Origin of the sequence: Massilia sp. GCM10023247, assembly GCF_042653325.1 — a bacterium.
Taxonomy (GTDB): Bacteria; Pseudomonadota; Gammaproteobacteria; order Burkholderiales; family Burkholderiaceae_D; genus Telluria.
In genome coordinates this window covers 57,672-114,414 of sequence record NZ_JBHSIB010000026.1, presented here as the reverse complement: position 1 = coordinate 114,414, position 56,743 = coordinate 57,672, and the positions used below count along the sequence as shown (strand labels likewise).

General features: G+C 67.1%; 46 protein-coding genes and 1 pseudogene (1 of these 47 running past the window's edge). 8 read left to right on the top strand and 39 right to left on the bottom strand.

Annotation, left to right across the window (positions count from 1 at the left end; translation table 11 throughout):
* Nucleotides 1-93: 93 nt before the first annotated feature.
* From acnD to ACFPAH_RS21365, 5 genes are all read right to left on the bottom strand, one after another.
* The gene (gene acnD / locus ACFPAH_RS21385) at nt 94-2,694 is read right to left on the bottom strand and encodes a Fe/S-dependent 2-methylisocitrate dehydratase AcnD (protein ID WP_379749388.1); all 2,601 of its coding nucleotides are present in this window, start codon (nt 2,692-2,694) and stop codon (nt 94-96) included.
* A 15-nt stretch (nt 2,695-2,709) separates the two neighbouring features.
* Nucleotides 2,710-3,861, bottom strand: a complete 1,152-nt coding sequence (gene prpC, locus ACFPAH_RS21380) for a bifunctional 2-methylcitrate synthase/citrate synthase (protein ID WP_379749386.1) — start codon at nt 3,859-3,861, stop codon at nt 2,710-2,712.
* Between the two features lie 35 nt (nt 3,862-3,896).
* Nucleotides 3,897-4,787, bottom strand: a complete 891-nt coding sequence (gene prpB / locus ACFPAH_RS21375) for a methylisocitrate lyase (protein ID WP_379749384.1) — start codon at nt 4,785-4,787, stop codon at nt 3,897-3,899.
* Between the two features lie 250 nt (nt 4,788-5,037).
* Nucleotides 5,038-6,699 carry a cation acetate symporter gene (locus ACFPAH_RS21370; RefSeq protein ID WP_379749382.1) on the bottom strand — a complete coding sequence of 554 codons (1,662 nt, stop codon included), beginning with the start codon at nt 6,697-6,699 and terminating at the stop codon, nt 5,038-5,040.
* 11 nt (nt 6,700-6,710) lie between these two features.
* Nucleotides 6,711-7,019 (bottom strand): DUF485 domain-containing protein, encoded by a 309-nt coding sequence (locus tag ACFPAH_RS21365; RefSeq protein ID WP_379749380.1) that lies wholly within the window; start codon nt 7,017-7,019, stop codon nt 6,711-6,713.
* A 157-nt stretch (nt 7,020-7,176) separates the two neighbouring features.
* Between ACFPAH_RS21365 and prpR the strand changes: the two genes are divergently transcribed.
* Nucleotides 7,177-8,814 carry a propionate catabolism operon regulatory protein PrpR gene (gene prpR, locus ACFPAH_RS21360; protein WP_379749378.1) on the top strand — a complete coding sequence of 546 codons (1,638 nt, stop codon included), beginning with the start codon at nt 7,177-7,179 and terminating at the stop codon, nt 8,812-8,814.
* A 158-nt stretch (nt 8,815-8,972) separates the two neighbouring features.
* Here prpR and ACFPAH_RS21355 read toward each other — a convergent pair whose 3' ends face one another.
* Entirely contained in the window at nt 8,973-9,440 is a 468-nt protein-coding gene (locus tag ACFPAH_RS21355; RefSeq protein ID WP_379749376.1) for a DUF2127 domain-containing protein, read from the bottom strand.
* 33 nt (nt 9,441-9,473) lie between these two features.
* The gene (locus ACFPAH_RS21350) at nt 9,474-10,163 is read right to left on the bottom strand and encodes a DUF1566 domain-containing protein (protein WP_379749374.1); all 690 of its coding nucleotides are present in this window, start codon (nt 10,161-10,163) and stop codon (nt 9,474-9,476) included.
* 345 nt (nt 10,164-10,508) lie between these two features.
* On the opposite strand from ACFPAH_RS21350, the gene ACFPAH_RS21345 reads away from it, so the two are divergent.
* Entirely contained in the window at nt 10,509-11,897 is a 1,389-nt protein-coding gene (locus ACFPAH_RS21345) for a pyridoxal-phosphate dependent enzyme (RefSeq protein WP_379749372.1), read from the top strand.
* Complete coding sequence (locus ACFPAH_RS21340) at nt 11,894-13,072, top strand: trans-sulfuration enzyme family protein (protein WP_379749370.1); 1,179 nt, start codon at nt 11,894-11,896, stop codon at nt 13,070-13,072. The genes ACFPAH_RS21345 and ACFPAH_RS21340 overlap by 4 nt, the downstream gene beginning before the upstream one ends.
* Before the next feature lie 181 nt (nt 13,073-13,253).
* On the opposite strand, the gene ACFPAH_RS21335 is transcribed toward ACFPAH_RS21340, so the two are convergent.
* The 4 genes from ACFPAH_RS21335 to clpS all read right to left on the bottom strand — a co-directional run bounded on the left by ACFPAH_RS21335 (nt 13,254) and on the right by clpS (nt 21,238).
* Entirely contained in the window at nt 13,254-14,819 is a 1,566-nt protein-coding gene (locus tag ACFPAH_RS21335) for a methyl-accepting chemotaxis protein (protein ID WP_379749368.1), read from the bottom strand.
* A 166-nt stretch (nt 14,820-14,985) separates the two neighbouring features.
* Entirely contained in the window at nt 14,986-18,357 is a 3,372-nt protein-coding gene (locus ACFPAH_RS21330; protein WP_379749366.1) for a S41 family peptidase, read from the bottom strand.
* 281 nt (nt 18,358-18,638) lie between these two features.
* The gene (gene clpA / locus ACFPAH_RS21325; RefSeq protein WP_379749364.1) at nt 18,639-20,939 is read right to left on the bottom strand and encodes an ATP-dependent Clp protease ATP-binding subunit ClpA; all 2,301 of its coding nucleotides are present in this window, start codon (nt 20,937-20,939) and stop codon (nt 18,639-18,641) included.
* A complete protein-coding gene (clpS, locus tag ACFPAH_RS21320; protein ID WP_192056713.1) occupies nt 20,936-21,238 on the bottom strand; it encodes an ATP-dependent Clp protease adapter ClpS in 303 nt (100 codons plus the stop codon). Before clpS ends, clpA begins: the two co-directional genes overlap by 4 nt.
* 344 nt (nt 21,239-21,582) lie before the next feature.
* Here clpS and ACFPAH_RS21315 point away from each other — a divergent pair, with 344 nt between their 5' ends.
* Nucleotides 21,583-21,786, top strand: coding sequence for a cold-shock protein (locus tag ACFPAH_RS21315; protein ID WP_020653506.1), 204 nt, complete (start codon nt 21,583-21,585; stop codon nt 21,784-21,786).
* Nucleotides 21,787-21,989: 203 nt separating this feature from the next.
* Here the strand turns inward: ACFPAH_RS21315 and icd are convergent, their stop codons facing one another.
* Nucleotides 21,990-23,243 carry an NADP-dependent isocitrate dehydrogenase gene (icd, locus tag ACFPAH_RS21310; RefSeq protein ID WP_379749362.1) on the bottom strand — a complete coding sequence of 418 codons (1,254 nt, stop codon included), beginning with the start codon at nt 23,241-23,243 and terminating at the stop codon, nt 21,990-21,992.
* Nucleotides 23,244-23,453: 210 nt separating this feature from the next.
* On the opposite strand from icd, the gene ACFPAH_RS21305 reads away from it, so the two are divergent.
* Nucleotides 23,454-24,020 (top strand): pseudouridine synthase, encoded by a 567-nt coding sequence (locus ACFPAH_RS21305; RefSeq protein ID WP_379749360.1) that lies wholly within the window; start codon nt 23,454-23,456, stop codon nt 24,018-24,020.
* 173 nt (nt 24,021-24,193) lie between these two features.
* Here the strand turns inward: ACFPAH_RS21305 and ACFPAH_RS21300 are convergent, their stop codons facing one another.
* A complete protein-coding gene (locus tag ACFPAH_RS21300; protein WP_379749358.1) occupies nt 24,194-26,428 on the bottom strand; it encodes an NADP-dependent isocitrate dehydrogenase in 2,235 nt (744 codons plus the stop codon).
* A 383-nt stretch (nt 26,429-26,811) separates the two neighbouring features.
* On the opposite strand from ACFPAH_RS21300, the gene ACFPAH_RS21295 reads away from it, so the two are divergent.
* Entirely contained in the window at nt 26,812-27,606 is a 795-nt protein-coding gene (locus ACFPAH_RS21295; RefSeq protein ID WP_379749356.1) for a DUF2243 domain-containing protein, read from the top strand.
* A 228-nt stretch (nt 27,607-27,834) separates the two neighbouring features.
* On the opposite strand, the gene rpsT is transcribed toward ACFPAH_RS21295, so the two are convergent.
* Nucleotides 27,835-28,101, bottom strand: coding sequence for a 30S ribosomal protein S20 (gene rpsT / locus ACFPAH_RS21290; protein WP_379749354.1), 267 nt, complete (start codon nt 28,099-28,101; stop codon nt 27,835-27,837).
* A 208-nt stretch (nt 28,102-28,309) separates the two neighbouring features.
* Here rpsT and murJ point away from each other — a divergent pair, with 208 nt between their 5' ends.
* Nucleotides 28,310-29,866, top strand: a complete 1,557-nt coding sequence (gene murJ, locus ACFPAH_RS21285; RefSeq protein ID WP_379749352.1) for a murein biosynthesis integral membrane protein MurJ — start codon at nt 28,310-28,312, stop codon at nt 29,864-29,866.
* Here the strand turns inward: murJ and ACFPAH_RS21280 are convergent, their stop codons facing one another.
* The 12 genes from ACFPAH_RS21280 to ACFPAH_RS21225 form a co-directional block, all read right to left on the bottom strand.
* A complete protein-coding gene (locus ACFPAH_RS21280) occupies nt 29,867-30,634 on the bottom strand; it encodes a type II secretion system protein (RefSeq protein ID WP_379749350.1) in 768 nt (255 codons plus the stop codon).
* A complete protein-coding gene (locus tag ACFPAH_RS21275; protein ID WP_379749348.1) occupies nt 30,628-31,017 on the bottom strand; it encodes a type II secretion system protein in 390 nt (129 codons plus the stop codon). The genes ACFPAH_RS21280 and ACFPAH_RS21275 overlap by 7 nt, the downstream gene beginning before the upstream one ends.
* Before the next feature lies 1 nt (nt 31,018).
* The gene (locus ACFPAH_RS21270) at nt 31,019-31,534 is read right to left on the bottom strand and encodes a type II secretion system protein (protein WP_379749346.1); all 516 of its coding nucleotides are present in this window, start codon (nt 31,532-31,534) and stop codon (nt 31,019-31,021) included.
* Nucleotides 31,531-33,513, bottom strand: coding sequence for a secretin N-terminal domain-containing protein (locus ACFPAH_RS21265; RefSeq protein WP_379749344.1), 1,983 nt, complete (start codon nt 33,511-33,513; stop codon nt 31,531-31,533). Before ACFPAH_RS21265 ends, ACFPAH_RS21270 begins: the two co-directional genes overlap by 4 nt.
* 23 nt (nt 33,514-33,536) lie before the next feature.
* Nucleotides 33,537-34,076 (bottom strand): hypothetical protein, encoded by a 540-nt coding sequence (locus ACFPAH_RS21260; protein WP_379749342.1) that lies wholly within the window; start codon nt 34,074-34,076, stop codon nt 33,537-33,539.
* Nucleotides 34,073-34,645, bottom strand: coding sequence for a hypothetical protein (locus ACFPAH_RS21255; protein WP_379749340.1), 573 nt, complete (start codon nt 34,643-34,645; stop codon nt 34,073-34,075). Before ACFPAH_RS21255 ends, ACFPAH_RS21260 begins: the two co-directional genes overlap by 4 nt.
* Nucleotides 34,642-35,193: a PilN domain-containing protein gene (locus ACFPAH_RS21250; protein WP_379749338.1), complete on the bottom strand. Its 552-nt coding sequence runs from the start codon at nt 35,191-35,193 to the stop codon at nt 34,642-34,644. Before ACFPAH_RS21250 ends, ACFPAH_RS21255 begins: the two co-directional genes overlap by 4 nt.
* On the bottom strand, nt 35,190-36,005 hold the full coding sequence (locus ACFPAH_RS21245; protein ID WP_379749336.1) for a hypothetical protein: 816 nt from the start codon (nt 36,003-36,005) through the stop codon (nt 35,190-35,192). The genes ACFPAH_RS21250 and ACFPAH_RS21245 overlap by 4 nt, the downstream gene beginning before the upstream one ends.
* Complete coding sequence (locus ACFPAH_RS21240; protein WP_379749334.1) at nt 35,998-37,692, bottom strand: GspE/PulE family protein; 1,695 nt, start codon at nt 37,690-37,692, stop codon at nt 35,998-36,000. Before ACFPAH_RS21240 ends, ACFPAH_RS21245 begins: the two co-directional genes overlap by 8 nt.
* The gene (locus tag ACFPAH_RS21235) at nt 37,689-38,876 is read right to left on the bottom strand and encodes a type II secretion system F family protein (protein WP_379749332.1); all 1,188 of its coding nucleotides are present in this window, start codon (nt 38,874-38,876) and stop codon (nt 37,689-37,691) included. The genes ACFPAH_RS21240 and ACFPAH_RS21235 overlap by 4 nt, the downstream gene beginning before the upstream one ends.
* Nucleotides 38,877-38,905: 29 nt before the next feature.
* On the bottom strand, nt 38,906-39,349 hold the full coding sequence (gene gspG, locus ACFPAH_RS21230) for a type II secretion system major pseudopilin GspG (RefSeq protein WP_379749330.1): 444 nt from the start codon (nt 39,347-39,349) through the stop codon (nt 38,906-38,908).
* Between the two features lie 162 nt (nt 39,350-39,511).
* Entirely contained in the window at nt 39,512-39,934 is a 423-nt protein-coding gene (locus ACFPAH_RS21225; RefSeq protein WP_379749328.1) for a hypothetical protein, read from the bottom strand.
* A gap of 383 nt (nt 39,935-40,317) precedes the next feature.
* Between ACFPAH_RS21225 and ACFPAH_RS21220 the strand changes: the two genes are divergently transcribed.
* On the top strand, nt 40,318-40,554 hold the full coding sequence (locus ACFPAH_RS21220) for a hypothetical protein (RefSeq protein ID WP_379749326.1): 237 nt from the start codon (nt 40,318-40,320) through the stop codon (nt 40,552-40,554).
* 141 nt (nt 40,555-40,695) lie between these two features.
* Here ACFPAH_RS21220 and ACFPAH_RS21215 read toward each other — a convergent pair whose 3' ends face one another.
* The 13 genes and pseudogenes from ACFPAH_RS21215 to ACFPAH_RS21155 all read right to left on the bottom strand — a co-directional run.
* Nucleotides 40,696-43,680, bottom strand: coding sequence for an ExeM/NucH family extracellular endonuclease (locus tag ACFPAH_RS21215; RefSeq protein WP_379749324.1), 2,985 nt, complete (start codon nt 43,678-43,680; stop codon nt 40,696-40,698).
* A gap of 185 nt (nt 43,681-43,865) precedes the next feature.
* The gene (locus ACFPAH_RS21210; RefSeq protein WP_379749322.1) at nt 43,866-44,936 is read right to left on the bottom strand and encodes a TIGR03790 family protein; all 1,071 of its coding nucleotides are present in this window, start codon (nt 44,934-44,936) and stop codon (nt 43,866-43,868) included.
* Nucleotides 44,937-44,945: 9 nt separating this feature from the next.
* The gene (locus ACFPAH_RS21205) at nt 44,946-45,710 is read right to left on the bottom strand and encodes a PEP_CTERM-anchored TLD domain-containing protein (RefSeq protein WP_379749320.1); all 765 of its coding nucleotides are present in this window, start codon (nt 45,708-45,710) and stop codon (nt 44,946-44,948) included.
* A gap of 209 nt (nt 45,711-45,919) precedes the next feature.
* Nucleotides 45,920-47,338, bottom strand: a complete 1,419-nt coding sequence (locus ACFPAH_RS21200) for a mannose-1-phosphate guanylyltransferase/mannose-6-phosphate isomerase (protein WP_379749318.1) — start codon at nt 47,336-47,338, stop codon at nt 45,920-45,922.
* An 11-nt stretch (nt 47,339-47,349) separates the two neighbouring features.
* Complete coding sequence (locus ACFPAH_RS21195) at nt 47,350-48,501, bottom strand: sugar phosphate nucleotidyltransferase (RefSeq protein ID WP_379749316.1); 1,152 nt, start codon at nt 48,499-48,501, stop codon at nt 47,350-47,352.
* Nucleotides 48,502-48,565: 64 nt separating this feature from the next.
* Complete coding sequence (gene galE / locus ACFPAH_RS21190; RefSeq protein ID WP_379749314.1) at nt 48,566-49,564, bottom strand: UDP-glucose 4-epimerase GalE; 999 nt, start codon at nt 49,562-49,564, stop codon at nt 48,566-48,568.
* Between the two features lie 166 nt (nt 49,565-49,730).
* Nucleotides 49,731-50,510 carry a WecB/TagA/CpsF family glycosyltransferase gene (locus ACFPAH_RS21185; RefSeq protein ID WP_379749312.1) on the bottom strand — a complete coding sequence of 260 codons (780 nt, stop codon included), beginning with the start codon at nt 50,508-50,510 and terminating at the stop codon, nt 49,731-49,733.
* Complete coding sequence (wecB, locus tag ACFPAH_RS21180; protein WP_379749310.1) at nt 50,510-51,637, bottom strand: non-hydrolyzing UDP-N-acetylglucosamine 2-epimerase; 1,128 nt, start codon at nt 51,635-51,637, stop codon at nt 50,510-50,512. The genes ACFPAH_RS21185 and wecB overlap by 1 nt, the downstream gene beginning before the upstream one ends.
* 49 nt (nt 51,638-51,686) lie before the next feature.
* Nucleotides 51,687-53,687, bottom strand: a complete 2,001-nt coding sequence (locus tag ACFPAH_RS21175; RefSeq protein WP_379749308.1) for a heparinase II/III family protein — start codon at nt 53,685-53,687, stop codon at nt 51,687-51,689.
* Nucleotides 53,684-54,073: pseudogene (locus ACFPAH_RS21170) on the bottom strand (glycosyltransferase family 4 protein); the annotation flags it as partial. The pseudogene ACFPAH_RS21170 and the gene ACFPAH_RS21175, both read right to left, overlap by 4 nt.
* 18 nt (nt 54,074-54,091) lie before the next feature.
* A complete protein-coding gene (locus tag ACFPAH_RS21165; protein WP_379749305.1) occupies nt 54,092-54,772 on the bottom strand; it encodes a glycosyltransferase in 681 nt (226 codons plus the stop codon).
* Between the two features lie 118 nt (nt 54,773-54,890).
* Nucleotides 54,891-56,174 carry a phenylacetate--CoA ligase family protein gene (locus tag ACFPAH_RS21160; RefSeq protein ID WP_379749303.1) on the bottom strand — a complete coding sequence of 428 codons (1,284 nt, stop codon included), beginning with the start codon at nt 56,172-56,174 and terminating at the stop codon, nt 54,891-54,893.
* A protein-coding gene (locus ACFPAH_RS21155; RefSeq protein ID WP_379749301.1) for a glycosyltransferase crosses the window boundary here: on the bottom strand, nt 56,156-56,743 show its 3' portion. It continues 690 nt past the right edge of the window; only the last 588 of its 1,278 coding nucleotides appear in the window; its start codon lies beyond the right edge, outside the window; it ends in the stop codon at nt 56,156-56,158. Before ACFPAH_RS21155 ends, ACFPAH_RS21160 begins: the two co-directional genes overlap by 19 nt.

The window sequence follows — 56,743 nt, the reverse complement described above, 5'->3', positions numbered from 1 at the left end:
CGCCGTCCACGCGTTCAACGCAATCGTGCACACCACGGTGCGGCTGGCATACGACACTTGAACGCGTGGACGGGAAACCCGTCCACCCTACGGTTACGCCGCGACTTTCGACGAGGCCAGGAAGTCCTGCGCGAAGCGCTGCAGCACGCCGCCGGCCTCGTAGATCGACACCTCTTCCGCCGTATCGAGGCGGCAGGTGACCGGCACCTCGACGCGCTGGCCATCGCGCCGGTTGATCACCAGCGTCAGGGTCGCGCGCGGGGTGCGCTCGCCGATCACATCGAAGGTCTCGGTGCCGTCGATGCCCAGCGTCAGGCGGTTCACGCCAGGCATGAACTCCAGCGGCAGCACGCCCATGCCCACCAGGTTGGTCCTGTGGATACGCTCGAAGCCTTCGGCGACGATCGCTTCCACGCCGGCCAGGCGCACGCCCTTCGCCGCCCAGTCGCGCGAGGAGCCCTGGCCGTAGTCGGCGCCGGCAATCACGATCAAAGGCTGCTTGCGCTCCATGTAGGTCTCGATGGCTTCCCACATGCGCGTCACCTGCCCTTCGGGCTCGATCCGCGCCAACGACCCGGCGCGCACGCTGCCGTCGGGATTGCGCACCATCTCGTTCTTCAGGGTCGGGTTCGCGAAGGTGGCGCGCTGCGCCGTCAAGTGGTCGCCGCGGTGGGTGGCATACGAATTGAAGTCTTCCTCCGGCAGGCCCATCTTCGCCAGGTATTCGCCGGCGGCCGAGTCGAGCATGATCGCGTTCGAGGGCGACAGGTGGTCGGTGGTGATGTTGTCGCCCAGGACGGCCAGCGCGCGCATGCCCGACAGGCTACGCTCGCCGGCCAGCGCGCCTTCCCAGTACGGCGGGCGGCGGATGTAGGTGCTCATGGGGCGCCAGTCGTACAGCGGCGACACCGCTTCTCCATCGTCGGCCACGCGCGCGAACATCGGCGTGTAGACCTTGCGGAACTGCTCGGGCTTGACGCTCCGTTCGATGACGGCGTCGATCTCCTCGTCGCTCGGCCAGATGTCGGCCAGCTTCACGGCGTTCCCCTGCGCGTCGACGCCCAGCACGTCCTTCTCGATGTCGAAGCGGATCGTGCCGGCGATCGCGTAGGCGATCACCAGCGGCGGCGAAGCCAGGAAGGCCTGCTTCGCGTAGGGGTGGATGCGGCCGTCGAAGTTGCGGTTGCCCGACAGGACGGCGGTCGCGTACAGGTCGCGCTCGATGATTTCCTGCTGGATGACAGGGTCGAGCGCGCCGCTCATGCCGTTGCAGGTCGTGCAGGCAAAGGCGACGACGCCGAAGCCCAGCTTTTCCAGTTCCGGCATCAGGTCCGCTTCTTCCAGGTAGAGCGAGACGGCTTTCGAGCCCGGCGCCAGCGAGGATTTCACCCAGGGTTTACGCAGCAGCCCGCGCTGGTTGGCGTTGCGCGCCAGCAGGCCGGCGGCAATCATGTTGCGCGGATTGTTCGTGTTGGTGCAGCTGGTGATCGCCGCGATGATGACGGCGCCGTCGGGCATCTTGCCCGGCTCGTTTTCGACCACGCCCGAGATGCCGCGCGCGGCCAGTTCCGAGGTCGGCACGCGCTTGTGCGGGTTGGACGGGCCGGCGATGTTGCGCACGACAGTCGAGAGGTCGAAGCGCAGCACGTGCTCGTACTCGGCGGTCTTGAGCGCGTCGGCCCAGAGCCCGGTCTCCTTCGCGTACAGCTCGACCAGCTTCACGGTGTCGTCTTCGCGGCCGGTGAGCTTCAGGTACTTGATGGTCTGCTCGTCGATGTAGAACATCGCGGCGGTCGCGCCGAATTCCGGCGCCATGTTGGAGATGGTCGCGCGGTCGCCCAGGGTCAGGTTGGCCGCGCCCTCGCCGTAGAACTCCAGGTAAGTCGACACCACTTTCGAGGCGCGCAGGAACTCGGTCAGCGCCAGCACCACGTCGGTGGCGGTGATGCCGGGCTGCGGTTTGCCGGTCAGCTCGACGCCGACGATGTCCGGCAGGCGCATGTAGGAAGCGCGGCCCAGCATGACGCTTTCGGCTTCCAGGCCGCCGACGCCGATCGCGATCACGCCCAGCGCATCGACCATCGGCGTGTGCGAGTCGGTGCCGACCAGGGTGTCCGGGAAGGCGACGCCGTCCTTGACCTGCACCACGGGGCTCATGCGCTCCAGGTTGATCTGGTGCAAGATGCCGTTCCCCGGCGGGATCACGTCGACGTTCTGGAAGGCTTTCTTGGTCCAGTCGATGAAGTGGAAGCGGTCTTCGTTGCGGCGGTCCTCGATGGCGCGGTTCTTCTCGAACGCGTCCGGATCGAAGCCGCCGCACTCGACGGCCAGCGAGTGGTCGACCACCAGCTGGGTCGGCACCACCGGATTGACGAGGGCCGGGTTGCCGCCCTCTTGCGCGATGGCGTCGCGCAGGCCGGCCAGGTCGACCAGCGCCGTCTGGCCCAGGATGTCGTGGCAGACCACGCGCGCCGGGAACCACGGGAAGTCGAGGTCGCGCTTGCGTTCGATGAGCTGCTTCAGCGAAGGCACCAGCGCCATCGGCTCGCAGCGGCGCACCAGGTTTTCGGCCAGCACGCGCGAGGTGTAGGGCAGCTTGTCGTAAGCGCCCGGCTCGATGCTGTCGACCGCTTCGCGCGCGTCGAAATAATGCAGGACAGTGCCGTGCAGGGGTTTGCGGTATGCGTTGTTCATTTCAGGCTCGGTAACTTATTTGCGCTCTTCGATGGGCACGAATTGCAGGTCTTCCGGACCGACGTAGTTCGCGCTCGGGCGGATGATCTTGTTGTCGATGCGCTGCTCGATGATGTGCGCGGCCCAGCCCGAGGTGCGCGAGATGACGAACAGCGGGGTGAACATGGCGGTCGGCACGCCCATCATGTGGTACGAGACTGCCGAGAACCAGTCGAGGTTCGGGAACATCTTCTTGACTTCCCACATGACCGATTCGAGGCGCTCGGCGATGTCGAACATCTTCATCGAGCCGGCGCTCTCGGACAGCGAACGCGCCACCTCCTTGATGACCACGTTACGGGGGTCGGAGATGGTGTACACGGGGTGGCCGAAGCCGATCACGACCTCTTTATTGGCCACGCGATTGCGGATGTCGGCTTCGGCTTCGTCGGCGTTCTCGTAGCGCTTCTGGATGTCCAGCGCGACTTCGTTGGCGCCGCCGTGCTTCGGGCCGCGCAGCGCGCCGATCGCGCCGGTGATGGCCGAGTGCATGTCGGAGCCGGTGCCGGCGATCACGCGCGCCGTGAAGGTCGAGGCGTTGAACTCGTGCTCGGCATACAGGATCAGCGAGGTGTGCATCGCGCGCACCCACTCTTCCTTCGGCGCGTGGCCGTGCAGCAGGTGCAGGAAGTGGCCGCCGATCGAGTCGTCGTCGGTCTCGGTGTCGATGCGCTTGCCGTTATGGCTGAAGTGGTACCAGTACAGCAGCATCGAGCCGAACGAGGCCATCAGGCGATCCGCGATGTCGCGCGCGCCGGCGATGTTGTGGTCTTCCTTTTCCGGCAGCGCGCAGCCCAGCGCCGAGACGCCGGTACGCATCACGTCCATCGGGTGGCTGGCGGCCGGCAGCGCTTCGAGCGCCAGGCGCACCGCCTGCGGCAGGCCGCGCAAGGACTTCAGCTTGGCCTTGTAGCCCTTCAGTTCGGCGGCGGTCGGCAGCTTGCCGTGCACCAGCAGGTAGGCGATTTCTTCGAATTCGCAGGAGGTGGCGACATCGAGGATGTCGTAGCCGCGGTAGTGCAGGTCGTTGCCCGACTTGCCGACCGAGCACAGTGCGGTGTTACCGGCGGCGACACCCGACAGGGCGACGGATTTCTTTGGCTTGAAAGCTGGGGCTTGTTCGGTCATGCTGATCTCCTGTTCTCTGATAGCGTTATTCGGCTTTACTGCGTCTTCTGCGCGGCGAAGAGTGCATCGAGCTTTTGCTCGAAGTCGTGGTAGTTGATGCGGTCGTACAGCTCGGCGCGGGTCTGCATGGTGTCGACCACGGCCTGCTGGCTGCCGTCGCGGCGGATCGCCGTGTAGACGTTTTCGGCCGCCTTGTTCATGGCGCGGAAGGCCGACAGCGGATACAGTACCAGACCCACGTCGGCGGTCTTGAGTTCCTCGACGGTGAACAGCGGGGTCGAGCCGAATTCGGTGATGTTGGCCAGGATCGGCACGCCGACTGCTTTTGCGAAACGCGAATACATGGCCAGGTCGGTCATCGCTTCCGGGAACACCATGTCGGCGCCGGCTTCGACGCAGGCAACCGCGCGCTCGATGGCGGCGTCGATGCCTTCCACGGCCAGCGCATCGGTACGCGCCATGATGACGAAGTTCTCGTCGGTGCGGGCGTCGACGGCGGCCTTGATGCGGTCGACCATTTCCTGCTTGGAGACGATTTCCTTGCCCGGGCGGTGGCCGCAGCGCTTGGCGCCGACCTGGTCTTCGATGTGGATCGCGGCGGCGCCGAACTTGATCATCGATTTCACGGTGCGCGCGACGTTGAAGGCCGAGGAGCCGAAGCCGGTGTCGACGTCGACCAGCAGCGGCAGGTCGCACACGTCGGTGATGCGGCGCACGTCGGTCAGCACGTCGTCGAGGTTGGAGATGCCGAGGTCCGGCAGGCCGAGCGAACCGGCGGCGACGCCGCCGCCGGAGAGGTAGATGGCCTTGAAGCCGGCGCGCTTGGCGAGCAGGGCGTGGTTGGCGTTGATCGCGCCGACCACCTGCAATGGGGATTCTTCTTGTACGGCCTTGCGGAACGCGGCGCCTGCGGAATGGTGACTCATGACCTGGCCTTTCGGTATGTCGTTGGGATGGCAGTAATTATGCAAGGGGCGTGCCAGCCAGCGGCAATGCCCGCATTTCCTTGTATTTCAAGCACTTGCGGCGCGATGCGGGGCGACAGCCGTCGACCGCGCCGTTTCACATGGACATTTTGTTTCACCCTGAAACACCAAAGTGAAACACAGTGTGACACAGGGCCGAAAAAAACCCCGCAACGCGTGCGGGGTGTGCGCGGTGCGCTGGGCCGGCCGCTCAGTGTCCGGACGCGGTGGAGGCGCCGATACCCGTCTCCGAGCGCATTTCCTGGGCCTCGTAGCCGGCGCGGTCGATGCGCGCGCGCGGGCTCTTGTCGACCAGCGAGATCAGCCAGATGGAAATGAAGCCGGCCAGCATCGAGAACAGCGCGGGCGAGGTGTAGGGGAAAGGCGCCTCGCCGTAGCCGAGCACGTCGGTCCAGACCGATTTCGACAGCAGGGTCAGCACGACCGCCGTGATCAAGCCGATGAAGCCGCCGATGGTGGCGCCGCGGGTCGTGCAATCCTTCCACAGCACCGACATGAACAGCACCGGGAAGTTGGCCGATGCGGCGATCGCGAAGGCCAGCGACACCATGAAGGCCACGTTCTGCTTTTCAAAGGCAATGCCGAGCAGCACCGCGACGATGCCGAGCGCGACCGTGGTCAGGCGCGACACCTTCAGCTCCTTGGCGCTGCCGGCCTGGCCCTTCTTGATGACGGTCGCGTACAGGTCGTGCGAGACGGCGGAGGCGCCCGAGAGCGTGAGGCCGGCCACCACCGCGAGGATGGTGGCGAAGGCCACCGCCGAGATGAAGCCGAGGAAGACGTCGCCGCCGACGGCCTTGGCCAGGTGCACGGCCGCCATGTTGTTGCCGCCGATTAGCTTGCCGGCCGCATCCTTGAACGCGGGATTGGTGCCGACCAGGATGATGGCGCCGAAGCCGATGATGAAGGTGAGAATATAAAAATAGCCGATCCAGGTCGTGGCCCAGAACACCGACTTGCGCGCTTCCTTGGCGCTGGGCACGGTGAAGAAGCGCATCAGGATGTGCGGCAGCCCGGCGGTGCCGAACATGAGCGCCATGCCGAAGGAGATCGCCGAGATCGGGTCCTTGATGAAGGTGCCGGGCCCCATGATCGCATCGCCCTTCGCATGCACTTCGACCGAGCGCGCGAACAGCTGCTCGGGGCTGAAGTTGAACTGGGCGAGCACGGCAAAGGCCATGTAGGAAGCGCCCGAGAGCAGCAGCACGGCCTTGATGATCTGGACCCAGGTGGTGGCGGTCATGCCGCCGAAGAGCACGTAGACCATCATGAGGATGCCGACGATGACCACCGCCATCCAGTACTCGAGCCCGAACAGCAGCTTGATCAGCTGCCCTGCCCCGACCATCTGCGCGATCAGGTAGAACAACACCACGACCAGCGTGCCGGATGCGGCGAACACCCGGATCGGGGTTTGCGCGAAGCGGTAGGCGGCCACGTCGGCGAAGGTGAAGCGGCCCAGGTTGCGCAGGCGTTCGGCCATCAGGAAGGTGATCACGGGCCAGCCGACCAGGAAGCCGATCGCATAGATCAGGCCGTCGTAGCCGTCGAGGAAGACGGCGGCCGAAATGCCGAGGAAGGAGGCGGCCGACATGTAGTCGCCCGCAATTGCCAGGCCGTTCTGGAAGCCGGTGATGCCGCCGCCGGCGGTGTAGAAGTCGGAGGCCGAGCGCGTGCGGCCGGCCGCCCATTTGGTGATGAACAGGGTGAAGATGACGAAGGCGGCGAACATCGTGATCGCCGTCCAGTTGGTCGGCTGCTTCTGCGCTTCGCCGATCACGGGGGCGGCGATGGCGCTGCCGGAGGCGAGCGCGGCCAGGACAGCGGCGGCGCCGCGTTGGATGCGGATCATGGCGGCGCTCCTCATGCGTTGACGCGCGCGCGGATCGCGGCGGTCAGTTCGTCGAATTCGCTGTTGGCGCGGCGCACGTAGATGCCCGTGATCACGACCGTGAACAGGATCACCGCCAGCCCGATCGGCATGCCCCAGCTCATCACGCCCTCCCCGATCCGCCTGCCCATGAATTCCTTGTTGAAGGCGACCAGCAGGATGAAGCCGTAATACACGGCCATCATGGCCCAGGTGAGCGTCCAGCCGTAGCGCGAGCGCGTGCGGACGAGTTTCTGGTAATTCGGGTCTGCCTTGACGGCTTGGACAATGTCTTGTTCCATAAGAATGTCTCCTGGTGTCTTGTTGGCGTTCTGTCGTGTTGTGGCGAGTTCTGGCGATTTCAGCCTAAAGCGAGACGCTTACCCGCCGCTTACGCTAAGCCAGTCGTGCGCGACGTTTCATCTGAAACACGGCCGTGAAATGCGTTACACTTGAAACATGAAACACCCCTCCCGCCCCGCGGCGGAGCCGGGCGACAAGCCGGTGATCTGGACCGTGTCCGTATCGCGCCTGTCCGACCTGTTCCGCGACATCACCCTCGAATACGACCACCTGGCGACGATCGAGCCGATCCACCTCGGCTTCGACGAAGCGGCACGCCACATCCGCGAACGGATGGCAAGCGAGCGCTGCGACGTCGTGATCGCCGCCGGCTCGAACGGCGCCTACCTGAAGGGACGGGTGTCGGCACCGGTGATCGTGGCCAAGGCCAGCGGCTTCGACGTGCTGCAGGCCCTGAGCCGGGCGCGCAAGGTCTCGCCGCGCGTGGGGGTGATCAGCTACCAGCAGCCGTTGCCGGAACTGGCCGATTTCGCCGCCACCTTCGGCCTGGCCATCGACCAGCGCAGCTATGTCACGCGCGAGGATGCGCGCGCCGCCATCAAGGAGATGAAGGCGGCCGGCATCGAGGTCATCGTCGGCGCCGGGCTGATCACGGACCTGGCCGAGGAAGCCGGGCTGGGCAGCGTGTTCCTGTATTCGGCGGCCTCGATCCGCCAGGCCTTCGACGATGCGCTGGAAGTGGCGCGCCTGACCCACCTGGAAGCGAGCCGCATCCGGCGCGGCCCGGCGAACGAGGCGCGCCGCGCGCGGCGCGGCCTGAACGACCTGCGCGGCGAGTCCGATGCCATGGAGCGCCTGCGCCAGACCGTGGTGCTGTATGCGCGCTCGCCGGCCACCGTGCTGATCCAGGGAGAAACCGGCAGCGGCAAGGAGCTGGTGGCCCAGGCCATCCACCGCGAGGGGCCGCGCAGCCTGGGCACGAACCGTCCCTTTGTCGCCGTCAACTGCGGCGCGATCGCCGAGTCGCTGCTGGAGTCCGAACTCTTCGGGCATGAGGAAGGCGCGTTCACGGGGGCGCGGCGCGGCGGGCATGCGGGACTGTTCGAGGCGGCCAATGGCGGCACCCTGTTCCTGGATGAGATCGGCGAAATGCCGCTCGCCCTGCAGACGCGCCTGCTGCGCGTGCTGGAAGAGCGCGAAGTGATGCGGGTCGGCGGCACGCGCCCGGTGCCGATCGAGCTGCGGGTGATCAGCGCCACCCACTGCGACCTGGAAAGCCGGGTGCGCGAGGGGCGCTTCCGCGCCGACCTGTTCTATCGCCTTGCAGTGCTGCGCCTGGCGCTGCCGCCGCTGCGCGCGCGGGTGGACGACATCGCGCCGCTGGCCGAATGGTCGCTCAAGGGCGCGCTGGCGGCGCTCGGGGCGCGGCCGCACCCGAACCTGCATGCCGAGCTGCGCGCCTGCGCCCCCTTGCTGGAACGCTATGGCTGGCCGGGCAATGTGCGCGAACTGCGCAACCTGACCGAGCGCCTGGCCCTGTTCCTCGCGGCCGAGCCGCTGCAAGCGCTGACGCCCGCGTTTCTCCTGTCGGTGGCACCGGAGCTGGGCCAGGCCGGCATGCCTGCGCTGGGGCGCACCGATGCCGTGCCTGCCTCGGTGGCCTCGGCGGCCTCCCCGGCCTCCGAGCCGGCCGCCGAGGTCGTCGCCCGCTTCGGCGGCTCGCGCGAGGCGGCCGCGCGCCACCTCGGCATCAGCCGCACGACGCTCTGGCGCCGGCTCAAGACGGGGACGTAGGGTGGACGGCTCTACCCGGGAGCTGGCTCGGACCTAGCCTCGGCGCCGCCCACGCGTTCAAACCGTGCCTGCACAGTTGCTGCTTCATTGAGGCCGGTTGAACGCGTGGGCGGCGTTTCAGCTGCGTGTGCGCATCGTACAGGGTATAGCCGCCCACCCTACGGCCGCCGGTGCCGCCCCGCCCTGCGCCGGCGCAGGCTGTAGACCATGAAGGCGACCACGGCCAGGTTGAACAGCACCAGGCCGGCACTGAGCAAGGTCGGGCGGTGCCACAGTTCCCGCAGTTCGAACGGCAGGTAGACGGCGCCGCTGGCGGCGGCAAAGCCCTCGCCCCAGGCGCGTTCGTACCACAGGCCATAGGCCTCGATCATGCGGACGGCGGAATACGCCAGCGCGGCCGCTGCCAGCTGCACCAGGCGGGTATCGTCGAGCTTGCCTGCAAGCTCGAGGAAGACGCGCGGCGTGTGCGCTGCGGGATTGAGGTGGGCGTGCCGTACCAGCTCCTCGGCAAGCCGTTGGACATCGCGGTGCACCAGGGAGAACAGGCCGAAGCCGGTCAGCAGGACCACGATCCCCTTCAAGGCTTCGATCGCGGCCACGGCGCGGATGCCTTGCGCGAGGTTCATTCGTGGGTTCTCCCGTGGCCGCCGCGAAGGCGGTCAGCGCACGCAGGTCACGTAGGCCTTGCTCCCCTTTGGGAAGCTGGTTGCGGCGCCGGTCGAGAGGTTCACCGCGAAGTGGCTGTCGGCGCCGCTGCCGGCAGTGGCGGTCCACGCATCGGCCGCCGCCCAGCCCTGCCCGTTCAACATCCCGGACGCGACCAGCGTGACCAATTGGCCCTGTTCGGGAAGCTTCCAGCCAGTCAGGTCCTTGACCGACAAGTTTTTGCAATAGGCGTCCGCCTCAGTCCAGGTCATCACGAACGTCGCTGGCGACCAGGTCAGCTGCGCGTCGGTCACGTAGGCGGCAGTTGTTGGCGGGGCGACACAAACGCCGTTTTCGCGCACCAGTGGTGCCGTGCAAACACGGGCGGCCACGGTCAGCAAGGCGCTGGTCGAGGTCGGGTAATAGCTGCCCATGCGGCCCTGTTGCGCCGTGATGGTGGTGGTGCCGGCCTTGAGGACGGTGACCGTGTCGCCTTCGATCTTCGCCACGCCCTGGTCGCTGCTGGTGTAGCTGAACGGGGCCGGGCTTTTCGAGGTCGGCGCCGTCAGCTTGAAGGGCGCGTCGCCCTCGGTCTTGTTGAGCGCGGGAAAGGCGCCGAGCTCGACGCCGTCGTGGCCGCCGCAACCCGCCAGCAGGATCAGGGCGCCGCTCAGGGCAAGGGTGAGGTGGCGGTTGGTGGTCATGGTCTCGTCAGGAATGTGATTGCTCCAGTATAAGCTTTCCGCCACAACTCTTGGCAAATATCCAAGAGCTCGGGGCGCTGGCGGGCCGCGCATACTGTACCGGGCGATCCAGAAGCGCACCTGATAAATCGCATATCGACATGAGCATTTCTTATTTTTAAGACAAGCCTCGCCGGTGCTATGCTGGTTCCCGGGCCGGCCGGCGCGGGCGTGAAGACAGTTCGCGCCAGTTCAAACTCTGCCTCGCCGAACCGCCGTACCATGCCTTGTTCATCACGGCCCGGCGCGCAATCCGCGCTTCCTTTCCGCAGTCGCGGCGCCTACCAGGCGCTTCTCGGAGGCAATATGCAACGCACACTGCAGCACCCGTCTCAAGCGGCACTCTTCTCCCTGATCGGCAACACCCCGCTGGTGCAAGTCACCCGCATGGATACCGGTCCGTGCCAGTTATTCCTGAAACTGGAATCGCAAAATCCCGGCGGATCGATCAAGGACCGCATCGGCCGCGCCATGATCGCGCAAGCCGAACAGGACGGCAGCCTGAAGCCCGGCGGCGTCGTGGTCGAGGCCACGGCCGGGAATACCGGCCTGGGCCTGGCGCTGGTGGCCCGCATCAAGGGCTACCGCGTCGTGCTAGTGGTGCCCGACAAGATGGCGGCCGAAAAGGTCCTGCACCTGAAGGCCCTGGGCGCCGAGATCCACTTGACCCGCTCGGACGTCGGCAAGGGCCATCCCGAGTACTACCAGGACTACGCGGCGCGCCTGGCGCGCGAGATTCCGGGCGCCTGGTTCGCCGACCAGTTCAACAATCCGGCCAACCCGCGCGCCCACGAAACCACGACCGGCCCCGAGATCTGGGAGCAGACCAGCCACGAACTCGACGCCATCGTGGTCGGCGTCGGTTCCTCCGGCACGCTGACCGGCCTGTCGAACTACTTCGGCCGAGTCCAGCCCAACCTGGAATTCGTGCTGGCCGATCCCAAGGGCTCGATCCTCGCCGAGTACGTCAACACCGGGCACCTGTCGAAAGACGCCGGCTCGTGGGCGGTCGAAGGCATCGGCGAAGACTTCATTCCCGGCATCGCCGACCTGTCGCGCGTGCGCAGCGCCTACACGATCAGCGACGAGGAAAGCTTCACGACGGCGCGCGCCCTGCTGCAGCAGGAAGGCATCCTGGCCGGTTCCTCGACCGGCACCCTGCTCGCCGCGGCGCTGCGCTACTGCCGCGCCCAGACCAGCCCGAAACGGGTCGTTTCTTTCGTCTGCGACACCGGCACCCGCTACCTCACCAAGGTCTACAGCGACGGCTGGATGGTCGACCAGGGCCTCCTGCAGCGCCCCAAGACCGGCGACCTGCGCGACCTGGTCGGGCGCCGCTTCGACGCCGGCGAAGTGGTGACGGTGGCGCCGACCGACACCCTGCTCACCGCCTTCAACCGCATGCGCAGCAGCGACCTGGCCCAGCTGCCCGTGATCGACCAGGGCCGCCTGGTCGGCATCATCGACGAATCGGACCTGCTGCTGCACGTGACGACCGAACCGGCGCGTTTCCAGGCGCCGGTCGCGGCCACCATGACGGCGCAACTGCAGACGCTCGCGCCCTCATCGAGCATGCAGGAGCTGCGCGCCATCCTCGACCGCGGCCTGACCGCCGTGGTGCTGGACGCCGACCGCTTCTATGGCCTGATCACCCGCTTCGACCTCCTCAACCACCTGCGCAGGACGCTATCGTGACCACTCTCGACAACCAGCAGCACATCGCGACCCGCGTCATCCACGGCGGCCAGTCGCCCGAACCGGCCACCGGCGCCGTGATGCCGCCGATCTTCGCCACCTCCACTTTTGTCCAGGAGAGCCCGGGCGTGCACAAGGGCCTCGACTACGGCCGCTCGCACAACCCGACGCGCTGGGCGCTGGAGCGCTGCGTCGCCGACATCGAGAGCGGCAGCGCGGCCTTTGCCTTCGCCTCCGGCCTGGCGGCGATCTCGAGCGTGCTGGAACTGCTGCCGGCGGGTTCGCACATCGTCGCCGGCGACGACATGTATGGCGGCACCTACCGCCTGTTCGAGCGCGTGCGCCGCACCAGCGCCGGGCACGATTTCACCTACGTGAACCTGGCCGACCCGGATGCGCTGGCTGGCGCATTGCGTCCTGATACGCGCCTGGTATGGGTCGAGACGCCGACCAACCCGATGCTGAAACTGGCCGACCTGGCGGCCATCGCCCGCCTGTGCCGCGAGCGCGGCATCGTCACGGTCTGCGACAACACCTTCGCCAGCCCGATCAACCAGCGCCCGCTGGAACTGGGCATCGACATCGTGGTGCACTCGACCACCAAGTACATGAACGGCCACTCGGACGTGATCGGCGGCGTCGCCGTGGTCGGCAAGGCCGCCCACCAGGCGCCGCTGGCCGAGCAGCTTGGCTTCATCCAGAACGCCGTCGGCGCCATCCAGGGTCCCTTCGACAGCTTCCTGGTGCTGCGCGGGATCAAGACCCTGGCCCTGCGCGTCGAGCGCAGCAGCGCCAATGCGCTGGCGCTGGCCGAATGGCTCGAGCGCGAGCCGCGGGTAGCCAGGGTGTTTTATCCCGGACTGGAATCGCATCCCCAGCATGCGCTGGCGCGGCGCCAGATGAGCGGCTTCGGCGGCATCGTCTCGATCGAGCTCGATACCGACCTGCCCGGGGCGCGCCGCTTCCTGGAAGCGTGCAAGGTGTTCACGCTGGCCGAAAGCCTGGGCGGCGTGGAAAGCCTGATCGAACACCCTGCCCTGATGACCCACGCGACGATCCCGCCGGCGCAGCGGGCCGAACTCGGGATCGGCGATGCCCTGATCCGGCTGTCGGTCGGGATCGAGCACCTGGAAGACCAGCGCGCGGATTTGAGGCGGGCGCTGGCGGCGATTTGATGTAGGGTGGTCGGCTATACCGCGACGGCGGCGTCCACGCTGCCTCGACGCCGCCCACGCGTTCAACCATCTCTTGAGATTTCGCGACGGTGCTCCTGCCGGTTGAACGCGTGGGCAGCGCACATGACGCGGCCGCTCACGGTGCCGGGTTTAGCTGTCCACCCTACGGTTTTAGCGCAATTCAGCCCAGGGCCGGCACCTGCGTCCTCACCTTGAAAGTTCCCACCAGCTGCGACAGCTCGGCGGCCTGATTGCGCATCGCCTCGGCCGCGGCGGTGGCCTCTTCCACCATCGCCGCGTTCTGGCGCGTGGCCAGGTCGATGTCGGCGATGGCGCGGCCGACTTCGGCCACGCCGCCGGCCTGCCCGGCGCTGTCGGCATCGATCGCCGCCAGCAGCTGCGCCACTTCCTGGACGCGCTGCAGCACCGCGCGCATGGTGGCGCCGGCGGCGCCGGCGATGCCGGTGCCCGCTTCGATCTCGCCGGCGGATGCTCCGATCAATGCCTTGATTTCCTTCGCCGCCGCCGCCGAGTGCTGGGCCAGGCTCCGCACCTCGGCCGCGACGACGGCGAAGCCGCGTCCTTCGGCGCCGGCGCGCGCCGCCTCCACTGCCGCGTTGAGGGCGAGGATATTGGTCTGGAAGGCGATGCTGTCGATCATGCCGGTGATGTTGACGATCTTCTCGGCCGAGCGTCTCAAGGCGTCCATCCGGGTCACCACCTGCTCGACCGCGCGCGCGCCTTCGGCCGCGACCCGCGACGCATCCTGGGCCAGGGCGTTGGCACGCTGGGCGCTGGCGTTATTGCGGGCGATCGCCCCGGTCAGGTCCTGCATCGCGGCCGCGGTCTGCTTCAGGGCGCCGGCCTGGCGCTCGGTGCGCCCCGTCAGGTCAAGGTTGCCGTCGGCGATGCCGGTCGAGGCGGCGTCGATCGCCTGGGCGCCGCTGAGCACGCGCGAGACCGTGGCCGAAACCCCGCTCGTCATGGCGTTCAGCGCATCGAACAGGCGGCCGATTTCGTCGCCACGGCTGTGCCGGATGACCGGGCGCAGGTCGCCGCGCGCCACCTGTTCGGCCAGCGCCACGGCCTGCTGCAAGGGACCGACGATGTTGCGCGTCAGCAGCCAGCCGAGCAGGCCGCCGGTCGCCAGCGCCGTCGCGCCCAGCGCCAGCAGCACGATGCGGCTGAAGGTCGATGCGCCGGCCGATTCCCCGACCAGGGCATGCGCCTGGCGCGCGTGGTAGTCGAGCAGCGCCTCGAGGCTGGCGGCATAGCGCGCAAAGGCCGGTTCGAGTTCGGCGCCGAGCAGGCGGTCGACTTCCTGGATGCGGCCGATGTCCTTGGCCTCGAACACGACCTTGGCTACCGCGGCCAGCGCCGCCTTGTGCCGCATCGTCGCTTCCAGCAGCGCCTGCTCGGCCGGCGACGCCGGCAAGGCGCGGATCGCCGCCTCGATCGAGGCCGCGCGCTTGTCGCCCTGCTCGAGCTGCGCCTTGTACAGGTCGGCCAGCTCGATGCTGTCGCTGCGCGCGACCGACATGATGCGCAGGCCGTTCAACTGGGCCACGCCGAGCAGGTCCGAGGTGAGCTGTTGCTTGGCCAGCTTGTCGTTGACCAGGTCGGACGCGATCCTGTCGCCGGCCTGCATGCGCCACAGCGCGACGCCGGTGATGAGGACGATGAGCAGCGAGACGAGGCAGAAGGAGCCGAGGATCCTGGTACCGGTGTGGAGCTGTGGGAGGCGCATGCGGAGAACCGAAAGTGACGATGTCCGCAGTCTAGGATGTGTTTATGACAGCTTCATGAAGTGCAAGTTTTATTGGACTCTGGAAAACCTTTGAAGCCGCTCCGCTTATGCAAGCCGGATAAAGAAACGCGCCCTGGGGGGCGCGTTCCTGGTGCCTGGCCTGCTTTTAGCGCTTGAGCGGCGGGATCTCGGACGGCTTCCACTGCTTGACCGGCTGCTCCTTGAGCTTCTTCTCGAGCAGCTCGAGCGCCACTTCGAGCTGGCGGTCGCGGCCCTTGAAGGTTTCGTGCGGCAGGTTGTCGACCTCGACGTCGGGGGTGACGCCGACACCTTCGATCAGCCATTCGCCCTCGCTCGAGAACTGGCCGTTCTCGGCGACGCGCGCCATGCCGTTGTCCGCCAGGCCGTTGCCGTCGCTTAGCCAGACGCCGGCGCCGGCCGTGCGCTTGCCCACCAGCGGGCCAAGTTTCAATGCCTTGACGCCGGCCGCGAAGGTCTCGCCGTCCGAATAGGTCAGCTCGTCCATCAGCACGACCAGGTGGCCGCGGAAGGAGTTCTGCATGTTCGGATAGGGCTGCCGGCCGTTCGCGGCCCAGAAGGCCCAGGGACGGCGCAGCAGCTTTTCGATGATCCAGCTGTCGATGTTGCCGCCGTTATTGCGGCGCACGTCGATGACCAGGCCTTCCTTGTTGATGTTGGCGTAGAAGTCGCGCGCGAAGGCGTTGATGTCGCGCGCCACCATGGCGCGCAGGTGCAGGTAGCCGATCCTGCCCTTCGAGGCGCTGTCGACTTGCTGCGCCCTGCCCTGCTCCCAGTCGGCGTAGCGCAGGCTGGCGTGGGTCGCCATCGGGACCGGCGTGACGATCACGGCGCGCGGCGCGCTGCCGGGCCTGGCATCCGGCTTTTTCACGTGCAGCAGCACCTGCTTGCCGGCGGTATCTAACAGCAGGTCGGCGATGTCGCGGCTCTGCGCCAGCGACTTGCCGTTAACGGCCGTGATGATGTCGCCTTCCCGGACGTCGACGTCGGGCGCGGACAGCGGTCCGGCTTCCGAAGGCAGCTCCGGTTCGCTGCGGTAGACGCGGTCGACGCGGTAGCCGTCCGCCGTGCGGCTGAGCACCGCGCCCAGGCTGGCGGGCGTGCCCTCGCTGGGCGCGCGGCGCACGTCGCCCGGACGGATCTGCGAGTGCAGCGCCCCGACCTCCCCCACCATCATGCCGAGCACGTCGTCGAGTTCGGCGCGGTCGGTCACGCGCTCGACCAGCGGCGCGTAGCGGGTGCGCACGGCATTCCAATCGACTCCGCGCATGCGCGCGTCGTACAGGAAGTCGCGGTGCATGCGCCAGGCATCGTTGAACATCTGCTTCCATTCCATGCGCGGGTTCGAAGTCACCGCCCAGTCGTCGATCTTGACCTTGGCCTTGGTGAGGTCGGCAGGCGCCTTGGCGCCGGCGTCGACCACGATCATGTCGCCCGGCGCACCCTTGGCATAGGTGCGATAGAAGAGGTGCTTGCGGTCGCCGGAGAGTCCGAATTCGCGGACGTTGGTGACAAACGTCTCCGGCTGCGGCGCGCTGCGCGCGATGGCCAGGGTCTTGAGCGTGCCCTTGCCCGGCTCGTCGCCGGCCTCGAGCAGGTAGAGGCGCTTGTCGTCGAGGGCCAGCGCGCGGTAGTTGCCGGGCGCGACAGGCACCTCGTAGAGGCGCTCGCGCAGGCCGGCGTAGACGATGCCGGGTGTCGGCTGCTTCGGCTTGTCGGCGTCAAGCTTGCCGGCCGCAGCGGCGGCGGCGACTGCTGCCACGGCCGTCGCCTTGTCGCCGTCGCGCTCGTCGCCAGGCGACTTGACGGCGGCCCTGGCGGCGGCCTCGGGTGTTTTTTCTTCCGGCTTGGTCAGTTCGTCCTCGGGCTTGAAGGGGAAGCGCGTGCCGGGCTGCAGCGCCAGCGCAAACACGCCGACCCGCTTGTCGAACACCGGCCCCATGTTGCGGTCGCCCCAGACCGAGGCATTGCCCAGGTTGAAGTGGCGCGAGGAGAGGAAGTACAGCCATTTGCCGTCCGGCGAAAAGACCGGCGAGCTCGCCTCGTAGCGGTCGGTCGTCACGAAATTCAGGGCGCGGGCCGCGAGGTTATACATGCCGATCTGGTCGCGCCGTTCGCTGCTGCCGGCGCGGACAAAAGCGAGGTTGCGGCTGTCCGGCGACCAGACCACCTGGTCCGAGCGGTCCAGGCCGACCAGTCCGGCGTCGTCGATGATCACATTGGTCTTCGCGACCAGGTCGAGCAGCCAGGTGCGGCCCTTCTTGTCGGTGTGGGCCAGCCACTTGCCGTCCGGCGAAGGGTACAGGTTCCAGCGGTGGCTGGCACCGTCCGTGGTCAGGCGCTCGCCGTGGCCGGAGCCGTCGGCCGCGTAGCGCCAGATCTCGTTCTCGCCGCTGGTGTCGGCAATCGCATACACCCATTTGTCGTCATGGCTGAACACGGCGCTGCGGGCGCGCGCGCCCTCGGGCACGGCGATCTCGACGCGGCGGTAGTTGCCGGTGCCGGCAATCGTCACGCGGCCGCGCGCCGTCAGCACGATGCGCTCGGCCTTGTTGGCGACCTCGATCCCGGTCAGCGCGTCGAGCGGCGACTTCACGCGGCGCACGCGCTGCTGGTCGAAATCCGATACCAGGCTGGCCAAGAGCCGCGTGTCGGCGCCGCTGGCGATATCGAACACGCGCAGGTCGGCGCCCAGCTGGTAGGCGATGCGGCCGTCGCCGAGCGAAGCGGTGCGCACGTCCCACTCCTTGTGCTGCGTCAGCTGGCGCCGATCGCTGCCGTCCGGCCTGGCGCTCCAGAGGTTATCGGCGCCGTTCGCATCGCTGACGAAATACAGGCGCCCCTGCCACCACATGGCGCGCCGGTTGTTGGCGGCGTCGCCCTGGAACAGCGGCTGGGCCTCGCCCTTGGCCGTCAAGTCGAACCGCCACAGCTGGGCATGGGCGCCGCCACGGTAGGACTTGACGTTATCGTTGGTCATCGACAGGCCCATGCGCGTGAAATACACGGTGCGGCCGGCGTCGTCGAGCACGGCGTCGTTGGCGTCGGCCAGCGGCAGCACGCGGCGCGCGAGCGTCACCGGGTCGAGCGCCGCCACGATGCGGTGCTTGGCCGGACCGGTCGAATTTTCGGTACTGACCAGCACCTCGCCCTGGGCCGTCCAGCCGAGCACGGTCACGCCGCCGTTCTCGAAGGTGATGCGGCGCGGCAGGCCGCCTTCGAGCGGCATCACATAGGCTTCCTGGGCGCCTTCGTAGGAGGCGGCAAAGGCGACGAACTTGCCGTCGTGCGAGATCGCGGCATGGGTCTCTGCGCTCGGGTGCGTGGTCAGGCGCGTGGCCTTGCCGCCGGCAATCGTCGTGCGCCAGAGGTCGCCCTCGGCGGTGAACACGACCGTATCGCCGCGCACGGCGGGGAAGCGGAAATAGGGATCGGCGGCGAGGGCTTGCTGGCCAATCAGGGCCAGCGACAGCGCGAGGATGGTGCGGGACACGTTCATGTTCAAAGGCAGAGTTTGCTGGGGAACATGAGTTTGCCATAGGGCAAAGCCGGGGTGGTGTGCATACGTGCAAATAAATCGTTGCCGCGTCTAAGGCGTGGGCACGGGGCGCCCACCCTACAAGGCCGAGCACGGACCTGTTGAACGCGTGGACGGCGTCCTTGTCCCGGCCGATCACGCTTTACGGTGGAGCCGTCCACCCTACCGGTGTGGCGTCCCGCGTTTGCGCCAGGCGAAAAAAAACCGCGCACGGGGCGCGGTTTCCTGGGAGGCATCGAGCCTTACTCGATCTCGACCGTCTCGGCCGGGGCCGGCGGCGGCAGTGCGTCGCCTTCCGGGAACTCGAGGACGACATCGTCCTTCTCGTTCAGGTCCACCGTCACGCGGCCGCCGTTGGTCAGGCGGCCGAACAGCAGTTCGTCGGCCAGGGCCTTCCTGATCATGTCCTGGATCAGGCGCGACATCGGACGGGCACCCATCTGCGGATCGAAGCCCTTCGAGCCGAGGAACTTGCGCAGCTTCTCGGTAAAGATGGCTTCCACCTTCTTCTCGTGCAGCTGCTCTTCCAGCTGCATCAGGAACTTGTCCACGACGCGCAGGATGATTTCCTCGTCCAGCGCGCGGAAGCTGATGATCGCATCCAGGCGGTTGCGGAACTCCGGCGTGAACATGCGCTTGATGTCGGCCATCTCGTCGCCCTGCGCACGCGCATCCACGAAGCCCACCGAGCGCTTGGTCAGGCTTTCGGCGCCCGCGTTGGTGGTCATGATGATGATCACGTTGCGGAAGTCGGCCTTGCGTCCGTTGTTGTCGGTCAGCGTGCCATGGTCCATCACCTGCAGCAGGATGTTGAAAATGTCCGGATGGGCCTTTTCGATCTCGTCCAGCAGCAGCACCGCGTGCGGCTTCTTGGTGATGGCTTCGGTCAACAGACCGCCCTGGTCGAAGCCGACATAGCCCGGCGGGGCACCGATCAGGCGCGACACGGCGTGGCGCTCCATGTACTCCGACATGTCGAAGCGGATCAGCTCGATGCCGAGGATGAAGGCGAGCTGCTTGGCCACCTCGGTCTTGCCGACGCCGGTCGGACCGGAGAACAGGAAGGAGCCGATCGGCTTGTCCTGCTTGCCGAGGCCGGCACGGGCCATCTTGATGGCCGATGCCAGCGCGTCGATTGCCGGATCCTGGCCGAAGACGACGTTGCGCAGGTCGCGGTCGATCGTCTGCAGCTTGCTGCGGTCGTCCTGGTTGACCGTTTGCGGTGGGATGCGCGCGATCTTGGCGATGATTTCCTCGATCTCGGTCTTGCCGATGGTCTTTTTCTGCTTCGACTTCGGCAGGATGCGCTGGGCCGCGCCCGCTTCATCGATGACGTCGATCGCCTTGTCCGGCAGGTGACGGTCGTTGATGAAGCGCGCCGCCAGTTCGGCCGCGGTCGAGAGCGCGGACGACGAATACTTGACGCCGTGGTGCTCTTCGAAGCGCGACTTCAGGCCACGCAGGATCTGCACGGTCTGCTCGACCGACGGCTCGTTGACGTCGACCTTCTGGAAGCGGCGGGAGAGGGCATGGTCTTTCTCGAACACGCCGCGGAATTCCGTGAACGTGGTCGCGCCGATGCACTTGAGCTGGCCGTTGGCCAGGGCCGGTTTCAGCAGGTTCGATGCGTCGAGCGTGCCGCCCGAAGCGGAACCGGCGCCGATGATCGTGTGGATCTCGTCGATGAACAGGATGCCGTTCGGCGTGTCCTTCAATTGCTTGAGGACGGCCTTCAGGCGCTGCTCGAAGTCGCCGCGGTACTTGGTGCCGGCCAGCAGCGCGCCCATGTCGAGCGAGAACACGACCGCGTTCTGCAGGATCTCGGGCACGTCTTCCTGGACGATGCGCCATGCCAGGCCTTCCGCGATGGCGGTCTTGCCGACACCGGCTTCGCCGACCAGCAGCGGATTGTTCTTGCGGCGGCGGCACAGGATCTGGATCACGCGATCGACTTCCTCTTCGCGTCCGATCAGCGGATCGATCTTGCCGTCGGCAGCAGCCTTGTTCAGGTTCTGCGTGAACTGGTCGAGCGGGCTTTCTTTCGTCGCGCCTTCGACTTGCGCCTCTTCCACGCCTTCCGACGCCTTCTGGCTGTCGATCTGCTGGTCCTTGCGCACGCCGTGCGAGATGAAATTGACCACGTCGAGGCGGGTCACGCCCTGCTGGTGCAGGTAGTAGACGGCGTGCGAATCCTTCTCGCCGAAGATGGCGACAAGCACATTTGCGCCGGTCACTTCCTTCTTGCCGTTCGACGCCGACTGCACGTGCATGATCGCGCGCTGGATCACGCGCTGGAAGCCGAGCGTCGGCTGGGTGTCGACCTCGCCCGTGCCGGGCACGGTCGGGGTGTTGTCACCGATAAAATTGGTCAGGGTCTTGCGCAGGTCGTCGATATTGACCGCGCATGCACGCAGGACTTCAGCGGCCGAGGGATTGTCGAGGAGCGCAAGCAGCAGGTGCTCCACGGTAATGAACTCGTGCCGTGCCTGTCGAGCTTCGACAAAGGCCATGTGTAGGGATACTTCAAGTTCCTGCGCAATCATACTTCCTCCATCACGCACTGCAGGGGATGCCCTGCCTTGCGTGCATGCGTTAAGACAAACTCCACTTTGGTACACGCTATATCTTTGGAAAACACTCCGCACACTCCTTTACCATGGCGGTGCACGGAAAGCATGATCTGCGTCGCCGTTTCGCGATCCTTGTTGAAGTACTCCTGTATGACGGCCACAACAAATTCCATCGGTGTGTAATCGTCATTCAGTAAAGCCACCTGGTACAGGGGCGGGGGTTTAACGACTTGCCGCTCCAGCAGCTGTTCGGTATCGTGCTTGGTTGCCATGGGCGTATTCTAAAGCGTTCAAGGATGATGCAAACCGTAAATATCAGACCACTGCGATCGGCTCACTTCGATTCGCCTTTATCTTACTTGTTTTCCAGTGAAAGCGCAGATGGCGTTTCGATTGCCGAAATCAAGGGCCGGCTTGGTAAGCAGCATGCATGTCGTATGAAAAAATTAACAACAACCGCATCAAAGGGCTTGACTTACAACTTTAGTGCATCAACAATGGAAACATTGACATGTACTTATGTACGTGTTGATAAGAAGTGAGCAGGCTGAGGAGGGGGCAAGAAGCTTCTTGCTTTTATGGCTCGTGTGATTTGTTTATATTTGAAAGTTCTTTTATGGCAACTGGTACTGTTAAGTGGTTCAATGATTCCAAAGGCTTTGGCTTCATCACTCCAGATGACGGCGGCGAGGATCTGTTCGCGCACTTCTCCGCAATCAACATGAACGGTTTTAAGACCCTCAAAGAAGGTCAGAAAGTCCAATTCGAAGTCACGCAAGGCCCTAAAGGCAAGCAAGCTTCCAACATCCAGGGCATGTAATTTCGCCTCTGGGAAGCGAAAAACCCCGCCAACCGCGGGGTTTTTTTTCGTCCCCGCACCAGCAGCCTGTTCCACTGTGCCATGGCGGCCTCCCCCATCGAACGGCGCCGTGTACACGGTAACACAGCCAAAGAAAAAGCCCCGCCCCGCTTGCGCGGGTGGGGCCTTGGCAATGAACTGCGTCAAGGCGACGCGTCGGTTCCTTACATCTGTTCGATCATCACCTCGCCGAAACCCGAGCACGACACCTGGGTCGCGCCTTCCATCAGGCGCGCGAAGTCGTAGGTGACGCGCTTGGACTGGATCGCCTTTTCCATCGCGCTGATGATCAGGTTGGCCGCCTCGGTCCAGCCCATGTGGCGCAGCATCATTTCAGCCGACAGGATCAGCGAACCCGGGTTCACGTAATCCTTGCCGGCGTACTTCGGCGCGGTGCCGTGGGTCGCTTCGAACATGGCCACCGAATCGGACATGTTCGCGCCCGGCGCGATGCCGATGCCGCCGACCTGGGCCGCCAGCGCGTCCGAGATATAGTCGCCGTTCAGGTTCAGGGTGGCGATCACGCTGTACTCGGCCGGGCGCAGCAGGATCTGCTGCAGGAAGGCGTCGGCGATCGAATCCTTGACGATGATGTCGCGCCCCGTCTTCGGATTCTTGAAGCGGCACCACGGGCCGCCGTCGATCAGCTCGGCGCCGAATTCCTTCTGCGCCAGGGCGTAGCCCCAGTCGCGGAAAGCCCCCTCGGTGTACTTCATGATGTTGCCCTTGTGGACGATGGTCACGGAAGGCTTGTCGTTGTCGATCGCGTACTGGATCGCCCTGCGCACGAGGCGCTCGGTGCCTTCGCGCGAGACCGGCTTGATGCCCAGGCCCGAGCTTTCCGGGAAGCGGATCTTCCTGACGCCCATCTCCCTGGTGAGGAATTCGATGAGCTTCTTCACCCCTTCCGAGCCTTCGGCCCATTCGATGCCGGCGTAGATGTCTTCCGAGTTCTCGCGGAAGATCACCATGTCGGTCTTTTCCGGCTGCTTCAGCGGCGACGGCACGCCGGCGAAATAGCGCACCGGGCGCAGGCAGACATACAGGTCGAGCTCCTGGCGCAGCGCCACGTTGAGCGAACGGATGCCGCCGCCGACCGGGGTCGTCAGCGGGCCCTTGATCGACACCACGTAGTCCTTCAGGACCTCGAGCGTCTCGCCCGGCAGCCAGACGTCGGGGCCGTACACGGCGGTCGCCTTTTCTCCGGCAAAGATTTCCATCCAGCTGATCTTGCGCTCGCCGCCGTAGGCCTTGGCCACGGCCGCGTCGACCACCTTGATCATCACCGGGGTGATGTCGATCCCGGTGCCGTCGCCTTCGATATAGGGAATGATCGGGTTAGCCGGCACATTGAGCGAAAAATCGGCGCCGACGGTGATCTTCTTGCCGTCCGCAGGGACTTCAATATGTTGGTACATCGTTTTCTCCCAAGTGGTCGCATGGCGGGCGCGCAGGGGGCGCGGCACCGGCGTCGTCTGCGATCTACATTACAATATCGGCTAGAGCTGCAAGTCTTCTATAAGACACCATGATGATGTCTTGCATTATGCACCAGTAAGTATGGTGACGCCACGCCTACGCGCCCCGCATTATCCTGGGGCGCGCCCTATTTGATCCGGACAGGTTTCATGCCCCTCATTCTCTTCAATAAACCCTTCCAGGTCCTGTGCCAGTTCTCGCCCCAGCCGGGACGCGAATCGCTCGCCGACTACCTCGACATCCCCGGCATCTACCCTGCCGGCCGGCTCGATGCCGACAGCGAAGGCCTGATGCTGCTGACCGACGACGGCAAGCTGCAGCACAAGATCGCGCATCCCGACCACAAGGAAGCGAAGACCTACCTGGTGCAGGTCGACGGGGTGGCCGATGGCGCGGCCTTGGCGCGCCTGCAGGCGCCGCTCGGCCTCGGGGACTTCGTGACCAAGCCCTGCCGCGCCGTGCGCATCGCCGAGCCCGAATGGCTGTGGCCGCGCAACCCGCCGATCCGCGCGCGCCAGGACAAGCCGACCAGCTGGATCGCGATCACGCTGGAAGAAGGCAAGAACCGGCAGGTGCGGCGCATGACGGCGGCGGTCGGCCTGCCGACCCTGCGCCTGGTGCGCAGCAGCATCGGGCCGTTTTCGCTGGCGACCCACCCCTTGATGCCCGGTGAATTCGTCGAGGTGCCGGTGGCGGCCTTGCGGCATTCGTCGTAGGGTGGACGGGTCCCCCGTCCACGCGGTGATAGTTAGCAGCAAGATCATCGAGCCCGATGGCGGAGCCGGAAACGATCGACGCGTGGACGGGAAACCCGTCCACCCTACCGAACAATAAAAAACCCGCCGGGCCGCGAGGCCGGGCGGGTTTTTTTCGCATCAGCGATCCTTGATCAGGCGCCGATCGTCTCCAGCGCCGCATTGAAGGTCGCGCTCGGACGCATCACGGCTTTCACCTTGGCGTCGTCGGCCTTGTAGTAGCCGCCGATGTCGACCGGCTTGCCCTGCACTTCGAGCAATTCGGCAACGATCTTCTGCTCGTTATCAAGCAGGCTCTTGGCCAGCGGCGCGAAGGTCTTGGCCAGGTCCGCGTCCTCGCTCTGCGCGGCCAGCTCCTGGGCCCAGTACAGCGACAGGTAGAACTGGCTGCCGCGGTTGTCGAGCTCGCCGGTCTTCGGCGAAGGCGACTTGCGGTTGTCCAGCAGCTTGCCGGTTGCCGCGTCGAGCGTCTTGGCCAGCACCTTGGCCTTGCTGTTGCCGGTCTTGATGCCGAGGTCTTCCAGCGAGACGGCCAGTGCCAGGAATTCGCCCAGCGAGTCCCAGCGCAGGTGGTTTTCTTCCACCAGCTGCTGCACGTGCTTCGGCGCCGAGCCGCCGGCGCCGGTTTCGTACATGCCGCCGCCGGCCATCAGCGGGACGATCGACAGCATCTTGGCGCTGGTGCCCAGTTCCAGGATCGGGAACAGGTCGGTCAGGTAGTCGCGCAGGATGTTGCCGGTCACCGAGATGGTGTCCAGGCCGCGCTTGACGCGCTCCAGGGTGTAACGCATGGCGCGCACTTGCGACATGATCTGGATGTCCAGGCCGCTCGTGTCGTGGTCCTTCAGGTAGGTGCGGACCTTCTTGATCAGCTCGTTCTCGTGCGGACGGTAGGGGTCGAGCCAGAACACGGCCGGCATGCCCGAGTTGCGCGCGCGCGTCACGGCCAACTTGACCCAGTCGCGGATCGGCGCGTCCTTGACCTGGCACATGCGCCAGATGTCGCCCTGCTCGACGTTCTGCGACAGCAGCACTTCGCCGGTGGCGATATCGGTGATGTTGGCGACGCCGGCTTCCTGGATTTCGAAGGTCTTGTCGTGCGAACCGTATTCTTCGGCCTGCTGGGCCATCAGGCCGACGTTCGGCACCGTGCCCATGGTGCGTGGGTCAAACGCGCCATGCCATTTGCAGAAGTTGATGATCTCCTGGTAGATGCGCGCAAAGGTCGATTCCGGAATGACTGCCTTGACTTCCTTCAGGCGGCCGTTGGCGTCGTACATCTTGCCGCCGGCGCGGATCATCGCAGGCATCGACGCGTCGACGATGACGTCGTTCGGCGAATGGAAGTTGGTGATGCCCTTGGTCGAGTCGACCATGGCCAGCTCCGGGCGGTGTTCCTGGCAGGCGTGCAGGTCGCGCTCGATTTCTTCGCGCTGCGAGGCCGGCAGGGTGGCGATCTTGTTGTACAGGTCGGCCATGCCGTTGTTGACGTTGATGCCGAGGCTGTCGAACAGGGCAGCGTGCTTTTCGAACGCTTCCTTGTAGAACATGCGCACGCAGTGGCCGAAGACGATCGGGTGCGAGACCTTCATCATCGTCGCCTTGACGTGCAGCGAGAACAGCACGCCGGCTTCTTTCGCGTCTTCGATCTGCTTTTCGTAGAATTCGAGCAGGGCCTTGCGGCTCATGAACATCGAATCGATGATCTCGCCGTCCTGCAGCGCGACCTTCGGCTTGAGCACGATGGTCTGGCCGCTCTTCGTGATCAGTTCCATCTTGACGTCGCGCGCGCGGTCGAGGGTCATCGACTTTTCGCCGTGGTAGAAGTCGCCGTGGGTCATGTGCGACACATGGGTGCGCGAGGCCGGCGACCATTCGGCCATCGAATGCGGGTTCTTGCGTGCGTACTCTTTCACGGCGCGCGGCGCGCGGCGATCCGAGTTGCCTTCACGCAGGACCGGGTTCACGGACGAGCCGATGCACTTGCCGTAGCGTGCCTTGATCTGTTTCTCTTCTTCGGTCTTCGGGTCGGCAGGATAGTCGGGGATGTTGTAGCCCTTGCCCTGCAGTTCCTTGATCGCGGCGACCAGCTGGCCGACCGAGGCGCTGATGTTCGGCAGCTTGATGATGTTCGCATCCGGCTCGAGCGTCTTCCTGCCCAGCTCGGCCAGGACGTCGGGCACGCGCTGCTCCGGCGTCAGGCTTTCCGGGAACGTCGCCAGGATACGGGCCGCGACCGAAATGTCGGCCTGCTCGACCTTGATGCCGGCCGGCTTGGTGAAAGTGCTGACGACTGGCAGGAAGGCGTGGGTCGCCAGCAGCGGCGCCTCGTCGGTCAGGGTGTAGATGATGGTCGGATCACTGCTCATGCGCTTTTTCCTCGGTTCTCGCGAACGGTTCGCGAACTATATAACTTGATAAGAAGCTTGCCTGTCTTGCCGGCGGCAGCGTTCATACTACTCCGCCACGGGCACGATGGACAGATCGTGCTGGCCGTATTCCCGTCCGGCACCGGCCGCGCCGGCACCTGGCTGCGCGCTCCAGTCTTCTATAAGACATAAGACGGGCGTTTCACATTATGCACCAGTATTTTACTGTGCGCTATAGCTTTAGGGCCCGCAGCGGGCCGCCGCGGGATGGCGGGCGCACGCAAACCGCGCAACGCGTTAGCATTTCGGCACGGCGGCGGTCGCCCGCCGCCCAGGTCGCCAGGCACGGCGCCGCTACCGTCCCACCACCGCCAGGAGCAACCATGAACGCTGTCCGCCAGTCCGATGCCTCCGCCATTCCCGCCCTCCGCTCGCTGGGCTGGGCCGGTTTCCTGCTCGGCTTTGCGATGGGAGGATTTTTCGACGGCATCCTGCTGCACCAAGTGTTGCAGTGGCACCATTTGCTGTCCCTTGTGCCGGGCGAACCCTTCCGCGACATCAAGGTACAGATCCTGGCCGACGGCCTGTTCCACCTGCTGATGTACCTGATCGCGGCCGTCGGCCTGTTCAAGCTTTGGAAGGCGCGCGCGGCCGCCACCGCGGGCGACCGCACGCTGCTGGCCAGCGCCGTCTTCGGCTTCGGAGCATGGAACATCGTCGACGCGGTCGTGTTCCACTGGATCCTCGAGCTGCACCACATCCGCCTCGACAGCGTTAATCCGATCCTGTGGGACCTGCTGTGGTTCATCGTGTTCGGGGTGGCCTTCGTGGTGCTCGCCTGGTGGCTGGGGCGCGGCACCGGCCCGGTCGGCGGCAAGGCGAGCGCGGCAACGCTGGCGCTGGCGGTCCTGGTCGGCGGCCCGGTGGCCGCCCTGCCGCCCCAGGACACGGACACGGTCATGGTGTTCTTCAAGCCGGGCACCGCGCCCAGCCAGGTGTTCGCCGGGATCGACGCCGTCGACGGGCGCATCCTGTGGGCGGCGCCCGCGGGCGACGTCTGGGCGCTCGACGTGCGCGACAAGGAAAAGACCGCCCTGCTCTACCGGCATGGCGCCTTCCTGGTCAGCAATTCGGCATTTGCGATCGGCTGCGTGCAGTGGACCTCGGCGCGAGGTTGACGTTGTAGGGTGGACCGGGCGGCGAACCGCTCCCGAGTCCACGCTTTTCGCGGCTGACCAGAGGCGAAGCGACCGGGCAAGCCCACGTGCGTGGACAGGTGTCCACCCTACGGTCCGATTCCGGAGCAAAAAGGGTCCGGAAACAGAAAAACCCGCCAGGACCGAGGTCGGGCGGGTTTCTTCCACTGTACTGCCAGCGCGGCGGATCGCCGCGCGCCAACCGGTCTATTAGGCCGACAGGGCTTTCAGGGCAGCAGCCAGGCGGCTCTTGTGGCGAGCAGCCTTGTTCTTGTGGATGATTTTCTTGTCAGCGATGCTGTCGATGGTCGAGACCGACTGCTGGAAGATGCTGGTTGCAGCAGCTTTGTCGCCAGCCTGGATGGCCTTGCGGACGGCCTTGATTGCGGTACGCAGGGTCGAACGCTGAGCGCTGTTGTGTGCGTTTTGCTTAACTGCTTGACGAGCGCGTTTGCGCGCTTGTGCGGTATTTGCCATGGAATTTCCTAAATCGGGGTCAAGTTGCGTTTGCAAACATTAGCGAGTCAAACTGGCCCATTCCAGTGCCTGCCAAACATTGTGTCTGCTAACAGAATTCAGTACAGCCCACGATTATAGCGAAGGAATCCTCTACCGGCAATTCATTCTTGGTATTTGTCTCGGGAGAAAGTCCGCGCGGGGTATTGCACAGCTATAATCTCGCCCCATGAATCTGCTCAAGACCCTCGCTGCCATCTCCAGCATGACCATGGTGTCCCGCGTCACTGGACTGTTGCGCGAAAGCCTGTTTGCCGCCACCTTCGGCGCCTCGAACTTCACCGATGCCTTCAACATCGCCTTCCGCCTGCCGAACCTGCTGCGGCGCCTGTTTGCCGAAGGCGCGTTCTCGCAAGCCTTCGTGCCCATCCTGACCGAGTACAAGACGAAATACGGCGACGACGCGACCAAGAGCCTGGTCGACCACGTGGCGACCGTGCTGATCTGGGCGACGGTGCTGGTCAGTGTCGCCGGCATCCTGGCCGCGCCGGTGCTGATCTACTGGATCGGCGGCGGCCTGCAGCGCGAGCCGGAGGCTTTTGATGCGGCCGTCGTCATGACCCGCATGATGTTCCCCTACATCGCCTGCATGGCCTTCGTCGCGCTGTCGAGCGGCATCCTCAACACCTGGCGCCAGTTCAAGATTCCGGCGATCACCCCGGTGCTGCTGAACCTGTCGTTCATCTTCGCCGCCGTCGTGCTGGCCGACTACTTCGAGCAGCCGATCTATGCGATGGCGGTCGGCGTGTGCATCGGCGGCGTGCTGCAGGTGGCGCTCCAGCTGCCGTCGCTGCTCAAGCTCGGCATGGTGCCGCGCCTGGCGCTCAATCCGCTGGTCGGCCTGCGCGACGCGGGCGTGCACCGCATGCTCCGCAAGATGGGGCCGGCCGTGTTCGCCGTTGCGGCGGCCCAGATCAGCCTGCTGATCAACACCACCATCGCGGCCAGCCTGGCGGCGGGCGCCGTCACGGCGCTGCAGTATGCGGACCGCCTGATGGAACTGCCGACCGCCCTGCTCGGCGTAGCCCTGGGCACGATCCTGCTGCCGGGCCTGGCAAAAGCGAACACCGAGGGCGATACCAGCGAATATTCGTCGCTGCTGGACTGGGGCCTGCGCCTGACCTTCCTGCTGGCGATCCCGGCTGCGGTCGGCCTGGCGGCCCTGGCCGAGCCGATGATCGCCACCCTGTTCCACTACGGCGCCTTCGACAGCGCCGACGTCAGGGCCTCGACCCTGCCGCTGATGGCCTACAGCGCGGGCCTGCTCGGCTTCATCCTGGTCAAGACGCTGGCGCCGGCCTTTTTCGCGCGCCAGGAAGTGCGCACGCCGGTCAACATCGCCGTGGGCGTGCTGGTCGTCACGCAGCTGCTGAACATCGTCTTCGTGTGGGGCCTGGGCATGGGCGTGGCCGGCCTGGCCTTGTCGATCGGCGTCGGCGCCTGTATCAACGCCGCCCTCCTGTATGCCGGCCTGCGCCGCCGTAACATCTACGTGCCGCAGCCGGGATGGGGATCGTTCTACTTCAAGCTGGTCGTCGCCGTGGCGGTGATGGGCGTGGTCGCCTGGTTCGGCCAGGCCCAGTTCGACTGGATCGCCCTGCGCGCCCAGCCCCTGATGCGCGCCGGCGCCCTGCTGGCCATCATCGTCGCCAGCGCCCTCAGCTATTTCGGCATGCTCATGGCCATGGGCTTCCGGCCGCGCGACTTCAAGCGCCGCGCCAAGTAGTCAACGGCCCGGGACCGTGCCCGCCATGCCTCCGGCGGGCGGCGGGGCCGGCTCGGCCGGTTCGGGCTCGGGCCCGGCCGGCGGCGGCGCTTCCGGCTCCGGCTCCGGATCCGGCTCGGGCTGCGGCTGCGGCTGCGTTGGCGGCGCGGCCGGTTCGGCGGGCGGCGCGGGGTCGGCCGGCGCGTCCGGCGGCGCCGGCGTCTCGATCGTGCCCGGCGGCGGTTGTACTGGAGCGGGAGCGGGAGCGGGCGGCGGCTGTCCCGGTGTCCGGACGCCCGGCGCGGACGAGGTGCCCTGCCCCTGGGCCGTGAACTTCCATTCCGACAGGTGTTCCTTGTTCTCGAAATTCTGGAAGCGGGCGTCGAAGTTCGCCACTTTCAAGGGCTGCGCCTGCGACAGGCTGTACACGGCCAGCACGCCCACCTTGTCGCCCTGGTAGAGCACGCCCCACTCGTCCCTGCCCGTCACCGGATCGACGAAAATCTTGCGCAGGTGGCGCCGCGTTCCCGGAAAGCGCGGGTCTTTCAACAGGTCCTGCAAGGTCGGCGGCGCCGTCGGAAAGCCGCGCGGCGTCGCTGCCGCATAGCTGCGCAAGGCCTCGCTGAAGGCCGCGCCGATCTCCAGCAGCTCCTGCTCCGCCGCGGCGCGGCGCAGCAGGCTGTCGACCTTGACCGTGGCGGCGCCCACCAGGCCGAGGATCGCGACGAACACGACCAGCCCGACATAGGTGAAGCCGGCATCACGCCTTGCGCCGCGCCGGCTTACCATTCGGCGTAGGGACGGCCCGCGCGGTCGTTGCCGGGCGCGCCGCTGCGGATGTCGTAGACCGCGCCCGGCGTGCCCTCCTCCTGCGGCGGCACGATGACCCAGCCGCTGTCGCTCTCGAGGATCGGGTCGACCGGCAGGCGCGGCAGGTATTTTTTCTCGACCAGCTGCTCGAGCGAATCCGGATAGCGTCCGGTGTCGGCATAAAACTGGTCGATCACCGCGCGCGTGTTGCGCAGGTTCTCCAGCAGGATGGTCTCCTTCGTCTTGTCCACGCTCGGGAAGAAGCGCGGCACGGCCAGCGTCAGCAGCAGCGCGACGATGCCCAGCACTACCAGCAGTTCGATGAGCGTGAATCCACGCCCGGACCTGGAAAGCCGCGTCACCTCACCACCTCCTGTAGGGAATGCCGTTCAGCCCGACCCGCGGCGAGGTCGAATACACGTCGTACACGTCGTCGCCCTCCTTCGGGTCGCTGGCCTCGCTGGCGTAGCTGCGCTTGCCCCAGGTCTGGGCCTCGCTCGACTCGGCGTCGGGATGGAAAGGATCGCGCGGCAGGCGCCGCATGAAGAAGATTTTTGCTTTCGTCGGGCTGCGCATGTCGGGCACGCCCTCGACCAGCAGCTCCAGCTTCGGCGGGTAGCCGCTGGCCCCGGCCGCCTTCTGGATGCGGCCTTCGTCGCTGGCCCGCTTGTAGGCATCGAGCCCGGCGCGGATCTCGCGCAGCGACTGGCGCAGTTCCTGTTCGCTCCTGCGCTGGACCACGGTTTGCGTGACCGGGATCACCAGGCTCGCCAGCAGCGCCAGGATGGCCAGGGTGACGAGCAGTTCGATCAGCGTGAATCCCCGCTTGCGGCCGCGCGGGCATGCAGGCGGTGCGGCGGGCGCTGCAACCGGGTTCATCGGGCGGGCGGGATCGGCGTCGTGGCGGGCGCCGGCACCGGCATCACCTGCGCGCCGGCCGGCGGCACCGCGGCGGCCGGCGGCGTCGTGCCGATCGGCTGCGACAAGGGCATGCCGGTCACCGCCGGCACCGCGGCGGGCAGCGGCGGCTGGCCGATCGGCGGCGCGACCGGCGCGCCGTTCGCAGGCTGGGCAGCCGGGCGCGCACCCGCCTGGACTGCCGGCTGCACGGTCGGCTGGCGCACCGCCGTATCCGGACGGCGGCGGAAGCTGGCCTCGGTGCCGGCGCCGAATTCGGAGGCCCCGGCCGGCGGGCGGACGATGGTGCGCACCAGGTGCGGCGTGATCGACAGCACGATTTCGGTCTTGTCGTTGGTGTCGCGCGTGCTGCCGAACAGGCGCCCGAGGATGGGCAGGCTGCCCACGCCCGGCACCTTGCTGCCGCTGGTGCGGTCTTCGCTGCTGATCAGGCCTGCCAGCACCTGGTTCTCGCCGTCCTTCAACTGCAGCAGGGTCTGCGCCGAACGGGTGCCGATGCGGTAGGCGACCGAGCCGGAATTGGTCTGGATCGAGTCGATCAGGTTGCTGACCTCGAGCGAGATGCGGATGCCGACTTCGTTGTTCAGGTAGATGGTCGGCTCGACGTTCAGCGTGAGACCGACGTCGACATAGTTGATCGACTCCGAAGCGAAGCCGCCGGCCCCCGGCGACACCGTGGTCGTGATATTCGGCACCCGGTCGCCGATCACGACCTTCGCCTTTTCCTTGTTGCGCACGCGGATGCGCGGGTTGGCCAGGGTGTTCGAATCGGCGTCGAGCTTGTTGGCGTTGATGGTGGCGCGCACGCCGGTCACGCCGATCAGGCCGCTGTTCAGGCCGCGCAGCTCGTCGATCGTGATCGCGCCGCCGTCGCCGCCGATCAGCGGCGCGAAACCCAGGCTCTGCGGCCAGCTCACGCCCAGGTCCATGATGCGGCTGCGCTTGATCTCGAGCACCTCGACGTCGAGCATGACTTCCGGTTCCGGCACGTCCTGGAGCGCGACCAGCTGGGTCGCGAGCTTGATCGCTTCCGGGCTGTCGCGCAGGATCACCAGGTTGAGCTTTTCGTCGACCACCACGTCGCGCGACTTCAGGATGGTCTTGAAGGTGTTGGCGATGCTCTTGGCATCGGCGTTGGCGAGATAGAAGGTCTTGACCGTCATCTCCTGGTATTCCTTGAGCTTGGCCGCGCTGTTCGGGTAGATCAGGATCGTGTTGCCGTCCATGACCTGGCGCTCGAGCTGGTTGGTCACCAAGAGGAAATGCACCGCCGCCTCGACCGTGCTGTTTTTCAGGAAGATCGAGGTGCGCGTGTCCGAGCGCACGTCCTTGTCGAAGACGAAGTTCAGGCCCGAATGGCGGGCGATGATCTCGAACACCTGGCGCAGCGGCGCCTCGCGGAACTCGAGGCTGATCGGCTTGCGGAAAGCCGCGGCCAGGGTCGCCTCGGCGGCCGGCACGGCAGCCTTGTCGTCCAGCTCGGCCAGCAGCAGGCGCGCTTCCTCGTGCCCCGGGCGCTCGGTGAGGATGGCGCCGAGTTTCTGGCGCGCCGCGCCAAGGTCCTTCTTCTCGATGTCGGCGCGCGCCGCATCCAACAGCGCGGCGTGGCGCCGCGCCGTCTCGATCTGGCGCATGCCGGCACGGCCACGCTCGTGCGCCGGGTCGACTTCGAGCACCTGGGCGTAGGCGGCACGGGCGGCGTCGACGCGGCCGGCCGCCAGTTCGCGCTCGGCCTGCTCGACCAGGCGCGTGGCCGTGGCGTCGCGCGCGCGCAGCAGCGCTGCCCGGTATAGCGGGTTGCCGGGGTCGGCCGCGACGGCCTCGCGGTACTTGACCAGGCCGGCGCTCACCTGTTCCTGCGCGACCAGCGCATTGCCCTCCTGGTAGGCGCGCTGCGCCGCGCAGCCGGACAGCAACGCAAGGGCCAGGGCGCTTGCCATGACACGATTCCGGAAACGGACCATTACTCGAATACTCCAATGTTTAGCTGTTGGACCTGGTTCAGCGGCAGGTAAGTCAGGGTCATGATGGGCGGCGCGATGCGGTCGACGCGCCAGGCGCCTTCGAGCGTGGCGCCCTCGCTGGCCATGTGGGTGCGCTCGCCGACGGCCAGGTAGACCTCCCACTTGCCCTCTTCCAGCGACTTGCCGATGAAGGTGAAGGGCAGCGGCGGCGCGCTCGGCGGCGGCGGCGGCGCCGGTTTCGGCGGCGGCGGTGGCGGCGGGGTCCAGTCCTGGCGGCCGAACAGGGTGTCGCCGCCGGCCCCGAAGCGGTCCTCGCCATCGCCGATCAGGGTTTCGCGCGCGACCAGCACGCCGATCACCGGTTCGCGCGCGGTGGCAGCGGAGGCGGCGGAGGCCGATGGGCGCGCCGCCGGCGCCGGCGCCACGCCAGGACGCTCGACCGCCTCGGCCACCTCGAGTTCCGGCGAACGGTCGCCGAAGACGACCAGGCCGGCCGACAGCGCCAGCGCCGCCGCCAGCGCGATATGACGCGGCTTCATCGCGGCGCTCCCGGTGCGTCCTGCAAATAGAAAGTCAGGCGCAGGCGCGCTTCGAGCGCCGTCTCGCCGATCGTATCGCGCTTGAAGCCGACCTCGTCGAGCGAGGCAAAGGGCAGCGCGCGCAAGGCCAGGAAGGCGAACTGCCAGACCTGGGCATAGCTGCCCTTCACCGGCAGGTTGACCTGGTAGGTGTGCAGCCCGGCGTTGCGGTCGACCCCGCGCTTGTACTCGCCCTGGCGCAGCACCAGGCCGGTCTTTGCCGCCAGCTGGAACAGGGTCTTCACGCCTGGCTCGACGTCGCGCTGGGTGCCGAGCGCCGCGTGGAAACGTGCCAGGCGCTCGGCGGCGCTGCTGGGAGGAACCGGCGTCGTGGCGACGGGCGGCGGCGTGGCTGCCGCGCGGCGCAGCTGCGCGCGCTCCGCTTCCAGCTGCTCGCGCACCGGCAGCAGCCAGAGCAGCGTGCCAAAGCCGGCGGCCAACAGCAGCAAGGCCGCCTGCGTCAGGGGGCTGACGCGGCGTGCCGTCAGGCGCAGCTGCAGCCAGGCGCTGGCCGGATTCATGTTCCTCATGGCGTCCCCCATCCGGCGTCGACCTGGAAGCGCAGCGGCCGGTTCGGGTCCTGCTCGACCACTTCGTGGCGCACCAGGGTGACCGCCCCGAACCATTCCTCGCGCCCCAGGGCTTCCACATAGGCGAGCATGTCGTCGCTGCTCTTCGCTTCGGCGCTAATGCGCAGCACGCGCTTGCGCGAATCCGGTTCCAGCGCCAGCAGCGCGACGCTGGCCGGCGTGGCGCCGCGCACCGCGTCGTGCAGGGCGCGCCAGGGCAAATTGAGCTGCATGATGGCGGCATTGGCGGCCGCGGCCTGGGCCTCGCTCACGCCTGGCCCGCGCCGCGCCGCCACCTGCGCGGCCTGCAGCGCAGGGGCGGCTGCGCGCGCCTGCAGCGCCGCGCGCTGGGCCTCGACCTCCTCGGCCGCCTCGCGGTAGTCGAGCAGGGCCGACAGCGCCACCGCGCACACGACCAGGCCGGCAAGCAGCGGTGCCCAGGCGTGCGGCGCACGGTACAGGCTGCGGCGCAGGCCCGGCGCGGCGAAATCGAGGCGCACGCGCTTCATGCCGGGCTCCCGGTGCAGGCCAGCCGTACGGCAGCGGAGCGGCCCGCTTCTTCTTCTCTTTCTTCTTCGAGTAGCGTGCAGGCGAATTTCAGGCGTCCCTCATGGCTGTTCCAGGCGCGCGGCGCGGTGCCGCACAGCTGCACGCGCTCCGGACGCCCTACCCCGACCCGCAAGGCTTCGCGCGCCACATGGCTTTCCAGCCAGTCGCGGTCGGCGCCCGTCGGCACCACGGCGCTGCGCAAGGCCGCCAGCAGGGGCCCGTCGTAGGCCGCCAGGGTCAGCACCTGGCCATGCATGAGGCCGAACCAGGCGCCGGGCCGGTGCAGCTTGCGCCAGCCGTTCATCGCGGCGACGAACTGCGGCACGATTTCGACCAGGTGGCAGCCGGCTTCGCGCGCGCAGCCCTCGAGCACCTCCAGCAGCGCGTTCGGCAAGGCCGCGGCCAGGAAAGGCCGGGTGACCTGCCAGTCGGCCGCCACCTTCCAGCCGGCCGGCGGCGCGCCGAACAGGGCCGTGTAGCGCATCGCGGCGGCCGCCTCCAGGTCGGACGGGTGCGCGGCCCCGGGCGGCGGCGCCACCTGCCACATGCGCGCCAGCTCGTCGGCCAGCACCGCCACGACCGGCCAGCCGGCGACGTCGACGCTCGATAACAGCGCGCGCAGGCCGCGCGCCAGTTCGGCCGGCTCGGCCGCGTCGCCGATCCGGGTTTCGGCCAGCACCCTGCTGCGCCGCTTGAGGCGGCTCGCCTGCACCAGCGCCAGGCTGTCGTGGCCGACGCCGAGGCGCAATACCTGTCCGGGCCACCTACGCATGCTGGGTCACCCGCTTGATTTCGTCGAGCGTGGTCGCGCCGCGCCGCACCAGGTCGAGCGCAGCCAGGCGCAGGCTGCGGGTGCCGTTGGCGTGGGCGGCGGCCTTGATGCGGCGGATCGGCTGCTTGTCGACGATCAGCTCGCGGATCTCGTCGTTGAGGATCAGGATCTCGGCGATCGAGCGCCGGCCGCGATAGCCGGTGCCGCGGCAGTCGCCGCAGCCCTTGCCGCGCATGAACAGGTAGCCTTCGGCTTCGCCGGGCTCGAGCCGCGCCGACGCCAACTCGGCCTGGCTCGGCTGGTACTGCGCCGCGCAGTGCGGGCAGTTCATGCGCACCAGGCGCTGGGCCCAGATCCCGTTCAATGCCGACACGAAGGCATAGGGGTCGATGCCCATATGCGTGAAGCGGCCGAAGACGTCGAACACGTTGTTCGCGTGGACGGTCGTGAGCACCAGGTGGCCGGTGAGCGCCGACTGCACCGCGATCTCGGCGGTCTCGCGGTCGCGGATCTCGCCGACCATGATCTTGTCCGGGTCGTGGCGCAGGATCGAGCGCAGGCCCTTGGCAAAGGTCAGCCCCTTCTTCTCGTTGACGGGAATCTGCAGGATGCCCGGCAGCTGGTATTCGACCGGGTCTTCGATGGTGATGATCTTCTCGCGCCCGTTGTGGATTTCGGTCAGCGCCGCGTACAAGGTCGTGGTCTTGCCGGAACCGGTGGGCCCGGTCACCAACAGCATGCCGTAGGCTTCCTGCGCCAGCATGCGCAAGGTGGCGAGCGAAGGCGCATCGAAACCCAGGGCTTCCAGCGTCAGCGCCCCATAGGCCTCGACCATGGCGCGCTTGTCGAGGATACGGATCACCGCGTCCTCGCCATGGATGCTCGGCATGATCGACACCCGCAGGTCGATGTCGCGCCCGCCCGACTCGACCCGGAAGCTGCCGTCCTGGGGAATGCGGCGCTCGGCGATGTCGAGTTCGGCCAGCACCTTCAGGCGCGAGATGATGTGCTCGGCCAGCTCGATGCCGCCGACGGACGTGGCGTGATCGAGCACGCCGTCGACCCGGTACTTCACTGCCAGGCCGGTCGCCGTGCTCTCGAGGTGGATGTCCGACGCCCCGGCTTTCAGGGCGTCGTACAGGGTCGAGTTGACCAGCTTCACGGCCGGGCTGCCCGCTTCCGACACCGAGGCGAAGGACAGCACGGCGGCGGTCTTGCCGTCGCGCCCGCCGTTATGCCTGCCCTCGCTGCCGCTCGGCGCCAGGGTGTCGACCGCGCGCGCCGACGCTTCCTGGCGCGACAGGTAGGCCTGGATGTCGGCCGCCAGGGCCAGGCGCAGGTGCAGCGGCGCGCGCGGCGTGGCGCGCGCCTGGGCCGACAGCCAGGTTTGCAGATCGAGGTCGAAGGGGTCGGCGATCACGCCGGTGAGCACGCCGCCCGGCGCGCGCAGCAGCACGCAATGGCGCGCCATGCTGTGCGCCAGCGGCAGCAGGTCGAAGGCCGGCTCCTGGCTCAGCATCTCGGCCGTTTCCATCACCGACAGGCCGAAGGGTTCGGCCAGCGCGGCCACCACCTGGCGCGGCTCGAGGCCGCTCAGGGCCTCGAGTTCCGCCACCAGGCCCCGTTGCGACTGGCGGCTTTGCTGGCGCGCGCGCGCCAGCAGCGCGCCATCGATCGGCGTCGTCAAGACATATCTCCGGCAAGGTCGAAAATCGGCATGTAGAGCAGCACCACGATGGCGCCCACCACCAGGCCGATGGCGGCCATCAGCAGCGGCTCGAAGGTGCGCGTGAAGCGGTCGATCCAGCGGCTGATTTCGCCGTCGTAGAAGGCGGCCGACTGGGTCAGCATCGGGCCCATGTCGCCGCTGCGCTCGCCCACGCGCAGCATGCGCAGCGAAATCGGCGTCGTCAAGCCGTGCGCCTCGAAGGCGTTCGACAGCGGCTGGCCCGACTCGATGGCGGCGCGCGCGCCGGCCAGCGACTGGCGCAGCGTGGCCGACACCATCGGCTGCACGGTGTCGATGGCATTGACGATGGTGATCCCGCCTTCGGTCAGCATGCCGAGCGTCAGGTAGAGGCGCGAGAGTTCAAAGATGCGGGCCCGTTCGCCGATGCCGGGCAGCCGCCCGAGCAGGCGCACGATGCCGCCGCTCTTGAGCAGGTGGCGCACCCCCGCCACCGCCAGCGCGACCAGCGCGGCCAGGCACAGCAGGATGGCCATGCCGTGACCGGACGCGAACTGGCCCCATTCGAGCAGGAGCTGGCTCATCCACGGCAGCTTGCGCCCCGCGCCCTCGTAGACCTCGGCGAAGCGCGGCACCACATAGCCGATCAGGAAAGTGCTGACGCCGCCGCCGACGCACAGCAGGATCACCGGGTAGATCGAGGCGCTGACGATTTTCGTGCGCACCGTGTCGATGCGCTGCTGGTAGTCGATGTAGCGCGTCAGCGCGCGCGGCAGGTCGCTGGTGCCTTCGGCAGCGCGCACGATGCCGACATACAGCGGCGGGAACATGGCCGGCTGGCTTGCCAGCACGCTGGAAAAACGCTGGCCTTCGCGCAGGCCCGCCAGCAGGCGCTCGAGCACGGCGCGCGCTGCCGGATGGGCTTCCTTCTCCAGCAGGGCTTCGAGGCTTTCGACGATGCCCAGGCCCGCGTTGAGCAGGGCCAGCAATTCCTGGCTGAACAGGACCAGGGAGAACTTCGGGCTCGATGCCCGCGCCAGGCGCGCGCCGCCCACCTGTTCGACGGCGCTGACGAACAGGCCGCGCGCCTCGGCCTGGGCCCTGGCGTCGGCTTCGTCGAGGGCGTCGATGAGGACGCTCGCGATCGACAGATCGGGCGCGAGGGTGCGAACTGCGAACTGCATGGAAACCTGCCCGGAATGTGTGGGTGGAGCTACTGCGAAGAGATGTCGGCGTTGTCGCCGGTTCCGCCGGGCTGGCCATCCTTGCCGAGGGAAACGATTTCGTATTCTCCCTTCGATCCTGGCGAGCGGTATTGATACGGCTGGCCCCATGGGTCAGGCGGCACGCCCTTCTTCAGGTAAGGTCCATTCCATTTGGTGCCGGCGCTGGCCGGCGCCGTCATCAGCGCGGCCAGGCCCTCTTCCGCGGTCGGGTAGCGGCCGACGTCGAGGCGATAGGTGTCGAGCGATTTTTCGAAGGCTTCCATTTGCGCCTTGGCGATCGTCACCTCCGACTTGCCGAGCTGGGAAAAATACTTGGGGCCGACATAGGCGGCGAGCAGGCCGATGATGACGATGACGACCAGCAGTTCGAGCAGGGTGAAACCGCTCGCGCGTACGCGCGATGCCGTGGTCTTGTGGGTTACAACATGCATCCAGATACTCCTGAGTCGGCCGGTCGATCAAACCCGGCCAGCGTAACACGGCGATATATTCGGGGCAACTAGTGCAGCGCTCGCTGCCCCGCGCCGCGTTGCCCATATGCGCAACGCCACGCGGGCTGTTTGCGAGCCGGCGCGGCGGGCGGGCAAGCGGCGCTACTGGGTTGCCAGCGCGTCCGTCAGCTGGCAGGTACCGGCACGGCAGGCGACGGCAGGCGGCGCGATCGCGATGCAGGTCGAGATGCGGCCGGTGGCCATGTTGTCCGCCTGCTGCTCGATCTTGTGGCGCTCGGCCAGGGCCTGCAAGCGGGCGCCATCGGTGTTCGCGCTCGACCAGGCGAGGTAGCTGGCGGGACCGCCGCACGCCCGGGCGCCGACCGGCAGCACCTGGCACTGCTGGTCGCCGCTGCATGCGGCGGGGCCGATCAGCGAGCGGATCTGGCCAAGGGTGTCTGCCCCCGCGGCAGGGGCCGGCACCGCGGCCCGGGGCGGCTGCGCCCCGCCGGCGGCCGGGGGATCGCCGGCGCGCGTAGTGCAGGCAGCGCAGGCGAGCATGAAGAGAATGACAAGTTTTCGCATGGGCTCATCATACCCGCGCGCCGGCACAGGTCAAGCGTGCGCGCACGGGTTCGAGCGCCGCGCCAACGGACCGCTGGTGTTGTTGCGAGAGAAAGACGACGGCAGCGGTTCGCAGCCGGGTGTGGCAGGCCCGCGACGCCCTCATGTATTTCGATAAGTAGTTCTATAAGTACTGATAAGTTGCACCGCCAACCTTTCCCTCAACCATTAATCATCATCGAGCATCGTCGCCGAAAAGGTGTTCAATATCTTCCATCCTGCAATAAAATATTACAAAGAAATTGATTTTGGGAAAATTTTGCGCCTACAATAGGATCATCACTGAACAGCTCGCTTCTCCAGCCATGATTCCCACTCCTTTCCGCACCCTGTTGAGCCTTCCCTTGATCGCCCTTGCCCTGAGCGCCTGCGGGGGCGGGACGGCATCCGTCGACGACGCTGCCCTGGTCCAGACGGCCGGCGTCATCCGCGTGGTCGATCTCTCGGTCGATCCTGCAGCCAGCGGCAAGAACCCGCTGCCCGACTGCGCGGCCGAGGACTGCAAGGGCCTGCGCATCATCGACGGCAATGCCGAGGCCTTCCGTATCGACGCGCTGCGCCGCGCCGCCCAGGGCGGCTGAACCGCTCCCCTCTCGCCGGGTGCGTAAAAACGGCACACCCGCTCGCGCGCGGTGTGCCGTTCTATTTTGTTGCGCTGCCTGGCCTGCGCGCCGCGCCCAGGCAAGGCGCTGGGCCGTTCGGGATCGACGGCGTGCGTTGCTTCAGAAAGTGCCGCTGTACAGCTTCGGAGTGTAGTCGATGACGGCCTTCGACGGGCTCGTAAAGCTGACGTCCACGGTTGCCCATGCGCCCGGCGCGAGCGACGCGTTCGGAAGGGTCAGGTAAGGCGCCCCGTCTTGTTCGCCGCTCATGCCCTCGAGCGTCACACCTTCAGGCAGACCTTCGAGCACCACCTGCAGCGGACCGTTCAAGGTCACGGCACTCCGGTTAGTGATACGCATGCTGCTGGCGTACTTGCCGGTATCATGCTTCGGCACCAGGCCGGTACGCACGATTTTGACCGAGGCCGTGACGTCGACAAAGGTAGCCGGCAGGTTGAGGCTGACCACCACCGGATCGTGGTCCGACGCGCGGAAGGCGTCATTCACGAACGGGTCGGGCTGGCCGCCGCTCTCGAGGTTGTAGTCGATCGCTTCCGGCTCGTCCGCATTGGCATGCCATTCGGTCACGCCCGCCACTTGCGGGGACAGGCTGCTGCTTGCCAGCGCGTGATCGAGATAGCCGCTCTCGCCGCCGAACACGTAGGAATACGGGATGCCGTGCGGACGCACGAAGCGCTCGATCTCGTTGACGTAGCCGGCCGCGTTCAGCAGGCGGATCGGGTCCTCCATGCCGTAGGCGTTCATGTCGCCGACGACCAGCACGTCGGGATCGTTCGCAGCCTGCACCACCTGCGGCAGGAAGTAGTCGCGCAGGCGCGCGGCCTGCTCGACGCGGCTGGCGTTCCAGCAGCCCTGGCCGTCGCCGCTATCGGCATCGCCGCCAGTCGAGCCGCCGCAGCCGCCCTTCGACTTCAGGTGATTCACGACCAGCGAGAACTTGGCGCCGTTGGCCGCCTTGAAGGCCTGGGCGATCGGGGCGCGGTTGTTGACGCTGTCGCCATCGGACAGCGCGGCGCCCGCCAGTTTGAGCACGCCCGACTTGTAGATCATCGCGACGCGGATCGCGTCGGTGCCGGTGGCGGCAGGTTTCGGCACGACGGCATAGGTGCCGGCGCCCATCTTCGCGTTGAGCTGGTCGACCAGGTAGGACACGGCGATGTCGGCGTTGTTCTGGATCTCCATCAGGCCGACGACATCGGCGTTCACGCTCGAGAGCGAGGCCACGATCTTGTCGCGCTGGCGCACGAATTCGGCCATGTTGTCGGCGCCGCGGCAGTTCGACGCGCGCGTGGTGCTGCCGATGGTGCAGCCCTGGCCGGTGCGGCCCCAGGCATCGCCGCCGTTGGTGAAGGTGGTGAAGAAGTTCAGCACGTTGGCGCTGGCCACCCGGACGTTGCCGCCCGCGACCTGCGGCGCCGGCACGCGCTCGTTGGTGCGCGAGAAGGTCGGCGTCACCGTCGGCTGCAGCTTGAAGGCCGCGCCGCCGCCGCCCATCGCGCCGTAGTCCAGCACGCCGGTCAGGTCGGTGACGGTATCGCCGGCGCGCACGGTGCCGTCGGCGAACAGGTAGGGGATGGTGGCCGGCGTGGTGAAGATGCCGTCGTCGAGCACGACGATGTTGCCCGCGTTGGCGGCGGCCAGCGCTTTTGCCTCGGGCGAGCCGGGCACGAAGCGGTTGGTCGGGATCTCGCGGCGGCCGGCGGACAGGGTCAGTTCGCCGCGCTCGCCCAGGTAGGCGTTGCCGTTGACCGTCAGCGGCGTGGTAAAGCGCACCAGCATCGCCTCGAAGCGGGCCAGGTCGGCGTTCGGCATCTCGACATTGGTCGGGGCGATGCTGTAGCCGCTGCCCAGCTTCGCGAGCGCGCTCACGTCCTTGAATTCAGTGTATGAACGGTTGGCGCCGCTCGGCGTGTATTCGATGACGGTGCCCGTGATTTTCACCAGGTCGCCGACGGCCAGGCCGGCGCTGGAGCCGAAGACGAAGATCGCGTCCGAGGTCGCCGGGTCGTTGTCGCCCTTCGGGTCCTGCAGGAAGTAGCCGCTGCCGACCAGGGCCGTGACCACGCCCTGGGTGGTCTGCACGGTGTTGGCGTAGGCAGTCTTGGCGCCGGCGCCCTGGATCTGCGGAATGCTCAATTGGCCGGCCACGCGCACGGCCACGGTGCAGCTGGCGCTCTGGCCGTCGTTGTTGCCGAAGCTGACCTTGACCGGATAGTTGCCGGCGGCGACGCCGGCGTCGACCAGCAGGCGGGCACTGGCGCTGGCGCCGGCGCCGCTGGCCGCGGTGAAGCCGTCCAGGCGGATGCCCGCCACCGCGCCCGATTCGATCACGGCGCTGTTGACGACGCTGTCGCCGTCGCGCGCGGCGAGCTGCGCGCTGGCGCCGACGCCCTGCTCGGCCTGCAGGCTGGCCGGGCAGTCGGTGACGATGGCTTGCACCACGGGACCAGCCGGCACGCAGGCATTCAGAGGCGAGGTCGATCGGCGCGGGCCGTCCACAGGGCCGGCCGTGAAGTCGGCGGCGTTATTGTCCGTGTCGGTGCAGCCGAGCGCGGCGCGATGCAGCGAATTGACGACCGACGGGGCCGGGGCCACCGCCGTTTCGAAATGGTTGGCGGTGCCGAAGCCGACCAGGTCGACGATCGCCTCCCCGGTCGGGCTGGTCATGGCTTTCGCGATGCTTGCCAGCGCGACCTTGCCGGTGGTGGCCGACAATGCCGCACCCCAGGTGTGGTCGAGCGGACCGATGTCGTCGCCCGCAGGGCCGGGCGTCGTGCTCGCCACCAGGAAGTACTGGCCCGGCTGCAAGGTAACGTCCGGCAAGGCGCCGGCTTGCCAGGTCGTGCCGGCGGCAGACTGGTATTGCAGGCTCATGCCCTTCAGGCTGACCGGTGCCCCGCTGCGGTTGAACAGCTCGACGAAATCGCGGCTCCACTTCGACGTCGTGCTGCCCCCGCCGCCGTACAGCTGGCTGATGACGACATCGGCGGGCGCGCCGATAGCGGGTGCCGACAGCCCGGCCAGTAATACGGCCAGGACGGTCAGCCGGCCGGCCGACGTGTTCGTTGCAACGTGCATTTTCATGGTCTTCCTAAAGAAATTGGAGATCGGAACATTTGTTGTCAATACTGATAGGCATTTTATTACCAGAAACAATGTTACGGCCGGAATTTGACAAGAGAATGACGAACTACAACACCTCTTTCTGCAAGCTGAGGTATGCCGACAACACATTGATTCCACAAGGAAACTTACCGAACGGGCGTGCGCTACCTGGCGCGCAAGGGGGCCGCCAACGGCTCCCCGATGAACAGGCCCTGGGCGGGCCAGGCCACGCTTTTCCAATAGGCTTCGATGGCACTGTCGCCGTCCAGGTAGTGGCGTAACAGCACGGCTGGATTCGGGAATTTTTGCCAATAATTGCAGGGTTCGCTGACGGTGCCGTAGCTGGCGGTGGCCCCGGCCTCGAGCCAGCGCAGGCTGCTCATCTGGGCCGTGCCGAGCAGGTCGCCGCCATGCGATGTCAGGTGGTCGGCCAGCGCCCCCGGCACGAAGCGGACGGTATCGAGCCCCTCGACCTCGGCCTTGCCGAGCTGGTAGACGAGCACGTCGTCGGCCTCGCGCAGGATATCGGCGCGCAGCCGGTGGATCGTCACGCGTCCGCCGGCCGCCTGGCCCGGCTTGGGGAAGAATGGCGCGCGCACGTTGCGCGCCGTATCGAGGGTGCTCAGGTACCAGGCGTGCATGTTGGCCGCGCCAGGCTTGCGCGCGCCGCTGGCGACGCCACGGTCGATCAAGGCGCGCGCCGCCGCGATCGATTCTACCGGCAACAGCATCGACAGGCGCATGCCGTGCTCGGTCGCCGGGCGCCGCGAGGCCGAGTTGAAATAAGGGCTGGGCTGGCCGGCCGCGCAGGTATCGCGGCACAGCGCGGCGTCGTAGCCGAGCGTGTAGGCGCCCGTGATGGCGTTGCAGCCGACGCGATACGGCGCCGTCCAGACCATCAGCACGGCCTGGACTTCAGGGCCGAGCTGGCTGTCGATCTCGGCTTTCAGCAGCCGGAAGCGCGCCGGCTCGAGCGCGTGCGGACGCCCTGGAATACGCACGCGCACGACATGTTCGGACGGGATGCCGCGCCGCTTCCGATAGTATTCGCCGGCGGCGACGCTGCCCGGATCGTCGTCGTTGATGACGATGGCCAGGTGGCGCGCCTCCATCGGACCGGCGAGCGGACCGGCGGGCGCGCGCGGGCCGGCGCCGGCGGCGCCCGGCAAGGACAGCGCCAGCGCGGCCGTGAGCGCAGGCAGGCATGCCGGCAAGCTCGAGCGCGGCCGCGCCATGGCCGGCGCTCAGGCCGGGTCCGGTGCCGAGCGGCCCGTGCGTGGCGCGGCCCGTTTTTCGCGCCGCCGCGCCAGCACGGCGAGGTGCAAGCCGCCCAGGCTGCCCAGGCCGCCTGCCAGCAGTGCCGCCATGCCCGGCTCGGGAATCGGCGACACCGCATACAGTTCGAGCGCATCGATGGCGAACAATTGCCCGCCGCGCGAGCCGTCGATGATGCTCTGCCCTTCCCCGGCCGGATCGCCATAGCTCAGGCGCCAGGAGAGCGCTGTGTCGAGCCGGTCGTTGACCAGCAGGTCGGGTCCGGCGCCGAAGGTGGGCCCCTGGGCGAGCGCGTTGAAGGTCTGGTAGGCGCCCTGGCCGGGCAGTTGGAAGCTGCCCGGCACCTGGCGATAGACGGCGCCATCCGTGTAGTTGAAGATGAAGGCCGTGCGCCGGAAGTCGCGTTCGGTGATGTGCCAGCCGGCGTCGGGCGACCAGCTCTGCGGGTTGTAGCCGCCCACCAGCCAGGCATTGCCGCCGCGGTCGGACACGCGCAACAGCGTGACACTCGGGCCACGCCCGTCGACGGCGGCGTGGAAGTCGACCGAATCGTCGCCCGGCTGGCGCGTGTACAGGCTGGAGAGGATCAGGTCGCCTGCTCCAAGCCAGCGCTCGAGCTGGCGTTCGAGTGCGGGATCGAGCGGCGGCGCGCCGGTTTGCGCGTCGGCTTGCCTGAAGGCCTGGGGTGCGGCAAGGGCCAGCGCGAGTGCGCCGGCGCGAATGAGCGTCTTCATGTTCACCTCCAGAGGGGGTTCACCGTCGCCCCATTGTATGCCGCGCGCACGGCGGGCTTCACACTGTTGACTTGGCGATCTTGCCCCCGCAGCGGGCCAAAGGGCGAAAAATTGCCTGGCGGCGCAGGCGAAAAAAAACGGGCGTCACCGCCCGTTTTCAGCTTGCCAGCCGGCCGCTCCGACCGGCCTTGCAGATGCCGCCCCTGGGGTCAGGAACGTTTATAGATGTCCTCGAAGCGCACGATGTCGTCCTCGCCGAGATAGCTGCCCGACTGCACTTCGATGATGTCCAGCGGCAGCTTGCCCGGGTTCTCGAGGCGGTGGTTCATGCCGATCGGGATATAGGTCGATTCGTTTTCCGACAGCAGGCTGACCTTGTCGCCGCAGGTCACGCGCGCCGTGCCGGACACGACCACCCAGTGCTCGGCACGGTGGTGGTGCATTTGCAGCGACAGTTTCTCGCCCGGCTTGACGGTGATGCGCTTGACCTGGAAGCGGTCGCCCGCGTCGATGCCTTCGTAGTGGCCCCATGGACGGTAGACGCGCGTGTGGTGCAGGTGCTCGGTGCGTTCGTTCGACTTCAGGTGCTCGACCACCTGCTTGACGCGCTGGACCTGGCTCTTGTGGGCCACCAGCACGGCATCCTGGGTTTCGACGACGACGATGTCTTCGACGCCGACCACGGCGACGATGCGGCTTTCGGCACGCACCAGCGAGTTCTTGACGCCGTCGAGGTAGACGTCGCCGCGCTGGGCGTTGCCGTTCTCGTCATGCTGCTGCACTTCCCACAGCGCCGACCACGAGCCGACATCGCTCCAGCCGATGTCGGCCGGCACCACGACGGCGTCGGCCGTGTGCTCCATCACCGCGTAGTCGATCGAGTCCGACGGGCAGCTCGTGAATGCCGCTTCGTCGAGGCGGCAGAAGTCGAGGTCGCGGTAGCCGGTGCCGACGGCCTGCTCGGATGCGGCGGCGATCTCGGGCGCGAATTTCGCCAGTTCGGCCAGGTAACGCTCGGCGGTGAACATGAACATGCCGCTGTTCCAGTAATAGCCGCCGTCGGCGACGAAGGCCTCGGCGGTGGCCAGGTCCGGCTTTTCGACGAAGCGCTCGACCTTGTAGCAGTCGTCGCAGCCGGCCAGCGGTGCACCGCGGCGGATGTAGCCGTAGCCCGTCTCCGGGCCCTGCGGCACGATGCCGAAGGTCGCCAGGCCGCCATCGCGGACCTGGGTGGCGGCGCGGGCGACGGCGTCGCGGAACGCTTCCGTATTCGTGATGACGTGGTCAGCCGGCAGCACCAGCATGACGCCTTCCGGATCGATCGCCTTCAGGTAGTGCGCGGCCGCGGCCACCGCCGGCGCGGTATTGCGCCCGACCGGCTCGAGCAGGATCCCCAGCGGCGTGATGCCGGCCGCGCGCATCTGCTCGGCCACCATGAAACGGTGGTCGTTACCGCATACCACGAGCGGCGCCATCAGGCCCGGCAGGCCGGCCACGCGCAGGGCGGTCTCCTGCAGCATGGTCTTGTCGCCCACGATCGGCAGCAGTTGCTTCGGCAGCACGGCCCGCGAAAGAGGCCACAGACGGGTACCGGCGCCGCCGGAGAGGATCACTGGATAAATTTTCATGCGCTTGCTTTCTAATGGTTATTACTCTTCAGACTTGCTATTTCTTTGCGGCTGCTGCGGCGGCGGTCGCGCGCATTCAGCCATTCCTCGGAACTGTAATCAGAAGCGTGTTTCATTTCGCCTGCGCGATCGACGCTGTATTCTTTGAATACGATCATTTCATTCAATGTAACGTCATGTAACACGCGAGTGTATTCGAACAACACGCTGCGCACAATTTCTGCGCCTTCGCAGATGTGGCTGCCGTGACCGATCCAGGTCGGCCCGACGATATGCACGCCCGCCTCGATGCGTACGCCCGAGCCGATATACACCGGGCCGTCGATCTTGGTGCCGTTCCAGTCGATGCTGGTGTTCAGGCCCACCCACAGGCCCGGTTCGATCTGGGTGCCCGGCACGTCCATGTGGTTGACCTCGCCCGTGAGGACGGTCTGCAGCACTTCCCAGTAGTCCGACATGGTGCCGATGTCGAGCCAGTTGAACGGACGGCCCTGGGCGTAGAACGGCAGGCCGCGCTCGGCCAGCAGCGGGAACAGCTCGGAACCGATGTCGAAGGGAACGCCCGACGGGATCAGGTCGACCACTTCCGGTTCGAAGATGTAGATGCCGGTGCTGATGAAGTTCGACAGCGCCTCTTCCTGGCTCGGCTTTTCCTGGAACTGCTTGATGCGGCCCTGGTCGTCGGTGACGACGACGCCATACGACGACACTTTGTCCCAAGGCACTTCCTTGGTGATGACGGTGGCCATCGCGCCCTTGCGGCGGTGCTCGAGCAGGGCCGCCTTCAGGTCGAGGTCGATCAGGGCGTCGCCGCACAGCACGATCGTCGTGTCATCGAAAAAGCCGCCGAATTCCTGGATCTTCTTCATGCCGCCGGCCGAGCCGATCGGCTCGGGCACGACGGTGCCGTCGTCGGTCGTGTAGCCCTCGAAGGAATAGCCGATCTGGACGCCGAACTGCTCGCCCTCGCCGAAATACTCCTCGATTTTTTCGTGCAGCCAGCTGACGTTGACCATGATTTCGGTGACGCCGTGTTTCTTCAGGTGATCGACCAGGTAAGCCATCACCGGCTTGCCCAGCAGGGGAATCATCGGTTTCGGGAGGTCGTACGTGAGCGGGCGAACACGCGTGCCCTTGCCTGCCGCGAGAATCATTGCTTTCATTGTGCGTCCTTCATCGAATAGGCTTTGTAGTGACTTTGTCCGTGCTTTGTACCGGTTTGTGCGCTTATGGATTCGCCGTCTGGTAGCGCCAGGTGTCGGCGCACATCTGGGCCACGTCGCGCGTGGCCACCCAGCCCAGCTCTTCGCGTGCGCGGGTCGGATCGGCGTAGCACTTGGCGATGTCGCCCGGACGGCGGTCGACGATCTGGTAGGGGATCGGACGGCCGCTGGCCGCTTCGAAAGCACGCACCATTTCCAGCACGCTATTGCCACGGCCGGTGCCGAGGTTATAGGTCAACAAGCCGGGGCCCTGCGCCAGCTTTTCCAGGGTCTTGACGTGGCCGATCGACAGGTCCACCACATGGATGTAGTCGCGCATGCCGGTACCGTCCGGGGTCGGATAGTCGCCGCCGAAGACGGACAGTTTTTCGCGCTGGCCCGTGGCGACCTGGGCGATGTAGGGCACCAGGTTGTTCGGGATGCCCGAGGGCGATTCGCCGATCAGGCCGCTCTCATGGGCGCCGACCGGGTTGAAGTAGCGCAGCAGCGCAATGTGCCAGTCCGGCTCGGCCTTGACCAGGTCGCGCAGGATGTCTTCGATCATCAGCTTGCTGCGGCCGTAGGGATTGGTGGCCGACAGCGGGAAGTCTTCCAGGATCGGCACCGAGGCCGGGTCGCCATACACCGTGGCCGAGGAACTGAACACGAGCGTCTTGACGCCGAACTTGGCCATCGTCTCGAACAGCACGACGCTGCCGGAGACGTTGTTGTCGTAGTAGCGCAGCGGCTGCGCCACCGATTCGCCCACGGCTTTCAGGCCGGCGAAGTGGATCACGGCGTCGACCTTGTGGGCGGCAAAGGCCGCTTCCATGGCCGCGCGGTCGCGGATGTCGGCTTCGATCAGCTCGAACGGCTTGCCGGTAATTTTCTGCACGCGCTCCTGCACCGAGCGCTGGGCGTTGGAGAGATTGTCGACCACGACCACGTCGTACCCGGCATTTTGCAACTCGACGACGGTGTGGGAACCGATATAACCCACGCCGCCAGTAACCAGAATCTTCATTGTCGTAACTCGCTTTCACTGTTGTTGCGCGCCTGTATCGGCGCTCCAGAACGGCGCACACGCGCCGCCCCCTCTGTGTCTTTCGGTGACGGTTCTGCGACCGTCCTTTCCCCATGTTTTACCTGTCCGTGGCGCGGGCTCGTTGCGCTCGCGCCGGCGGACGGTGTCAATCGCCTGTCTCGTGCCCCTGCTTGCGGCCCTGCTTGCGTCCGCTCAGCGCTTCCTGCACGAACAGCCGGACGAAAGCCATGTCGTCGATGAAATACCGGCGGAACATGCGGCGCGGTTCCTGCAGGAAGCGGTAAAACCATTCGAGTCCTGCCCGCTGCATCCAGCGCGGCGCGCGCTTGACGCGCCCGATGGCCACGTCGAAGGTGCCGCCGACGCCCATCGCGAACGGAATGCGCATCTGTTCCTGCCAGCGGCCGAGGAACTGTTCCTTCTTCGGCGAACTGATGGCCACGAACAGCAGGTCGGCGCCGCTGGCGCGCACCTGGGCCGCCACCGCCGCTTCTTCCGCCTCGCCCTGCCAGTAGCCATGCCGCCAGCCGGCCACGGCCAGGCCCGGATAGCGCCGGCGGTAGGCCTCGGCCACCTGGGCCACCACCTCCGCGCGGGCGCCGAGCAGGAACACGCGCCAGCCGACTTCGCTGGCGCGGCGCATCAGCGCCTCGAACAGGTCGATCCCGGCGACGCGCTCCTTGAGCGGCTTGCCCAGCAGGCGCGAAGCCCAGACTACCGGCATGCCGTCGACATTGACGAGCGCGCAGTCGTTGATGATGCGGCGCAGCTCGGCATCGCGGCTGGCCTTGACCAGTTTGTCCACATTCACCACCACGTGCTGATGGGGCTGGCCGGAACGGATGAACTCGCCTATGCGGGCAAGGGTTTCCTCCATCGACAGGTTATCGATCCGGCAGCCCATCAAGGTGATGGAGTCGGGCATCAGCGTTCCCGGGCGGCTTCCTGCGTCAATTCGCGGGCCAGTACGTCCACGATGCGTTCGGCAGCCTTGCCGTCCCACAGGTGCGGGCGGCGCCCCTGCTTGCCTTCGCCGCGCAAGACCTTGCGCGCTTCCTCGATGATCTTCTGCGGGTCGGTGCCGGCGAGCACGTTCGAGCCCTCGTCCACCGTTACCGGGCGCTCGGTGTTCTCGCGGATCGTCACGCAAGGCACGCCCAGCGCCGTCGTCTCTTCCTGCAGGCCGCCGCTGTCGGTCAGCACCACGGCCGCGTCCTTCCACAGGTTGAGGAAGGCCATGTAGGCTTGCGGGCCGGCCAGGGTCACGTTGGGGCCGAGGTCGATGCCGAACTTCTCGATGTTGGCGCGGGTGCGCGGGTGCACCGGGAAGATCAGCGGCACCTCAAGCGCGATCTCCTTGAGCGCGCCGGCGATGCGGGCGAACATGACCGGATCGTCGACATTGCTCGGGCGGTGCAGCGTGATGACGCCGTATCTGCCGCCACCCTGCCGGGCAGCGGCCTTGAAGGCGGCCGTCTCGAAACCGGAGGTGTCGGCGCGGGACAGCTTGTCGGCCTGGAACAGGACGTTGTCGACCATCACGTGGCCGACGTAGTGCACGGCAGCGTCAGGCTTGCCTTCGCGGCGCAGGTGTTCCAGCGCGGCCGGTTCGGTAACAAAAAACCAGTCCGAGATGCTGTCGGTGACGAGGCGGTTGATTTCCTCGGGCATCGTCATGTCGCCGCTGCGCAGGCCGGCTTCGACGTGTGCCACGGGAATGTTGAGCTTCTTGGCGACAATCGAGCAGGCCAGCGTCGAATTGACGTCGCCGACCACGAGGACGGCGTCCGGACGCTCGGACATGCACAGCTCCTCGAAGCCGACCATGATCTTGGCGGTCTGCTGGCCATGGCTACCGCCGCCGGCCGCCATGAACACGTCCGGCTGGGGAATGCCGAGTTCTTCGAAGAACACGTCGTTCATCTCGCGGTCGTAGTGCTGACCGGTATGGATGATCTTGAAGGACAGCGTTTGCTGGGCTTGCAGCGCACGGACGATCGGCGCGATCTTCATGAAATTGGGCCTTGCGCCCGCGACCAGATAAATAAGCATGTGTTTGGACTTCCCTACCACTATAGTAATTATGAAAAAATGCTAACAGTTAAAAAAACGTTATTGTAAACCTGCACTCGACCGGAACGGCGGACGATACGGTGGACAGCCGCAACACGTCGCTCGGCTGTTTCGATTCGTAGCAGCGCGAATACCAGCCCAGGGGCGGATTCTCGGCGCCGCGCACCAGTTCCAGCTTGAGGTCGGCGCCGGTGGCATGCATCTGCAGCGCGAAGCGCTTGCCGCGCACGTGCAGGCCGGCACTGGTCAGGCGCACATTCAGTTCGGGCGCGAAGTGCCAGAACAGTTCGATCGGGTGGGCCTTTTTCGCGGCCACCTCGTCGCGCACGACCAGGGTCGAGGTGGCGGCGTCGAAGCGCACGCTGCGCAAGTGGCGCACCGGGTCCGACAGGCGCGTATAGCCGTCGTGGGAGCCGCGGAAATCGAATTCGTGGGGCGAGGCCGGCATGCGCTCGATGGTGGCGCGCGCCTTGCGCAGCCACATGAAGCGCCCGCCCGAGACCGACTGGTCGCGCCCGTCCACGCGCAGCGTGTTGTGGGCCGAGGTGCCGCGGAAGTAATCGCGCCACTTCTGATCCTGCCAGTAGGAATAGGTGCCGGGATCGACCAGCACCTCTTCGCCCGCCACCGAGAGCGTCAGCGCCAGCGCATCGGCGTGGCCGTGGGCGGCGATGCCGAGGTAGCCGAGCGGTCCGCAGTCGAGCATGCCCTTGATTTCGTCCTGCTCGCCGAAGCGCGAGCCGAACAGCAGGTAGCCGCCGTCCGGGAAGGCCCAGCCGGTGTCCGGCTCGTGGGCGTCGGCGTCGGGCCGGCGCCCTGGCAGCGCGTGCAGCAGCCAGCGCACGCCGGGGTGCAGTGTCGTGGCCGGCGCGCCGGCGTGGCCGCCGGCCTGGGCGGCAAACACCGTCTCGCCCAGCGCCAGCAGCTGGGCCGCGCGGTCGCTGCCGGCCACATCGAGCCGGAACACGCTGCCGTCGTCGCTGTCGCCCACGTTCGGCACATGGCCGCCGACGTCGCGCACCGAGCGCAGGAAACGCAGCGCGCGCTGCAGCACGCTCCAGTAGGTGCGCGAAAACGGCACGTCGCAGGCCTGGCCGACCAGTCCCGCGACGAACAGGAATTCGGCCGAGAACACGTGGTAGCCGAAGGCCTGCTCGCGGTTGACGCCGTCGAGCGAATACTGCAGGCGCGCCTGCTGCTCGAGTTCGCGCCGGGCCTGCTCCATCCAGCCGCTCGATGCCTTCCAGCAGGGCCAGACCGAGGCCGCCACGAACAGGCCGCTCAGCTCGCCGATCAGGTGGTTGTTGGCCGAGGAGTGGCGCGACAGGTTGCGCGAGATGGTGCGGCAGTGGGCGTGGATGCTGTCGAGCCAGTCGGCGCGCAGGCGCTGCCCGGACTCGCCGGAGAACAGGCTGCTCCCCTCGCCGCCCACCAGTTGCCACAGCAAGGCCCAGTTGATCAGGCGGATGCCGAGCTCCATCGGGCTGGTCCAGTTCGGGCCGGTCAGCGGCGGGCACTGGTCGAGCCAGCTGCGCAACTGTTGCTCGATCGCGTGCAGCCAGCGCACATCCCCGCTCACGCTCCAGGCCTGGGCCAGGCGCACGAGGTGCAGGTGGCGGTTCAGCTCCCATACATGCTTGATGTCGCCGACCAGCTCCCGCTTGTCGATCGCGATGTCGCCCGAGAAGACGGACGGCCCGGTGATGCCGCTGTCGGGGTCGCGGTTCCAGACGGTCGGCACACCGACGTCGAAACTGCGGTCGGCAAACAGGACGACGTGGCCGGCGCAGATGCGGTCGGCCTCGGCCAGCAGCGCCTCGACCTGGCTCGGCGCCAGGTCGGGCGCGCCCAGGATGCGGAAGGTGCGCGCGCGCGGCAGCGGTTCGGGCGCCGTGCGTCCGGCGGCGCTGCGCACCGCGCTGCGCGCCATCCTCGTGCGCGCCGCCCGGCGCACGCGGTAGCCGATCTCGGCCACCGACATGCAGCGCAGACGGTTCACCCACCACACCATGCGTACTGTTGCGTTCATTTCGTCCCCGCCATATCGTTATAGATTGCCGCCAGCCGGCCGCACACCGCCTCTGGCGAATACTGCTGTTCCACGGTCCGGCGCGCGCTGTCGCCGAGGCGCTCGCGCAGGCCGGCGTCGTCCAGCAGCCGCGCCAGGGCGGCGGCCAGCGCGGCGGCGTCGCCCGGCGGCACCAGCAAGCCGTTCTCGCCATCGACGAGCACTTCCGGAATGCCGCCGACCGTGCTTGCCACCGTCGCGCAGCCCGCGGCCATGGCCTCGAGCACCGCCATCGGCAGCCCCTCGGCGTGCGAAGGCAGGCAGAACACGGCGGCGCGCGCCAGTTCGGCGTCGCGCGCCGGCCCGTCCAGCCAGCCGGGCAGTTCGACCAGGTCGCCGATGCCGCGCGCCGCGGCGGCCGCATGTCACGGGCCGCACTCGCCGGTGCCCGCCACGAGCAGGCGCAGCGCCGGAAAGCGCGGGGCCAGCAGCGCCACCGCGTCGAGCAGTTCGACCAGACCCTTGGCTGCCTCCAGGCGGCCAAGGAAGACAATCCGCCCGGCCTCGACGGCCCTGGCGGCGGCGCGATCGCCGGCGCGCTGGGGAAGCGGCACCGCGTTCGGCACCACGGCCACCCGCGCGCGCGGGGCATAGCCGCGCACGAAAGCCGCCCAGCTCTCGGAAAGGGCAATAACGAGCGAACTGCGCTCGAGGGTATGGCGGATCCAGCGCCGCATCAGGGCGCCCGAGCGAATGGTCGAGAAATGGACGAAGTGGGCGCCATGCAGATGGAATATCGTCTGGCTGCCGCTGGCGCGCGCCAGCAGCAACAGCAGCGACTTGCGCGCGAAACTGGCGCCCGAGGCCGCGTGCGCGTGGACGATGGCCGGGTGCTCGAACAGGCAGGCACGGGCGGCGTGCCAGAAGCCGCTCGCGGCGGCGCCCAGTTTTGCCAGGAAGCCGCCTTCGCGGTGGGTGCTGACGTAGCGCACGGCGGCGCGCTCGAACAGGCCGCCCGCCTGCAATACCGATACCAGCGCCGCTACCCCGCCCCGGCCCTGGGGGGCGGTGCCAAGCATCAGGATGCGCGGCGCGCGTGCTTTCATGCAGCGGCTCCGGCGACCAGCGATACGGCAACGAGAATGGCAGGCGAAGGTTTCACGATTATTAATAAAGGCACAATATTTCGATCATACATCAACTGTTACCCGATCCGCGCACGGTTCAGCAGTCGACCGCGAGGAATTCGAATTTGCCGTGCGGCCCGCGCGCGATCGCCGCCACCTGCTCCACCCGCACCGCCACATTCGGCACCCGTCGACGGAACGCCGCCAGCAGGGCCGCCTCGTCGGCAGCGTCGAATCCCGGCAGGGTAACGACACGCAAGACAAACCGGGCGTCGCCGCGATACAACACCTGGCCCTCGAGCAGGCGGGCGTCGAGGCCCTGGAACACGCGGTCGAGGCGGGTGACGATGCGTCCGTCCGGGAGGGTGATGCTGCGCTCCTGGCGCCCGATGACGGCCTCCACGGTCGGAAACACGCGCCCGCAGGCACAGCGCTTGCCCGGTCCGGGCAACACGCGGTCGCCGGTGCGGTAGCGCTGCAAGGGCATGGCCGGGTTGTTCAGCGTGGTGCCGACCAGCTCGCACAGGCCGCCCTCGCCTTCGAGCAGCTCGACGCCGCCGTAGTCGGTCAGCACGTGGTAGCTGCCGCGCTCGCAGGTGCCGATGGCCGCGACCCGTTCGGCCTGGCCGTACCAGTCGAACACGCGCACCCCGAAACTGCGCTCGACGGCTGCGCGCACTTGCGGCTCCAGGGTTTCGGAGGACGTGAGCACGGCGCGCAGCGAGCGCCCCGCGTAGTGCCGCGCGCCGCGCTCGAGCCAGGCGGCCAGCACCGCGACCGAGGACGGATAGGCGTGGATGAGTACCGGGTCGTGGCGCTCCAGCGCGGCGATATACGCGCCGATGCTCGTGTTCGACAAGTGATAGGAGGACATCATGAGCACCCGGCCGAACCAGTCGTGGCACCAGTAGCGCCCGTCGGGCGGGTCGGCGCCGCAGACGATGTCGCCACGGATCCAGGCCCGCCGCTGTCCGGGGCGCCAGCCGGTCCAGCGCAACTGGCGCTGCAGGAAGGCCTCCTCGCGGACCACGGCGCCGATGCTTTGCACCAGGCTCAAGGGGCTGCCGGAGGTGCCGCTGGTGCGGATCGTGTTGCGCAGCAGCGTACCGGGGCCGCGTGGCCGCACGAAGCGTTGCGGGTCCTGGCGCAGTTCGCTCTTGGTCAACAGGCTGGCCGATGGATCGAGGCGGCGCAGGCGCGTGCCGTCGTGATCGACCGCAACTTCCAGGCGCCGTGCCCGCTCCTGGATGAGTTCGGCAAGCCGTTGCGGCGAGCGTTCGACCGCCGCCAGGCGCCGGCTGAGCAGCAGGCGCGCCGGCAGGCCGCGCAGCACCGTGCGCAGGACCGAGCGCAGCGTGAATTTCAGGCTGTAGGTCCACATGGCGGCAGGGGCGGCACGAGCGGCTGGCGTGGCAGGGGCGGCAAAATACGGCGGTAGGCGTCGGCCACCTCGCGCGCCAGGATGGCGTAGGTGCGGTGCGCCCGTACCCAGGGCGGCCCCCGTTCGGCGCAGGCGGCGGCCAGTGCGCGGTCGGCCAGCAGGCGCAGGGTGGCGGCGGCAAAGGCATCGGCCTGCATCGGCACGCACAGCCCGGCCCGGCTGCGCTCGATCACGAGGGCCTGGTCGGGAATGTCGTTGGCCACGCCGGGGAGGCCGAGCGCCAGGTATTCGACCAGTTTGGTGGGCGAGGACACGTCGTACAGGACGCCGCGCGGGATCGGCGACAGCCCGACTTCGGCGCGCACCGCATAGCCCAGCGCCAGCCGCTGGGGCAGCCAGCCCGTGAGCAGGACGTGGTCCGCCAGGCCGCGGGCGGCGATGGCGTCGCGCATCCAGGCCATCTCGTCGGGCGACGGGGCGTCGCCGGCGATGACGAGCAGGCTCGCGGGCAGGTGCGCGCGCAGCCGCTCGGCCACGTCGAGCAGGAAGTCCGAGCGGCGCGCGCGCGC

Excerpts from the sequence above, each read along its gene's own strand:
- prpB (WP_379749384.1), bottom strand. The coding sequence starts at position 4,787 with ATGAGTCACCATTCCGCAGGCGCCGCGTTCCGCAAGGCCGTACAAGAA.
- ACFPAH_RS21370 (WP_379749382.1), bottom strand. The coding sequence starts at position 6,699 with ATGATCCGCATCCAACGCGGCGCCGCCGCTGTCCTGGCCGCGCTCGCC.
- ACFPAH_RS21245 (WP_379749336.1), bottom strand. The coding sequence starts at position 36,005 with ATGCGTAGGTGGCCCGGACAGGTATTGCGCCTCGGCGTCGGCCACGAC.
- ACFPAH_RS21255 (WP_379749340.1), bottom strand. The coding sequence starts at position 34,645 with ATGAGGAACATGAATCCGGCCAGCGCCTGGCTGCAGCTGCGCCTGACG.
- ACFPAH_RS21225 (WP_379749328.1), bottom strand. The coding sequence starts at position 39,934 with ATGCGAAAACTTGTCATTCTCTTCATGCTCGCCTGCGCTGCCTGCACT.
- ACFPAH_RS21205 (WP_379749320.1), bottom strand. The coding sequence starts at position 45,710 with ATGAAGACGCTCATTCGCGCCGGCGCACTCGCGCTGGCCCTTGCCGCA.
- ACFPAH_RS21355 (WP_379749376.1), bottom strand. The coding sequence starts at position 9,440 with ATGAACCTCGCGCAAGGCATCCGCGCCGTGGCCGCGATCGAAGCCTTG.
- clpA (WP_379749364.1), bottom strand. The coding sequence starts at position 20,939 with ATGATTGCGCAGGAACTTGAAGTATCCCTACACATGGCCTTTGTCGAA.
- wecB (WP_379749310.1), bottom strand. The coding sequence starts at position 51,637 with ATGCTTATTTATCTGGTCGCGGGCGCAAGGCCCAATTTCATGAAGATC.
- ACFPAH_RS21330 (WP_379749366.1), bottom strand. The coding sequence starts at position 18,357 with ATGAACGTGTCCCGCACCATCCTCGCGCTGTCGCTGGCCCTGATTGGC.
- ACFPAH_RS21335 (WP_379749368.1), bottom strand. The coding sequence starts at position 14,819 with ATGCGCCTCCCACAGCTCCACACCGGTACCAGGATCCTCGGCTCCTTC.
- icd (WP_379749362.1), bottom strand. The coding sequence starts at position 23,243 with ATGTACCAACATATTGAAGTCCCTGCGGACGGCAAGAAGATCACCGTC.
- ACFPAH_RS21345 (WP_379749372.1), top strand. The coding sequence starts at position 10,509 with ATGCAACGCACACTGCAGCACCCGTCTCAAGCGGCACTCTTCTCCCTG.
- ACFPAH_RS21215 (WP_379749324.1), bottom strand. The coding sequence starts at position 43,680 with ATGAAAATGCACGTTGCAACGAACACGTCGGCCGGCCGGCTGACCGTC.
- ACFPAH_RS21235 (WP_379749332.1), bottom strand. The coding sequence starts at position 38,876 with ATGCAGTTCGCAGTTCGCACCCTCGCGCCCGATCTGTCGATCGCGAGC.
- ACFPAH_RS21195 (WP_379749316.1), bottom strand. The coding sequence starts at position 48,501 with ATGAAAGCAATGATTCTCGCGGCAGGCAAGGGCACGCGTGTTCGCCCG.
- ACFPAH_RS21250 (WP_379749338.1), bottom strand. The coding sequence starts at position 35,193 with ATGAAGCGCGTGCGCCTCGATTTCGCCGCGCCGGGCCTGCGCCGCAGC.
- ACFPAH_RS21200 (WP_379749318.1), bottom strand. The coding sequence starts at position 47,338 with ATGAAAATTTATCCAGTGATCCTCTCCGGCGGCGCCGGTACCCGTCTG.
- ACFPAH_RS21265 (WP_379749344.1), bottom strand. The coding sequence starts at position 33,513 with ATGGCAAGCGCCCTGGCCCTTGCGTTGCTGTCCGGCTGCGCGGCGCAG.
- ACFPAH_RS21295 (WP_379749356.1), top strand. The coding sequence starts at position 26,812 with ATGAACGCTGTCCGCCAGTCCGATGCCTCCGCCATTCCCGCCCTCCGC.
- ACFPAH_RS21350 (WP_379749374.1), bottom strand. The coding sequence starts at position 10,163 with ATGACCACCAACCGCCACCTCACCCTTGCCCTGAGCGGCGCCCTGATC.
- ACFPAH_RS21270 (WP_379749346.1), bottom strand. The coding sequence starts at position 31,534 with ATGAACCCGGTTGCAGCGCCCGCCGCACCGCCTGCATGCCCGCGCGGC.
- prpC (WP_379749386.1), bottom strand. The coding sequence starts at position 3,861 with ATGACCGAACAAGCCCCAGCTTTCAAGCCAAAGAAATCCGTCGCCCTG.
- acnD (WP_379749388.1), bottom strand. The coding sequence starts at position 2,694 with ATGAACAACGCATACCGCAAACCCCTGCACGGCACTGTCCTGCATTAT.
- murJ (WP_379749352.1), top strand. The coding sequence starts at position 28,310 with ATGAATCTGCTCAAGACCCTCGCTGCCATCTCCAGCATGACCATGGTG.
- ACFPAH_RS21260 (WP_379749342.1), bottom strand. The coding sequence starts at position 34,076 with ATGAAGCCGCGTCATATCGCGCTGGCGGCGGCGCTGGCGCTGTCGGCC.
- ACFPAH_RS21210 (WP_379749322.1), bottom strand. The coding sequence starts at position 44,936 with ATGGCGCGGCCGCGCTCGAGCTTGCCGGCATGCCTGCCTGCGCTCACG.
- ACFPAH_RS21305 (WP_379749360.1), top strand. The coding sequence starts at position 23,454 with ATGCCCCTCATTCTCTTCAATAAACCCTTCCAGGTCCTGTGCCAGTTC.
- galE (WP_379749314.1), bottom strand. The coding sequence starts at position 49,564 with ATGAAGATTCTGGTTACTGGCGGCGTGGGTTATATCGGTTCCCACACC.
- rpsT (WP_379749354.1), bottom strand. The coding sequence starts at position 28,101 with ATGGCAAATACCGCACAAGCGCGCAAACGCGCTCGTCAAGCAGTTAAG.
- ACFPAH_RS21280 (WP_379749350.1), bottom strand. The coding sequence starts at position 30,634 with ATGGTAAGCCGGCGCGGCGCAAGGCGTGATGCCGGCTTCACCTATGTC.
- ACFPAH_RS21160 (WP_379749303.1), bottom strand. The coding sequence starts at position 56,174 with ATGTGGACCTACAGCCTGAAATTCACGCTGCGCTCGGTCCTGCGCACG.
- ACFPAH_RS21175 (WP_379749308.1), bottom strand. The coding sequence starts at position 53,687 with ATGAACGCAACAGTACGCATGGTGTGGTGGGTGAACCGTCTGCGCTGC.
- ACFPAH_RS21300 (WP_379749358.1), bottom strand. The coding sequence starts at position 26,428 with ATGAGCAGTGATCCGACCATCATCTACACCCTGACCGACGAGGCGCCG.
- clpS (WP_192056713.1), bottom strand. The coding sequence starts at position 21,238 with ATGGCAACCAAGCACGATACCGAACAGCTGCTGGAGCGGCAAGTCGTT.
- ACFPAH_RS21315 (WP_020653506.1), top strand. The coding sequence starts at position 21,583 with ATGGCAACTGGTACTGTTAAGTGGTTCAATGATTCCAAAGGCTTTGGC.
- gspG (WP_379749330.1), bottom strand. The coding sequence starts at position 39,349 with ATGCATGTTGTAACCCACAAGACCACGGCATCGCGCGTACGCGCGAGC.
- ACFPAH_RS21185 (WP_379749312.1), bottom strand. The coding sequence starts at position 50,510 with ATGCCCGACTCCATCACCTTGATGGGCTGCCGGATCGATAACCTGTCG.
- ACFPAH_RS21365 (WP_379749380.1), bottom strand. The coding sequence starts at position 7,019 with ATGGAACAAGACATTGTCCAAGCCGTCAAGGCAGACCCGAATTACCAG.
- prpR (WP_379749378.1), top strand. The coding sequence starts at position 7,177 with ATGAAACACCCCTCCCGCCCCGCGGCGGAGCCGGGCGACAAGCCGGTG.
- ACFPAH_RS21165 (WP_379749305.1), bottom strand. The coding sequence starts at position 54,772 with ATGAAAGCACGCGCGCCGCGCATCCTGATGCTTGGCACCGCCCCCCAG.